This is a genomic window from Pedobacter sp. ASV12 (assembly GCF_016429155.1).
In the GTDB taxonomy this organism is placed as follows: Bacteria; Bacteroidota; Bacteroidia; order Sphingobacteriales; family Sphingobacteriaceae; genus Pedobacter.
This window is the reverse complement of record NZ_JAELUC010000024.1, coordinates 1-53,130: the sequence shown is the minus strand read 5'-3', so window position 1 is coordinate 53,130 and position 53,130 is coordinate 1. Positions and strand designations below refer to the sequence as shown.

The 53,130-nt window shown below is 44.5% G+C and carries 51 protein-coding genes and 1 pseudogene; 26 read left to right on the top strand and 26 right to left on the bottom strand.

Annotated features, from left to right (window positions below; genetic code table 11):
- The first annotated feature begins 321 nt into the window (after positions 1-321).
- Positions 322-525 carry a hypothetical protein gene (locus JHD69_RS08335; protein WP_199139249.1) on the top strand — a complete coding sequence of 68 codons (204 nt, stop codon included), beginning with the start codon at positions 322-324 and terminating at the stop codon, positions 523-525.
- A 232-nt stretch (positions 526-757) separates the two neighbouring features.
- Here JHD69_RS08335 and JHD69_RS08330 read toward each other — a convergent pair whose 3' ends face one another.
- Entirely contained in the window at positions 758-1,843 is a 1,086-nt protein-coding gene (locus tag JHD69_RS08330; RefSeq protein ID WP_199139247.1) for an alkaline phosphatase family protein, read from the bottom strand.
- A gap of 136 nt (positions 1,844-1,979) precedes the next feature.
- On the opposite strand from JHD69_RS08330, the gene JHD69_RS08325 reads away from it, so the two are divergent.
- Complete coding sequence (locus JHD69_RS08325; RefSeq protein WP_199139245.1) at positions 1,980-2,327, top strand: hypothetical protein; 348 nt, start codon at positions 1,980-1,982, stop codon at positions 2,325-2,327.
- Positions 2,328-2,384: 57 nt separating this feature from the next.
- Here the strand turns inward: JHD69_RS08325 and JHD69_RS08320 are convergent, their stop codons facing one another.
- From JHD69_RS08320 to JHD69_RS08300, 5 genes are all read right to left on the bottom strand, one after another.
- Positions 2,385-4,241 (bottom strand): DEAD/DEAH box helicase, encoded by a 1,857-nt coding sequence (locus tag JHD69_RS08320; RefSeq protein WP_199139243.1) that lies wholly within the window; start codon positions 4,239-4,241, stop codon positions 2,385-2,387.
- Between the two features lie 245 nt (positions 4,242-4,486).
- Complete coding sequence (locus JHD69_RS08315) at positions 4,487-5,323, bottom strand: alpha/beta fold hydrolase (protein ID WP_199139241.1); 837 nt, start codon at positions 5,321-5,323, stop codon at positions 4,487-4,489.
- A gap of 55 nt (positions 5,324-5,378) precedes the next feature.
- Positions 5,379-6,557, bottom strand: a complete 1,179-nt coding sequence (locus tag JHD69_RS08310) for a hypothetical protein (protein ID WP_199139239.1) — start codon at positions 6,555-6,557, stop codon at positions 5,379-5,381.
- Positions 6,558-6,576: 19 nt separating this feature from the next.
- Positions 6,577-7,026, bottom strand: coding sequence for a VOC family protein (locus tag JHD69_RS08305; RefSeq protein WP_199139237.1), 450 nt, complete (start codon positions 7,024-7,026; stop codon positions 6,577-6,579).
- Between the two features lie 9 nt (positions 7,027-7,035).
- Positions 7,036-7,494 carry a DUF4293 domain-containing protein gene (locus tag JHD69_RS08300; protein WP_199139235.1) on the bottom strand — a complete coding sequence of 153 codons (459 nt, stop codon included), beginning with the start codon at positions 7,492-7,494 and terminating at the stop codon, positions 7,036-7,038.
- Between the two features lie 106 nt (positions 7,495-7,600).
- Between JHD69_RS08300 and truA the strand changes: the two genes are divergently transcribed.
- On the top strand, positions 7,601-8,404 hold the full coding sequence (truA, locus tag JHD69_RS08295) for a tRNA pseudouridine(38-40) synthase TruA (RefSeq protein WP_199139233.1): 804 nt from the start codon (positions 7,601-7,603) through the stop codon (positions 8,402-8,404).
- Between the two features lie 110 nt (positions 8,405-8,514).
- A complete protein-coding gene (locus JHD69_RS08290) occupies positions 8,515-10,308 on the top strand; it encodes an ABC transporter ATP-binding protein (protein ID WP_199139231.1) in 1,794 nt (597 codons plus the stop codon).
- 19 nt (positions 10,309-10,327) lie between these two features.
- Here the strand turns inward: JHD69_RS08290 and JHD69_RS08285 are convergent, their stop codons facing one another.
- Together JHD69_RS08285 and JHD69_RS08280 are read right to left on the bottom strand one after the other, a co-directional pair.
- Complete coding sequence (locus JHD69_RS08285) at positions 10,328-10,558, bottom strand: hypothetical protein (RefSeq protein ID WP_199139230.1); 231 nt, start codon at positions 10,556-10,558, stop codon at positions 10,328-10,330.
- A 183-nt stretch (positions 10,559-10,741) separates the two neighbouring features.
- Positions 10,742-11,173, bottom strand: a complete 432-nt coding sequence (locus JHD69_RS08280) for a hypothetical protein (RefSeq protein ID WP_199139229.1) — start codon at positions 11,171-11,173, stop codon at positions 10,742-10,744.
- A 177-nt stretch (positions 11,174-11,350) separates the two neighbouring features.
- On the opposite strand from JHD69_RS08280, the gene dctA reads away from it, so the two are divergent.
- The 15 genes and pseudogenes from dctA (at position 11,351) to JHD69_RS08205 (ending at position 28,870) form a co-directional block, all read left to right on the top strand.
- A complete protein-coding gene (dctA, locus tag JHD69_RS08275) occupies positions 11,351-12,625 on the top strand; it encodes a C4-dicarboxylate transporter DctA (RefSeq protein WP_199139228.1) in 1,275 nt (424 codons plus the stop codon).
- A gap of 145 nt (positions 12,626-12,770) precedes the next feature.
- Positions 12,771-13,643, top strand: a complete 873-nt coding sequence (gene sucD, locus JHD69_RS08270) for a succinate--CoA ligase subunit alpha (RefSeq protein ID WP_199139227.1) — start codon at positions 12,771-12,773, stop codon at positions 13,641-13,643.
- Between the two features lie 247 nt (positions 13,644-13,890).
- Entirely contained in the window at positions 13,891-14,370 is a 480-nt protein-coding gene (locus tag JHD69_RS08265; protein WP_199139226.1) for a methionine-R-sulfoxide reductase, read from the top strand.
- A 366-nt stretch (positions 14,371-14,736) separates the two neighbouring features.
- Positions 14,737-15,123 (top strand): septal ring lytic transglycosylase RlpA family protein, encoded by a 387-nt coding sequence (locus tag JHD69_RS08260; protein ID WP_199139225.1) that lies wholly within the window; start codon positions 14,737-14,739, stop codon positions 15,121-15,123.
- Positions 15,124-15,561: 438 nt separating this feature from the next.
- Positions 15,562-16,539 carry a ribonucleoside-diphosphate reductase small subunit gene (locus JHD69_RS08255; RefSeq protein WP_199139224.1) on the top strand — a complete coding sequence of 326 codons (978 nt, stop codon included), beginning with the start codon at positions 15,562-15,564 and terminating at the stop codon, positions 16,537-16,539.
- Positions 16,540-16,680: 141 nt separating this feature from the next.
- A complete protein-coding gene (locus JHD69_RS08250; RefSeq protein ID WP_199139222.1) occupies positions 16,681-19,059 on the top strand; it encodes a ribonucleoside-diphosphate reductase subunit alpha in 2,379 nt (792 codons plus the stop codon).
- 235 nt (positions 19,060-19,294) lie between these two features.
- Positions 19,295-19,408 (top strand): annotated as a pseudogene (locus tag JHD69_RS21460) (cysteine-rich CWC family protein); the annotation flags it as partial.
- An 88-nt stretch (positions 19,409-19,496) separates the two neighbouring features.
- Positions 19,497-20,873, top strand: coding sequence for a TlpA family protein disulfide reductase (locus JHD69_RS08240; protein ID WP_199139218.1), 1,377 nt, complete (start codon positions 19,497-19,499; stop codon positions 20,871-20,873).
- Between the two features lie 314 nt (positions 20,874-21,187).
- On the top strand, positions 21,188-23,152 hold the full coding sequence (locus JHD69_RS08235; protein WP_199139216.1) for an SPFH domain-containing protein: 1,965 nt from the start codon (positions 21,188-21,190) through the stop codon (positions 23,150-23,152).
- A 168-nt stretch (positions 23,153-23,320) separates the two neighbouring features.
- Positions 23,321-24,196, top strand: a complete 876-nt coding sequence (locus tag JHD69_RS08230; RefSeq protein ID WP_199139214.1) for a carbon-nitrogen hydrolase — start codon at positions 23,321-23,323, stop codon at positions 24,194-24,196.
- A 110-nt stretch (positions 24,197-24,306) separates the two neighbouring features.
- Positions 24,307-24,660 (top strand): four helix bundle protein, encoded by a 354-nt coding sequence (locus tag JHD69_RS08225; protein WP_199139212.1) that lies wholly within the window; start codon positions 24,307-24,309, stop codon positions 24,658-24,660.
- The gene (locus JHD69_RS08220; protein WP_199139210.1) at positions 24,660-25,754 is read left to right on the top strand and encodes an agmatine deiminase family protein; all 1,095 of its coding nucleotides are present in this window, start codon (positions 24,660-24,662) and stop codon (positions 25,752-25,754) included. Before JHD69_RS08225 ends, JHD69_RS08220 begins: the two co-directional genes overlap by 1 nt.
- A gap of 181 nt (positions 25,755-25,935) precedes the next feature.
- On the top strand, positions 25,936-26,679 hold the full coding sequence (fabG, locus tag JHD69_RS08215) for a 3-oxoacyl-[acyl-carrier-protein] reductase (protein WP_199139208.1): 744 nt from the start codon (positions 25,936-25,938) through the stop codon (positions 26,677-26,679).
- A 188-nt stretch (positions 26,680-26,867) separates the two neighbouring features.
- Positions 26,868-28,148, top strand: a complete 1,281-nt coding sequence (locus JHD69_RS08210; protein WP_199139205.1) for a DUF5690 family protein — start codon at positions 26,868-26,870, stop codon at positions 28,146-28,148.
- A gap of 35 nt (positions 28,149-28,183) precedes the next feature.
- Positions 28,184-28,870 (top strand): phosphonatase-like hydrolase, encoded by a 687-nt coding sequence (locus tag JHD69_RS08205; protein ID WP_199139203.1) that lies wholly within the window; start codon positions 28,184-28,186, stop codon positions 28,868-28,870.
- Positions 28,871-28,896: 26 nt separating this feature from the next.
- On the opposite strand, the gene JHD69_RS08200 is transcribed toward JHD69_RS08205, so the two are convergent.
- Entirely contained in the window at positions 28,897-29,583 is a 687-nt protein-coding gene (locus JHD69_RS08200; protein ID WP_199139201.1) for a L,D-transpeptidase family protein, read from the bottom strand.
- Between the two features lie 70 nt (positions 29,584-29,653).
- Between JHD69_RS08200 and JHD69_RS08195 the strand changes: the two genes are divergently transcribed.
- A complete protein-coding gene (locus JHD69_RS08195; protein WP_199139199.1) occupies positions 29,654-31,738 on the top strand; it encodes a hypothetical protein in 2,085 nt (694 codons plus the stop codon).
- On the top strand, positions 31,738-32,349 hold the full coding sequence (locus JHD69_RS08190; RefSeq protein ID WP_199139197.1) for a trimeric intracellular cation channel family protein: 612 nt from the start codon (positions 31,738-31,740) through the stop codon (positions 32,347-32,349). The genes JHD69_RS08195 and JHD69_RS08190 overlap by 1 nt, the downstream gene beginning before the upstream one ends.
- On the opposite strand, the gene JHD69_RS08185 is transcribed toward JHD69_RS08190, so the two are convergent.
- Both JHD69_RS08185 and JHD69_RS08180 read right to left on the bottom strand, forming a co-directional pair.
- Positions 32,346-32,843 (bottom strand): hypothetical protein, encoded by a 498-nt coding sequence (locus tag JHD69_RS08185; protein WP_199139195.1) that lies wholly within the window; start codon positions 32,841-32,843, stop codon positions 32,346-32,348. The genes JHD69_RS08190 and JHD69_RS08185 overlap by 4 nt on opposite strands.
- 181 nt (positions 32,844-33,024) lie before the next feature.
- Positions 33,025-33,327, bottom strand: coding sequence for an FtsB family cell division protein (locus JHD69_RS08180; protein ID WP_199139193.1), 303 nt, complete (start codon positions 33,325-33,327; stop codon positions 33,025-33,027).
- A 201-nt stretch (positions 33,328-33,528) separates the two neighbouring features.
- Here JHD69_RS08180 and JHD69_RS08175 point away from each other — a divergent pair, with 201 nt between their 5' ends.
- A complete protein-coding gene (locus JHD69_RS08175) occupies positions 33,529-35,682 on the top strand; it encodes an alpha-N-acetylglucosaminidase (RefSeq protein WP_199139191.1) in 2,154 nt (717 codons plus the stop codon).
- Positions 35,683-35,752: 70 nt separating this feature from the next.
- On the opposite strand, the gene eno is transcribed toward JHD69_RS08175, so the two are convergent.
- From eno to carA, 5 genes are all read right to left on the bottom strand, one after another.
- Positions 35,753-37,048: a phosphopyruvate hydratase gene (gene eno, locus JHD69_RS08170; RefSeq protein WP_199139189.1), complete on the bottom strand. Its 1,296-nt coding sequence runs from the start codon at positions 37,046-37,048 to the stop codon at positions 35,753-35,755.
- A gap of 252 nt (positions 37,049-37,300) precedes the next feature.
- Positions 37,301-37,858 carry an NADPH-dependent FMN reductase gene (locus JHD69_RS08165; RefSeq protein WP_199139187.1) on the bottom strand — a complete coding sequence of 186 codons (558 nt, stop codon included), beginning with the start codon at positions 37,856-37,858 and terminating at the stop codon, positions 37,301-37,303.
- Positions 37,859-38,013: 155 nt separating this feature from the next.
- Positions 38,014-39,105 carry an ABC transporter permease gene (locus JHD69_RS08160; protein WP_199139186.1) on the bottom strand — a complete coding sequence of 364 codons (1,092 nt, stop codon included), beginning with the start codon at positions 39,103-39,105 and terminating at the stop codon, positions 38,014-38,016.
- 143 nt (positions 39,106-39,248) lie between these two features.
- Complete coding sequence (locus JHD69_RS08155; protein ID WP_199139185.1) at positions 39,249-40,016, bottom strand: ABC transporter ATP-binding protein; 768 nt, start codon at positions 40,014-40,016, stop codon at positions 39,249-39,251.
- Positions 40,017-40,235: 219 nt separating this feature from the next.
- Entirely contained in the window at positions 40,236-41,348 is a 1,113-nt protein-coding gene (gene carA, locus JHD69_RS08150; RefSeq protein ID WP_199139184.1) for a glutamine-hydrolyzing carbamoyl-phosphate synthase small subunit, read from the bottom strand.
- 311 nt (positions 41,349-41,659) lie between these two features.
- Here carA and panB point away from each other — a divergent pair, with 311 nt between their 5' ends.
- Both panB and JHD69_RS08140 read left to right on the top strand, forming a co-directional pair.
- On the top strand, positions 41,660-42,475 hold the full coding sequence (gene panB / locus JHD69_RS08145; RefSeq protein ID WP_199139180.1) for a 3-methyl-2-oxobutanoate hydroxymethyltransferase: 816 nt from the start codon (positions 41,660-41,662) through the stop codon (positions 42,473-42,475).
- A gap of 72 nt (positions 42,476-42,547) precedes the next feature.
- Positions 42,548-43,234 carry an RluA family pseudouridine synthase gene (locus JHD69_RS08140; RefSeq protein ID WP_199139178.1) on the top strand — a complete coding sequence of 229 codons (687 nt, stop codon included), beginning with the start codon at positions 42,548-42,550 and terminating at the stop codon, positions 43,232-43,234.
- Here the strand turns inward: JHD69_RS08140 and JHD69_RS08135 are convergent.
- The 7 genes from JHD69_RS08135 to JHD69_RS08105 all read right to left on the bottom strand — a co-directional run bounded on the left by JHD69_RS08135 (position 43,231) and on the right by JHD69_RS08105 (position 48,453).
- A complete protein-coding gene (locus JHD69_RS08135) occupies positions 43,231-43,977 on the bottom strand; it encodes a DUF2185 domain-containing protein (protein WP_199139176.1) in 747 nt (248 codons plus the stop codon). The two genes, JHD69_RS08140 and JHD69_RS08135, sit on opposite strands and share 4 nt — an antisense overlap.
- Before the next feature lie 207 nt (positions 43,978-44,184).
- The gene (locus tag JHD69_RS08130; RefSeq protein ID WP_199139174.1) at positions 44,185-44,652 is read right to left on the bottom strand and encodes a hypothetical protein; all 468 of its coding nucleotides are present in this window, start codon (positions 44,650-44,652) and stop codon (positions 44,185-44,187) included.
- Positions 44,653-44,769: 117 nt separating this feature from the next.
- Positions 44,770-46,230, bottom strand: coding sequence for a glycoside hydrolase family 30 protein (locus JHD69_RS08125; protein WP_199139172.1), 1,461 nt, complete (start codon positions 46,228-46,230; stop codon positions 44,770-44,772).
- Positions 46,231-46,639: 409 nt separating this feature from the next.
- Positions 46,640-47,224, bottom strand: coding sequence for a DUF1572 domain-containing protein (locus JHD69_RS08120; protein ID WP_199139170.1), 585 nt, complete (start codon positions 47,222-47,224; stop codon positions 46,640-46,642).
- 105 nt (positions 47,225-47,329) lie between these two features.
- Positions 47,330-47,785: a nuclear transport factor 2 family protein gene (locus JHD69_RS08115; RefSeq protein WP_233165781.1), complete on the bottom strand. Its 456-nt coding sequence runs from the start codon at positions 47,783-47,785 to the stop codon at positions 47,330-47,332.
- Between the two features lie 37 nt (positions 47,786-47,822).
- On the bottom strand, positions 47,823-48,047 hold the full coding sequence (locus JHD69_RS08110) for a hypothetical protein (RefSeq protein WP_199139168.1): 225 nt from the start codon (positions 48,045-48,047) through the stop codon (positions 47,823-47,825).
- A gap of 58 nt (positions 48,048-48,105) precedes the next feature.
- Positions 48,106-48,453, bottom strand: a complete 348-nt coding sequence (locus tag JHD69_RS08105; RefSeq protein WP_199139166.1) for a hypothetical protein — start codon at positions 48,451-48,453, stop codon at positions 48,106-48,108.
- 204 nt (positions 48,454-48,657) lie between these two features.
- On the opposite strand from JHD69_RS08105, the gene JHD69_RS08100 reads away from it, so the two are divergent.
- A complete protein-coding gene (locus JHD69_RS08100) occupies positions 48,658-49,002 on the top strand; it encodes a single-stranded DNA-binding protein (protein WP_199139164.1) in 345 nt (114 codons plus the stop codon).
- 41 nt (positions 49,003-49,043) lie between these two features.
- On the opposite strand, the gene JHD69_RS08095 is transcribed toward JHD69_RS08100, so the two are convergent.
- Together JHD69_RS08095 and JHD69_RS08090 are read right to left on the bottom strand one after the other, a co-directional pair.
- A complete protein-coding gene (locus JHD69_RS08095; RefSeq protein WP_199139162.1) occupies positions 49,044-51,098 on the bottom strand; it encodes a TonB-dependent receptor in 2,055 nt (684 codons plus the stop codon).
- A gap of 189 nt (positions 51,099-51,287) precedes the next feature.
- On the bottom strand, positions 51,288-51,725 hold the full coding sequence (locus JHD69_RS08090; protein ID WP_199139160.1) for a hypothetical protein: 438 nt from the start codon (positions 51,723-51,725) through the stop codon (positions 51,288-51,290).
- Between the two features lie 269 nt (positions 51,726-51,994).
- On the opposite strand from JHD69_RS08090, the gene JHD69_RS08085 reads away from it, so the two are divergent.
- Entirely contained in the window at positions 51,995-52,630 is a 636-nt protein-coding gene (locus JHD69_RS08085) for a response regulator transcription factor (protein ID WP_199139158.1), read from the top strand.
- A gap of 6 nt (positions 52,631-52,636) precedes the next feature.
- Here the strand turns inward: JHD69_RS08085 and JHD69_RS08080 are convergent.
- Positions 52,637-53,130, bottom strand: a 494-nt coding sequence (locus JHD69_RS08080; RefSeq protein WP_199139156.1) for a hypothetical protein, incomplete at its 5' end; no start/stop codon positions are given.

Genomic DNA, 53,130 nt, shown 5'->3' with positions numbered 1-53,130 from the left:
CCCCCCCCCCCCCCCCCCCCCCCCCCAGTCTTTTCAAGCATAAGACGGCATACGAGATCATGAGTACTGTCTCGTGGGCTCGGAGATGTGTATAAGAGACAGATTACGCACAGCTCAAGTTTAGTCGCAAACGCATTGCCCAAGCAATCAATACGCACAACATCGATTGCCATTTTTATTTTGGCAAAAAAGACAAGCTTTTCCCGAGCAAAATTGGCGAACGGTTCAGTACTTTGCTTGCTGTTCCGAACATTCATGTTTTTGATGACGGACATGAATTGGTAAACGCAGAAATGAACAAGTATTTGGCTAAACAGCTTAATGATTAATGATAAACCCATCCGATTGGTTCATGAGCTGATGCTGGTGGTAGAAAAGTGCTTGCTGTCTAAGTTTTCGAAAATCATTTTTCTGGATGCGCCTATCAAAACCGAAGTGGCCACCTTGTTGGTGATGAACCACTTCAGCTTTAACGATGGCCCAATGATGCACTTTCTTTGCCGAAGAGTACTGAAAAGAGTTTAACATTCAGGTGGTTTTGGCAGTGGTGCTCCTCGAGTTTTGGCAGATTTTAAGCCTAAAGCCAATGTTTACCTCATAGATTATACAGGACAGCAGGATTCTGCTGTCCTGGAAGAAGCCTACAATGCTTTTTATCAATCGTGCAGGCAAACTTAGCGTAAGCAATATGATCAGCCACCGCGCACCTGCGAAGTCACTAAATTTAGTAAACATATCGCAAAGACGGAGCCCTGGCTTATTGCTTAAACACGGTAGGGATAAACTGCCCGATAGTGTGGTTGGCGGTAAACGTAAGACCTAGCAATTTGGCCATGGTTTGCGCAATTTGATCTTGGTAAATTTGTCCATCGCTTTTCATTTCTCCGCCAGCTGGTGTATCTGGACCAATTACGGCAAGCCAGGTTTCGTTAGAGCCAGGTGCCGAGGTGCCATGTGATACCCACTTGCCATTGGTGCCACGGCCATGGTCTGGGCAGATTACAAAGGTGGTATTGTCTCTGTAGAAAGGATCGGCCTGCATGGCTTTCCATAAATTGCCAATCATGGCATCAATGTAACTGGCGCAATCGAGGTAAAAATCGTATTGCCCGGCGTGTCCAAAATCGTCTGGGTCTGCAAAATCGATATACACCATTTTCGGGTGGTTGGCGGCAATATAAGTTTTGGCAATGGCATAGGTATTGGCGTCCCAACGTACTTCCTTGCCAAAATAGGCTGGCAGGTAATCCTGTAGTTCGTTGGCTAGCTGTTGGGCTTCGGTAAGTTTGGTTCCGCTTACTTTTTCGTAGGGATTGATCAAGGGCATCTTGTTCCGGTCGCGGTTAACGATCTGGGCCACCGGTGCCCAGCCAGCAAAAGTAACCACTTTGCCTTGGTAGCCTTTTTGCTGGTTTACAAACTCCAAAATGTTCTCATTAGGATTATTCGGATAGCTGTTGCTGTTTACTTTCGGATCGGCATAACCGGTTATGGTTTCGCTGCGACCTGGATAGCTGAACCAATAAGGATTCCTCACGTTTACCTTGTTGCCCAAGGCGCGGTTGCCATAAAGTTGACCTTGTTTGGCTAAGGTGCCCCAAAAAAACGGCATCAGTAAATTTCTTCTTTCGGCAGCAGTATTGGCCCAATATTTTTTGAAAACAGCGCTTGAATCTTGTTGACGATACTTTTTGAGCTTCATGAGCGAAGAATCTGCACCGTTGAACAATTCCTGCCAGCGATAGCCATCAACAGAAATGAAGACAATGTTTTTTGTTTTGGTAGTTTGGGCAAATACGCCCAGTGCCATACAGGCGAATAGCAAGGTTAATTTCAGTTTCATACGCGTAAATGTTTTGTTTAGTAAAATTAAACTTTTATTATAAATTTTAAATTAATTTTTAGATTCAGGGAGGTTAAGTTGCCTGATTTTCAAAACAAAGCCGCCCTTGTCTTGTTTCTAGTTAAAATAACGTATCATGAAAAGAAAGTATTTAATTGGCCTAGCAGCCATGGCAATGATTGCTTCGGTTACTTTTACCGCCGTAGCGCAAGAAAAGCAGGAAAAGAAAACCAAAGTAGGCAAAGCGTTGAGTAAAACCGGTAATGCCGTTGAGAAAGGCGCAAAAAGTGTAGGCAACAAAACGGCCGAGGTAGCGGTTAAAGGCGCTTCTAAGGTGGCCGACGAGACTTACAAAGGCAAAATGGCACCCGATGGTTCTAACGTTTACATTGATGGGAAGAACAAGAAATATTATGTAAACAAAAAGGGTGCAAAAGTTTACTTAAAGGCTAGCCAAATTAAAGACAGGCCAAAAGAAAATTAAGCATAAAAAAACCCGGTCAACTGAATGATCGGGTTTTTGTTTTTTATGGACTTGGGTCTACGACCTGCGTTTGCTTCCGCCTCTATCGCCACGGCTATCGCGACGATCGCCACGGTTTGCACCGTAACCACCCCTGTCTTCACGGCTGCGGCCAGAGAAATCCCTGAAGCCGCCGCCACCATTGGAGCTTCCGCCTTCGCGACGGCCTGAACCGCTTCTTCTGTCGCCACCACCATAGCCACCACGATCGCGACGGCCACTGCCACCGCCAAAGCTGCGTTTTTCGCTACGGGCTTCTTCCGAAGTTTTTTCCAACCTTACTTCACGGCCATTGTATTGAACATCTTTAAAGTTGTTGAACAATGACTCAACCGAATCGTTTTCTACCTCAATGAAAGAGAAAACACCTTTCAAGTCGATTTTGCCAACTGCTTTGCCACTGATTTTGCCATTGTTACATACAAAACCCAACAAATCGCCCCTGGTAAAATCGTCAACCGAACCTACGTTGATGAACAAACGGGTGTAATCGCTGTTGCCGAAGTTTCTTGGGCCACGATCGCCTCTGTCGCCACGCTCTTCGGTACTTGCGTTCAAGTCTGGCGCGTTTTTGTAGTATTCTAAGAAACGGTTAAATTCTAACGATGCAAAACGTTTGATCACTTCTTCTTTGCTCAATTCGGCAAATTCGTCCATGATGCGTGGAATGTACTGGTCGATCTGGTCGGTGTTTACTTCTACGTTGTGCACCTTGTGTACCAAGGCAAACAATTGTTTTTCGCATACGTCGAAACCTGTTGGCAATTCGGCTTTGGTAAACTGCTTGCCAATGATTCTTTCGATCTGACGGATTTTGCCAATCTCTTTCGAGTTGACGATACAGATAGAAACACCGGTTTTGCCTGCACGACCGGTACGGCCGCTACGGTGGGTGTAGCTTTCAATTTCGTCAGGTAAGGCGTAGTTGATTACGTGGGTAACGTTGTTGACGTCGATACCACGGGCGGCTACGTCTGTAGCGATCAACAATTGCATGTGTCTTTCGCGGAAACGCTGCATTACCTTGTCTCGTTGTTGCTGCGAAAGGTCGCCATGCAAAGAATCAGCGTTATAGCCATCTTTGATCAAATGATCTGCCACTTCCTGCGTATCCATTTTGGTTTTGCAGAAAACCACGGCGAAAATTTCCGGGTTAAAATCTACAATGCGCTTCAAGGCGGCATATTTGTCTCTGGCACGCACCACATAATATTCGTGGTCGATGTTAACGTTGCCAGTATTTTTGGTGCCCATGGTCAATTCTACAGGGTTTTCCATATAGTTTTTGGCTATACGGCGAACTTCTGCAGGCATGGTAGCAGAAAATAACCATGTTTTTTTGTCGTCTGGAGTAGTAGATAAGATATCGTTGATGTCTTCTTGGAAGCCCATGTTCAACATTTCGTCGGCTTCATCTAATACTACATATTTCACGTTAGAGAAATCGATGGCTTTACGGCCAATGATGTCTAACATACGGCCGGGCGTGGCCACTACGATTTGTACGCCATTGCGTATCTCGCGTAGTTGTTGCATAATGTTCGCACCACCGTAAACGGCAACTACGTGTGCATTAGGCGTGTTTTTTGAGAAATTCTTGATGTCGTTTGCAATCTGCAGACAAAGCTCACGGGTAGGGCACAAAATGAGTGCCTGTGGCTTATTGCTCTTAAAGTCTATCAATTCTAACAGCGGCAATCCGAATGCGGCTGTTTTTCCTGTTCCTGTTTGGGCCAAACCAACAAAGTCGTTACTACCTTCTAACAGTACAGGAATGGATTGCTCCTGAATAGGCGTAGGATTTTCGAAACCTAGCTCTTTTACGGCATTAACAACGTCATCACTTATCCCCAATTTACTAAATGGGTTTATCATTATAACATTTTTTAATTAAGCGGCAAAGGTACGGTTAATATTTCGTATTTCACAGATTTTCAGGGAAATAGTTTTTGAAAGTGCCCCTGTGGCAAATGGGTTGACTTTGAGTAGGTTAGTAGCTGCTATTAACTAATCCAGTTGCAGTAGGTTTTACGGGTTTTCATTCGTTGCCTTCTTTTTTGTATAAATCCATTCGGCCGGCACCGCATAACCAGCCACAACTGTTGGCAAGATAAAAAAGACTATAGGTGTTTACCAAACAGCCATTGGGGTATTTGCGCCGATAAGAGGAAAGGGATATGGATGTTGTTATGGTCAAGTTCAGTAAAGGTGATGAATGTTGCTTTTTGGTTGCCTTTGAGTTTGTTAAACAGTTCAACACTTCCCTGATAAGGGTTTTCGTTGTCTTTTTGGCCGTGGATCAATAAGATGTCTTTACGGCTCATGGCCTTAAGGTTAGAAAAATCGGGCACAGCCGCGATTGAAACCAGGGCCGCAAACTTTTCAGGAGCCAAACTCAGCAGGTTTTGCGCAGTTGAAGCACCCATCGAATAGCCAACCAAATAGATCCTGCTTTGATCAATCGTGCCGAACTCCCGCTCAAGTTGTTTCAGGAGGTTCAAAACGAGTCTGATATCGTCAGAAGGTTTGGACTCTAAAACGCCACCTTGATTTGGAACGTAGCTTGATGAGCGCGCATTGAACTGTGGCGCTAAAACAAAGCATGGATATTTTTCCTGAATCTCATCCCTAAGCCAAATCCTCGCCAATGGCTCTAGCTGCTTTTCATTGTCGTTGCCAATTCGTGTAGAGTTATGGAAAGAGATGACCAAAGGATATTTCTTGTTTTTGTTGTAATTTTTAGGCAAAAGCAACCGATAGGGCAGTGCCTTCGCCTTTTGTTGGTCAACTCGCTTCTGAAATTGACCGGTTGGAAGTTGGTTCAATATGGCTTTGGCCTGTGCGGCGGTTAGGCTATCGATTTTTACAGCATTGAAGGTTTGGGTTTGCGCAAACGAAAAACGGACAGCGAACGATAGGCATAAAAACAGGATAACAACAACAAATTTGTATGGCATATTGAAGAGATGCATGGCTAAGTTTAAAAGATACAGGGTTATGGAGCGAAAAGATTTATTTCGGAAACTGCGATGCAGAAACCTTGGGTATAACTATCAGGAAATCATATCCTTTTATTATTCGGGCCAATTTGGTGCTGGCGATGCCCAGTTTGCCATTTTCGAGCGCTTCTTGCAAAGGATGCATATCAAAACAATGCCATTGCTCGCCCTCGGTTGCTTTAAAAAAGGGCTGAAGCAGTTTAAGGGTGCCGCTGTTTTCGTCTATAGCCTCGGCCGGAAAGCCTTTGAAAGGAGAGGCCTGCGTGCCGCTTTTGCCAATAATCATGAGGTGCAGCGACTTGCCGAATTGGCTGTCGGCAATGTTGTTAACCAAGTTGCCCGTATCGAATATTTCGAGCAAACTCTCGCCTTTGGCTACATGGTTGGCGCCATACTTGAAAAGATTTTTTTTATTGTACCATTTGCCGTAAGTGGCCATCAGTTGGTTCTTCATCAATTGAACCCGTAAATGGTGACTGCCCGATTTATAGATTTTTGCCGTGAGTTTGAGCATTTCTATCATTTGCTTTTCCTGCTTGCTTAATGGCAAGGAAGTGAGCTCGTTCATGTTTTTGTCGAAATCGGGCGTATACAAATAAAAAGGCTTGCTTTGGTCTTTTAAAAAGGCATCGAAATGATTTTTTGAATTGATCTCGATGGTGCGATAAATTTCTTTAGCCCTTTTATTTGAAGTGGTTTTTTTCAATTCGCTGCAAACCAATCGGTCTCCAACCAACAAAATCTGATCGGTGCCATTCAGCTGTACGCCTTGCTTAACCAGCTTTTGCAATAAGGCCAACTCGGGTTCAAATGCATAAAAAGAAAAGGTATTGCCATAGTCGGCTACATAGCTTTTAAATGCCGGAGCAGCAAGGGTCTTGATTTTTTGTTGCAGAATTTTAGCCGAATAGGGATCTATTTCGCCAAAGAAATTATCGAATTTGACCTGCGAAACCAATGCCGAAGTAAAATAGGGGATTTCATTGGTAAAGTGGTCTTCGCCAATAAGTACGGCAGCGCTTTTTTGTGCGGCGTCCAGTATTTTATTCCAGCCTTCGCCGTTAAAGCTGGTCTGCTTCGGCCCAAAAGTATAGCTGTTCTTTTTGGCCATGGCCGTAATGAGACTATCCTGTGCCATTAATGGTCCAAAGGCCAACAAAAGTGCCAGCAACATGATAAATCCTGATTTCATGGAATAGGGGCTTGAAAGGTTAGGTTTGGGCCATCCATTGTTCATAAGAAACAACGCCCAATTCGGGCTTGGCCTCGCCTTCCAAGATCGCAATAAATTCTAACGAATTGCCATCGGGGTCGTTAAAATAAATGGCTATAGCTGGCATCCAGGCAAAAACCATGGGTTCGTCGCTGCCGTTTTTTAGAAAGTTGTAGGGTTTCAGGTTCCTGTCTTTCAGGAACTGGACTGAATGTTGCAGGATGTCGTCTGGCGTGCACCTGAAGGCGAAATGCCTTTTGGCTACTTGTCCTACAGGTTTTTCCCAGATGCCCAACATGGCACTTTGGGCTTCGCCAATCCAGAAAAAGGCAATCCGGCGCGCCTCTTCGTAATGGCATTGGGTTAAGCCGAGTGTGTTTTTATAGAAATCGATAGACCGTTCCAGGTTTTCGACCTCGATATGGGTTTCGTAAAGTCCTTTGATCATGGGTCAAATCTATCGCAAACGATCGGCAGACTTGATCAGTTTTTCGTCATTATTGATGCCACGGATGGCCAACAGGATAAAGAAAATGGCAATGACTGGCAAAAATAGTCCAACTTTATAATTGGCATTTTCCAATCCCCCTGGTATTTTTTTGGCATATTGGCTGCACCAAAAAGAAAGGCCGATAATCAGTACGATGGTAACGAGGGCCATTCTCTTTTGCAAGGCTCTTTTGCGGAAATTGAAGATGTTGAAAAGGGCCAGTAGCGCGATGGCAATGGTGCTGATCAGCACAGGCAACGAGGCCTCTATCTGTTTGCTTTGTTCGCCTACCTTTTCGTAGATGCCCTGTGCGGTTAAAAGGTATTGTACGCTGCCAATGGAAGTGTTGACAATAGGAACAAAAATTAAGCAACTGATCGTTACGCAGGCCAGCAATAGCCAAATAGATTGTATTCTTTGTATCATATAATTCCAGATAATTTTAACAAACTTAGCTAAAAAATGCATTTAAAAGCAATAAATACAGACGCTCTTTAGCGGAAAAAAGATTTTGTGAAAATAGCCATGGCAAATGCAGGCTGCGCAAGGGATTAATGCGCAGAAAAAAGTATTTTTGCAGCAAGTGAACAAGAAAAGGTACTTTATCGAATTGAGCTACGATGGCACCAACTATCACGGCTGGCAAACGCAACCGAACGGAATTACGGTTCAGGAATGTTTGGATAAGGCATTGGGCATTTTCTTTAGGCAGGAAATAGCGAGCCTGGGTTGCGGGCGTACCGATGCAGGTGTACATGCCACGCAGTTTTTTGCGCATTTTGATGTGGCCGAGCTGCCCGAAGCAACAGTGCTGAATGCCGTTGGCGGAATCAACTCGCTTTTGCCTTACAGCATTGCGGTGAAACGTATTTTTGCAGTTGATGAGGATGCCCACGCACGTTTTGATGCCACTTCGCGTTCCTATAAATACCATCTTCATTTTGAGAAAGACCCCTTTAAAATAGATCGTTCTTGGCTGTATAAAGGCTCGCTCAACGTGGATGCGATGAACCAGGCCGCGCAGTTGTTGTTGGGTTTTACGGATTTTTCTTGTTTCAGCAAGTCGAAAACCCAAACCTTTACCAATAATTGCAAAATTACCGAAGCCAGGTTTGAAGAAAAGGCAGACGGTTTGGTCTTCCACATCAGTGCTGATCGTTTTTTAAGAAACATGGTGAGGGCTATTGTCGGTACCTTGGTGCTGGTGGGCAAAGGCGATTTGGCTCCTCAGGGCGTAGCCGATATTGTGGCCAGCAAAAATCGCAGTAAAGCCGGACAGTCGGTGCCTGCTTGTGGACTGTATTTGGTTAAGGTCGAGTATCCATTTGTGAATTAGAGAATGATAGAATTAGAGAATGATAGAATGTGTTATGAATTAAAAACATTCATTTGTAATGGAAAGCATTCACTCATTAAGATATTCAATCATCCAAAATTAAAATAACTATGTCTAAAATAACTGGAGATGCCATTAATGTGAACCTGCTCAAACGTGTTTTTGAGTATGTAAAGCCTTATCGTGCGGTTTTCCGGTGGTCGGTAGTGCTTACTTTGCTCTTGGCCGTTATTACGCCGGTTAGGCCTTACCTGATTGGTTATACCTTAGACCAGTTTATTTTAAAAGGCAATTACCAAGGCCTGGTCAGCATGACGATCTTGATGATTGCCCTGTTGGTGCTCCAAACCCTTGTGCAGTACAGCCAAACACTCTCTACCAATACGCTGGGCCAATCGGCTATCAGAGATCTGCGTATCAATGTATTCAACCACATCAGCAAACTCAGGCTCAAGTATTTCGACCAAACGCCTATTGGGCAACTTATTACACGTACCGTTTCCGATTTGGAAACCATTGCCGATATCTTTTCAGAAGGCTTGATTGCCATGGTTGGCGATTTGTTGCAGGTGGTGGTTATTATCGGCTGGATGCTCAGTATGGATTGGGAGCTCACCCTGGTGGTGCTGCTGCCTATACCTTTTCTTATTATCGCAACCCGTATTTTTCAAAAGGCCATTAAAGTGGCTTTTCAGGAAATCAGAACCGAGGTGTCTAACCTCAATACGTACTTGCAGGAACACATCAGCGGGATTTCCATTATCCAATATTTTGCCCGGGAAGAGCAGGAGTACAAGAAATTTAAAAAAATCAATTCGCGCTACCGAGATGCCAATATCCGTTCTAACTGGTATTATTCTATCTTTTTTCCAGTGGTAGAGCTTATTTCTGCACTTTCGTTGGGCTTGTTGATCTGGTATGGTGCTAAAATGATTTTAGATAAGCCATTAAGTGTAAAGCCCGGAACCATTACCACCTTCATCATGTTCATCAACATGCTGTTTAGGCCCATCAGGGAGCTTGCCGATAAGTTCAATACCCTGCAAATGGGCATGGTAGGGGCCGAACGCGTTTTTAAAGTGCTCGATACCGATGAGGCCACCGAAAACAAAGGCACTTATGCGCCAGCCAAAATGGAGGGAGAAATCAGTTTTGAACAGGTGTGGTTCAGCTATAATCAAGACGGCGAAGTGCCCGAAGATGGCTATGTGCTTAAAAATATTTCGTTCGAGGTAAAGCCGGGGCAAACCGTTGCCTTAGTAGGAGCTACGGGGGCGGGTAAGTCTTCTACCATCAATATTCTTAACCGTTTTTACGAAATACAGCAAGGTACCATCAAGGTTGATGGCGTAAACATCAAAGATTATGAATTGGGTTACCTGCGTAGCCATATTGCTACGGTATTACAGGATGTATTTCTGTTTTCGGACACGATTTTGAATAACGTTACCCTTAATAATCCCGCAATTACCATTGATGAAGTAGTGGCTGCGGCCAAAAAAGTGGGTGCGCACGACTTTATCGAACGTTTGCCGGGAGGCTACCATTACAATGTGATGGAACGTGGCGCTACGCTTTCGGCCGGACAGGCCCAGCTGCTTTCGTTTATCCGCGCCCTGGTTTACAAGCCTGCCATACTTGTGCTCGACGAAGCTACCTCATCGGTTGATACCGAAACCGAAATGCTGATTCAAAATGCCATCGACAAATTGATGCATGGCCGGACTTCCATCGTGATTGCGCATCGCTTGTCGACCATCCAAAAGGCCGATTTGATTATTGTGCTCGACAAAGGCGAAATCAAGGAAAAAGGTACCCATCAGCAGCTGCTTAAAATAGACGGCTACTACAAGCGTTTGTACGAATTGCAGTTTTCTTCGGCCGGAATTGCCAAAGAAGAATAGCAGTTAACTATATATAGGCTTATTTTTCGTTTAAAGGTACCATGCAGACATAGATACTCGCTTCTACCCTTATACAATCGCCACATTCATCTACGCACCTGATTTCTGGATTTGAAGTAAACGGAGGGCAAATTTCGCCACAACGTGGATTGTTGGGCCCAACGCCACCTACAATGTTTTTCATTTCGTTCCTTGAAAGGACTGTAGCTCCGTTATAGTCAAATTTCATCTTGTTGGTTTTGTTCATCATGCTGTTTTGAGGTTAATTCTAGGATGCTTGAAAAGTCATGGCGAGGCGGCCTATAAGGCTGTCGCAATAAAATTTCTCCTTAAGATACGCGAAACTTCGGATTTCAAAGAAGGTTCGCGTTTTTTTACTAAGAAAACAGATGTCTTATCGATTGAAAGACAATTAAATAGGGATATTGGGAACTTACCTGAAATACTGGTCTTCGATTATGGTTGTAGTGGTACTCGATCCGTTTTTAACAATGGTTTCGGTGGCAATGCCCAAGCTTTTGTAGCGTACAAAGCTTAGTTTTTTTGGAGAGCCGGTGCCGAAGGTAATGTGCATTCCTTGGGCATCAATACTATAGGTCGTGCTGTCTATGGCTACGCCAGCCCTGCGGGTAATCACCTTGCCATCGGTTCTGAAAACGAGCGTATCAACCGGGTTGTAAATGTTGGTGGTATCTGGCCACATCCGGATATTGTCTACAGCTACGTTCTTGATGGTGTACCTTAAAGGCCATCTGCCCAAAATCTGCTTTTGCACCAGGGGTTGCGGCTCAACAACCTCTTTTTTACAGGAGTAAACAAATAGTAAGGTGGCGATAAAAAAAAGGGAAAGGCAAAAATTTTTCATTTTGATGGCATTCTTATGAGTAAAGATAGGCATTAATCCAGTAAAACAGGATTATAGCGCTTATAACGTACAAATTGTCTTTATTTATCTAATGCCGATGCTTTTTTTTCCATTTGCTAAAAAATAGCCGTCTCGCCAGAAAATAGTTTTATATTTCAACCTTAATTTCTGTTGCAGATGAAGTCTATACTTTCTAATCTAACCTTTCAGGTGTTGGTGGCCATTACCCTCGGCGTAATTGTAGGGGTGCAGTTTCCGGGGTTTGCGCCAAGTGCCGAGCTCATCAGCAAATGCTTCATCAACCTCATCAGCATGTTGATTGCGCCCATCATATTTTTTACCATCGTTTTGGGCATTGCCCATATGGGCGATATGAAACGGGTTGGCCGTGTAGGAGGCAAGGCCCTGCTGTATTTTGAGATCGTAACCACGGCGGCCATTGCCATTGGCCTTTTGGTAGCCAATATTTTAAAGCCAGGAGTTGGGGTTAAGGTGCCCGAAGGCGATGTAACCAAAATTGCCAAATATGCCGAGCAGGCGGGCGAAATCAAATGGCTTGAATTTGTAACGCACATCATCCCGAAAAATATATTCGAGGCCTTTAGCAAGGGCGAAATATTGCAGATTTTGTTCTTCGCTATTTTGTTTGGCTACGGACTGAGCAAGCTCGGCGCTCCGGGCCAATCGTTGCTGGGCACTTTCGACAAGATTTCAAAAGTGCTGTTCAACATGATGAAGGTAGTGATGCGCGTGGCGCCCATTGGGGCTTTTGGGGGCATGGCTTTTAGCATCGGTACCTATGGAATTGGTACGCTTAAGCCGATGGCCAGCCTGATGGGCTCGGTTTACCTCACCTGTTTCCTTTTTATTTTTGTGGTGCTTAACCTGATTTGCCGTTTTTATAAGTTTAGCTTGTGGGCTTACCTTAAATACATCAGGCAGGAAATCCTGATCGTTTTGGGTACTTCGTCGTCAGAGTCGGTGTTGCCCAGCATGATGCGTAAAATGGAAGATATTGGTTGCGATAAGTCAGTGGTGGGTTTGGTGATCCCAACGGGCTATTCCTTCAACCTCGATGGCACTTCTATTTACCTGGCCATGGCGGTTATCTTTTTAACGCAGGTATTCAACATCGACTTGAGCCTGGGCGAGCAGATTTCGATCATGGCGGTACTGATGGTCACCTCGAAAGGGGCAGCCGGCGTAACGGGTAGTGGCTTTATTGTGCTGGCCAGTACGCTTACGGCGCTCAAGATCATGCCGGTTGAGCATATTGCCATTTTATTGGGCGTAGACAGGTTTATGAGCGAGGCCCGCGCCATTACCAACATGATTGGCAACGGCATTGCCACCATCGTAATTGCCAAAAGCGAAAACGAATTTGACGAAGAAAAATACCGGAACGCCATTAAGCCCCTGGCTATTGAAAAAGCAGAAGGAGATCATTTTTAAATGGAATTTCTAAGGCTTTAACCCCTTTAATGTCAATAAACCATCAAGGTCTCCCTGTAAAATAAAGATGTGACAAATTATCTGCCTTTTGCAGTTGACATTGCATTTCAATTACCTTAGATTTGCATGCAAAAAAATAGATATAATGAGTGTTTTAGTAAATAAAGATTCAAAAGTAATTGTTCAGGGTTTTACCGGAAACGAAGGTACCTACCATGCTGAGCAAATGATAGCTTACGGTACGAACGTTGTTGGTGGTGTAACCCCAGGCAAAGGTGGCCAAACACACTTGGATAGACCTGTATTTAACACTGTAAAAGATGCAGTTGATAAAGCTGGCGCCAATGTATCTATTATTTTTGTACCTCCTCCGTTTGCAGCCGATGCCATTATGGAAGCTGCAGAGGCTGGCATTAAAGTAATCGTTTGTATTACAGAAGGTATCCCAACCAAGGATATGATTGCTGTAAAATCTTATATCACCGGCAGGGATTGCCGTTTAATCGGTCCTAACTGTCCAGGTATCATCACTGCCGACGAAGCTAAGATCGGTATCATGCCAGGCTTTATCTTCAAAAGAGGTACGGTAGGTGTGGTTTCAAAATCTGGAACTTTAACTTACGAAGCGGTTGATCAGGTTGTAAAAGCAGGCATGGGTATCACTACGGCTATCGGTATCGGTGGCGACCCGATTATCGGTACAACCACCAAACAAGCTGTTGAGTTGTTGATGAACGATCCAGAAACCGAAGGTATCATCATGATTGGCGAGATTGGCGGCGGCATGGAGGCAGAAGCAGCCCTTTGGATCAAAGAAAACGGTACCAAGCCGGTTGTAGGTTTCATTGCTGGCCAAACAGCGCCTCCGGGACGCAGAATGGGCCACGCTGGCGCCATTGTTGGCGGTGCCGACGATACAGCGGCGGCCAAAATGAAGATCATGGCCGAGTGCGGTATTACCGTAGTAGAAAGTCCTGCCGAAATTGGCGCAGCCATGGCTAACCTATTGAAAAAGTAAGCAAACCATTTTTGGGTTTACGATAGCAAAAGCATTCTACCTGGTAGGATGCTTTTTGCGTTGATGGGGTTCGTATCAGCAACACTTATGAAGTTTTTAAAACTCCGCAAGTGTTTTGCCAATTATGACTTTCACCTAACGAGCCCAAGTCGCTAAAAACCCCTTCGATTGATTATATTTGTATAAGGCTGTAAGCAAAAACCAAAAGGCGCGACAAAGCGTATATAGTTTGTAAACAGTACATCAAATGAAAACAATGATCAATAAAACAGTTATGGTGCTCGGCTTGTTGCTGTTGACAGGTTTGGCCGCCTGTGCGCAACAAGATAAGAAAGCGCCTTCAAAAACCACTAAGCACATGGAATACAACAAATTAACCAAGGAAGAAGAAGACGTAATCGTACGTAAAGGAACCGAATATCCGGGTACCGGCAAATACGACAAGTTTTTTGAAAAAGGAACCTATACCTGCAAGCGCTGCAATGCGCCGTTGTACCGATCTGATTCTAAATTCGATGCCCATTGTGGCTGGCCGGCTTTCGACGATGAAATTAAAGGTGCTGTGAAGCGTGTACCCGATGCCGACGGACAGCGTACCGAAATCATCTGCGCCAATTGTGGTGCCCACTTGGGCCACGTGTTTGTAGGCGAAGGCCTGACTGCCAAAAATACCCGCCATTGCGTAAATTCTATCTCCATGAATTTTGTGCCTGATAAAAAGCAATAAGAAATATCCCGTAACAACCACAAATGCCCGGCAAAAGCTGGGCATTCGTTTTATATAGCCCTTGATCTTTCGTTGCAACATGCTACAGGTTGCCTTAATAGCATAAGCTGTTAAGGTTTGGCCGCTTTTTGAGGCCTAGGCCAACAGTTAGGTCGAATCTGATGAGCTGTGGCCAGGTTATTGCACACCAGCGCGTACTCCTGCAGGGAGAATAAACAAACTGGTTGTAGCCAAACAGTCCAGTTTTTGTATATTTGCCATCCGCTTAACAAATAGATGATGCAGATTGTCTTTAATTTGTAGCGTAACGGAATGTATATTTTGATCATGGCAAGCTTCGGCTGGCCAGCAAAAAACCATGAATAGATGAAATATCATTTACAGCTGTTAGCGATTCTCTGCTTTGCCTCTTTTGCCGTAAAGGCGCAAGAAATAGTGGCCAAAGCTACCGATACCACCAAGCAAATCATATTGGCCACCTATTACGCCAAAAAATTCGAAGGACGCAAAACCACCAGCGGCGAAAGATACCACGCCAAGAAATTTACGGCGGCCCATCGCACCTTGCCTTTTGGCACCATCATCAAGGTGAAAAACCTGGTAACCGGCAAAACCGTTGAGGTGAAAGTGAACGACCGTGGGCCTTTTAGCAAGAAGTTTTCTTTAGACATTTCGCAGGGAGCTGCCAAGGCTTTGGGCATTTACAAACTGGGTTATGCCCGTGTGGAAATTGCCTATGTAAAGCCCGACTAACGTACTCCAAAAAAGAGTGTCGCAACACGGTTTTTAAAATTATTAACACTCGTTTTAATTTACTAAGTCCTTAAAAAGAAATAATTAGCTTTTTTCTATGTCGTTTCTGACAAAAAACTGATGAAAAATCAGGTCGAATCAAACAGGATGTTAACAACTTTGTGGCCTAAAACAGGGGTCAACATTTATATTTGTTAAACAAAGTTCTTTAAAAAGAATCCACTCCGATATATTATTAAGTACTTCATATTTAGTTGGTTAAAAAGCATTGAAAATCGAATGTTTTTTAAGTTTTCCAGCTGGATGCGGTTTGTCGGCGGTGGATATTTGATAAAGGCTTCCGAGATAAGGAGGGCTAGCAAAGGAATCGGGTGCCCATGGCACCATTCCCGGAATGATGCCCGAAATAGAATTTGCTAAACGTTAAAAATTGAGCTAATGGAGAAGGAACAAGAATTACTATTAAAGGAAAACAAAGACCGCTTTGTGCTCCTCCCAATTAAATACCCCGCTATTTGGGAAATGTACAAGAAGAGCGAAGCCAGTTTTTGGACGGCCGAAGAAATCGATCTATCCGACGACCAAAAGCATTGGGATAACCTGAACAGTGGCGAGCGCCATTTCATTTCCCATATTTTGGCCTTCTTTGCCGCCAGCGATGGTATTGTTAACGAAAACCTGGCCGTAAATTTTATGAGCGAGGTACAAATTCCAGAAGCACGGTGCTTTTATGGTTTCCAGATCATGATGGAGAACATCCATTCGGAAACTTATGCCTTGCTGATCGATACCTACGTGAAAGATCCTGAAGAAAAAGACCGCTTGTTCCATGCCATAGAAACCGTTCCTGCCGTGAAGAAGAAAGCAGAATGGGCCTTGCGCTGGATAGAAAACGGCAATTTTGCCGAGCGTTTGGTGGCTTTTGCTGCGGTAGAAGGCATTTTCTTCAGCGGTAGCTTCTGCTCTATTTTCTGGCTCAAAAAACGTGGCCTGATGCCAGGATTAACGTTCAGCAACGAGCTGATTTCAAGAGACGAAGGCATGCACTGCGAGTTTGCCTGCCTGTTATACAGCATGCTGAAAAACAAACTAAGCGAAGAACAGGTGCATACCATCATCAAAGATGCCGTTGAAATCGAAAAGGACTTCATCACCGATGCCCTGCCGGTAAAACTGATCGGCATGAATGCCGATTTGATGAAACAGTACATCGAATTTGTGGCCGACAGATGGGTATCTGAATTGGGCTACAAAAAAATATACGGCTCAACCAACCCATTCGATTTTATGGAGATGATTTCGCTGCAAGGCAAAACCAACTTCTTCGAAAAACGTGTAGGCGATTACCAAAAAAGCGGCGTATTGACCGCATCAGACAACAAAGCTTCGGCATTTTCGTTGGACGACGATTTTTAAAGCAAGGCTTAGAGATGGAAGGTTTAAGGTTGAGGATAAAGTCTCAGGCCTCAAATCTCACATCTAACTGCTAGTAATAATAAAATATTTTAAAACCTGGTGCCGCTATCGTAAGGTACGCACCATTAAATAATTGATAGGATGTTTGTAATAAAAAGAGATGGCCGCCAGGAAGCGGTAAAGTTTGATAAGATAACCGCTCGCATTGAGAAGTTATGTTATGGTTTTAATGCAGAATTAGTAGACCCGATTGATGTGGCCAAGAAGGTAATCGAAGGGCTTTATGATGGTGTTACTACATCAGAACTGGATAACCTTGCGGCAGAAACGGCAGCGTCTTTAACTACAAAGCATCCAGACTACGCTTTGTTGGCATCGCGTATTGCGGTTTCCAACCTGCACAAAAACACCATCAAATCGTTTTCTAAAACGATGGAGCTGCTGTACAACTATATCGATCCCAAAACCGACAAATCGGCCTCTTTAATTGCCGACGATGTTTGGGAAGTAATCAAAAACAACGCCGATATCCTGGATAGTACCATCATCTACGACAGAGATTTCGGCTTCGACTATTTTGGCTTCAAAACCTTGGAAAAATCCTATCTTCTAAAGGTAAACGGCCAAATTGTTGAGCGCCCGCAACACCTGTTCATGCGTGTAGCCGTAGGTATCCACAAAGAAGATATCGATAGCGCCATCAAAACCTATAACCTGATGAGTGAGCGCTGGTTTACCCACGCTACGCCAACCCTGTTCAACGCGGCTACGCCAAAACCCCAAATGTCGTCGTGCTTCTTGCTCACCATGCAAGACGACAGCATCGAAGGCATTTATGATACTTTGAAACAAACGGCCAAAATTTCGCAGAGCGCTGGCGGTATTGGTCTAAGCATCCACAATATTCGTGCAACTGGCGCATACATTGGCGGTACCAATGGTACCAGCAACGGTATCGTGCCGATGTTGAGGGTATTTAACGATACAGCCCGCTATGTAGACCAAGGTGGTGGCAAGCGTAAAGGTGCCTTCGCTATTTATTTGGAGCCTTGGCATGCCGATGTTTTCGAATTCCTGGATTTGCGCAAAAACCACGGTAAAGAGGAAATGCGTGCCCGCGATTTGTTCTATGCCCTTTGGATCTGCGATTTGTTCATGCAACGCGTAGAAGAAAACGGCGATTGGAGTTTGTTCTCACCAGATGAAGCACCAGGCCTGGCCGATTGCCACAGCGAAGAATTCAACAAATTATACACTAAATACGAATCAGAAGGAAGAGCCCGCAAAGTAGTAAAAGCACAAGAATTATGGTTTGCCATTTTAGATTCGCAAATCGAAACCGGTACACCTTATTTGTTGTACAAAGATGCGGCCAATAGCAAGTCGAACCAGCAAAACCTGGGCACCATTAAAAGTTCTAACTTGTGTACCGAAATCATCGAATACACTTCTAAAGACGAGGTAGCCGTATGTAACTTGGCTTCGTTGGCTTTGCCTAGATACGTGATCAATGGCGAGTTCGACCACCAAAAACTATACGACGTAACTTATCAAACTACTTTAAACTTAAACAAGATTATAGATCACAACTACTATCCTGTTAAAGAGGCCGAAAACTCTAATTTGCGCCACCGTCCGGTTGGTTTGGGTGTGCAAGGTTTGGCCGATGCCTTTATCTTGATGCGTTATCCTTTTGAAAGCGATGCCGCCAAAGAATTGAACAAAGATATTTTCGAAACCATTTACTTCGCCGCCATGACAGCCTCTGCTGATTTGGCCGAGAAACATGGCCCGTACGAAACCTTCAAAGGATCGCCATTGTCTAAAGGCAAATTCCAGTTCGATTTGTGGGGCGTAAAGCCAAGTAGCAACCGTTGGGATTGGGATAAATTGCGCAAACGCGTGATGAAAACCGGTGTGTACAACTCTTTATTGGTAGCACCAATGCCAACTGCTTCTACTTCGCAAATCTTGGGCAATAACGAATGTTTCGAACCTTATACTTCGAACATTTATACCAGAAGGGTATTGAGCGGCGAGTTTATCGTGGTAAACAAACACTTGCTGAAAGACTTGGTTGCTTTAGGCCTATGGAGCCCGGCCATGAAAGACAGGATCATTTTGGCCAACGGTTCGATCCAAGACATCCCTGAAATCCCAGATTACATCAAAGAACTGTACAAAACAGTTTGGGAAATCAAGATGCGTAACATCATTGATATGGCGGCCGATAGGGGCGCTTATATCTGTCAATCGCAATCGCTAAACTTGTTCATCAATGCGCCAAATACTTCGAAATTAACATCAATGCACTTCTATGCTTGGAAAAAAGGCTTGAAAACTGGTATGTACTACCTACGTACGCAAGCAGCCTCGCAAGCGGTGAAGTTTACGGTAGAGAATCAAGCTGGCAAAGCCATGGAGGCGGTTATCCCAGAGGTAATCGAAAATCCGGCAGAAGAAATCATTTCAGGTCCGGTTTGTACCATGGAAGAAGGCTGCATCAGCTGTTCAGGCTAGTAGCCAGCAAGCTAGATATAATTATAAAGTAAGGTTTTGGGCGAAAGTTCAGAACCTTATTTTTTGTTCCTACTTTTGCAATGTGAGGATAGCTCACAACCCATAACTCGCAACTCATAACTCACAACCCATAACCTTGAGCCCTATCAAACATAGCAAACACGAAATCATTCCCTGCGAAAGATGTGGCACTGCTATAGAGTGCAAGGCCAATGCGTACACCAAATGCCAATGCAGTGCCGTACAGCTTACCATAAATGAAGTGCAGCACATCAGTGAGCTTTACGATGGCTGTTTATGCGCCAAATGTTTATTCGAATTGCAGGAAGAATACAGGGCTTCCATCTAAGCGCCTGCTTGCAAATGTTAAAATTTCCTAAATAGTTGCAATTGGTAAACTATATTTATAGTTTGGTCTGAACCAATCAAAAGCAACCATGAAAAATCATCTCTTATTAGCTGGCCTGTGGCTAGTTGCCGCTACGGCCTTTGCCCAAAACATTAAGGTAAAGGGCGTCGTTAAAAACAGTACCGACAGCGTTATCGCATTTCGTAAAAACGGCTTTAATGCCATTACGAGGGCCAGAGACGGCCAGCGCTACAAAGCCAAGCTCAACAGCAAAGGCGAATTTGAAATCACCTTACCCGAAAAGGCTATTCAGGAATGGCTTATTGAACAGGGCGATCAGTTTGCCTTGTTAGACCTCTGTACCGGTCACGATCTTAACCTGGTGATCGATTTTACACAAACGATGAGGAACAGGGTATCGGCTACAGGCCCAAACGCCGCAGAGGTTAATTTTTTAAGCTACCTCGACAAAAAACAAAACGAAAAATATGGCGACTTTTACGAAAAGCTTAAGGGCCTTAATCCCGCCGAAGTGCTAAAGCTGCGCAAGGAACGCGCCGAATTTCAGTTGGCTACGCTAGAAGACTACCATCGGCAAAATAAGTTGGGCGATGATTACTATAAATGGCTCAAAACCCTTTACAAATACGAACCTTACGAACGGACCTTGGTCGAACAGCTGAGCGCCGAACAAAGAGCGGATCCTAATTACGTAGCCTTGCTTACCGCCAATGGTTTTAACGACGATTATGCAGCCATGCACTCCAGCGAATACAACGACTTGGCCAATTACTACATGCATTTTAAGATCAACGGGTCTAAGTTCCCCTTAAAAATTGCAGATTTCTTTGAGTTTGGCACAAAAGACAACCTGGGCGGCTTAACCAAGCAGGTGTTCCTAACCAGGCAGATGATGTTTTTTGCCGCCAACAGCAAGGATAGTTTATACAATGCCATGTTGCAAAAATTCAAGACATCGGTAAACCACAAAGAACTGTTGCAGGTTATTGCCGATGAGCGCAACGCCTATTTGGCAAAATTGGCCAAGAGCAACCGCTCTACCGAAAACGTAAGCCAAAGTGCTTCGCTCAACGAGATCTTTAAAAAATATAAAGGCAAGGTCATCTATCTCGATTTTTGGGCTAGCTGGTGCTCGCCATGCCGTAGCGAAATGCCCAATGCCAGGCAACTCAAAAATAAGCTAAAAGGCAAAGATGTTGTATTTCTGTACTTTGGCTATAACGACAAAAAAGAAAACTGGCTAGCCGCCCGTAAAGAACTGGAAATTGAGGGCGAACATTATTTGTTAAGTCCGCAATTGATTAGTGAAGCCAACCAGCTCTTTCAGCTAACCGGCATCCCACATTATGTTATCATTGGCAAAGACGGTACGATTATCGAAAAAAAAGCGCCCCGGCCACTCGATGCTTTTGCGCAGCTGTCTAAACTTGCCGAAGAGAAATAATTAGGCCTAACGCCCATGCAAATTTTTAAAAACGCGTATGGGCGTTTTTGCAAGTTTTTCTGTAGGCACCGGCACAAACCAAGAAATCGATTTTCAGGCCCTTTTCAGCCCTTTTAAATCACGATTCCCGCAAATGTCAACTGTACTTGGTGTTTTGGCGAAAATCGTCCCTGAAAGCTATTTGAGGCCTTAAATGCACCGAAAATATTTGTTGAAAATAATTCCGAAAAGTGGTAACAAACCCTCGGCTTACACATCTATATCACGCTAGATAAATGGTTTATCTGCTGTAAAAAAAATGAAAAACAAATATTATGGAAACGCTGATTTTAAATTATTGGTGGGTTTTATTGGCATTGATTTGCCTGGTGTTATACAAGTATATTTTGAGGTTCCTATTTGGGATGGTGATCGTGCCCGAAGACAGGATCGGGCTAATTACTAAAAAATTCGTGCTCTTTGGTTCGGAAAGGGAATTGCCCGACGGGCGTATTATCGCCCTGAAAGGCGAAGCCGGTTTTCAGGGCAAAACCTTGGCCCCCGGACTTTACTTTGGCATGTGGTTTTGGCAGTACAGTGTTACCATGGAACAGTTTACGGTTATTCCGGAAGGGAAAATCGGATTGATCATGGCCAAAGACGGTGCCGAAATTCCAACCGGAAACATTTTGGGCCAGCGCGTAGATAGCGATAACTTTCAGGATGCGGTTAAATTCTTGGAAAATGGAGGACAGCGAGGCAGACAGGCCACCTACATTACCTCGGGTTCCTATCGTATCAACACCTTGCTGTTTCAGGTGTCTATTACCGATATGGTCCGCATACAGGAAAGCATGGTGGGCATTGTAACAACCTTGGATGGCTTACCTATCGAGGCTAACCAAATTGCGGGCAAATGGGCAGAAGGACATAATAATTTCCAAGACTTTGATGCCTTTATTAAAAACAATGGCAACAGGGGCTTGCAACCTCAGGTAATCTTGGCCGGTTCGTACAACCTCAATCCGTGGGCCATTCAATTGGAAGAAACTCCCATGACGGAAATCCCCATTGGTTATGTTGGCGTGGTCATTTCTTACGTCGGACAGGAAGGCAACGACCTTACTGGTGCGGATTTTAAACATGGCAATATTGTAGCCAAGGGCTCTAAAGGTGTTTGGTTAGAACCGCTTGGCCCGGGCAAATACCCGATCAACAAATATACCATGAAGGTGGAGCTGGTGCCTACCACCAACTTGGTGCTGAATTGGGCAAGCGCACGCAGCGAGGCGCACAACCTCGATAAAAACCTGTCGACCATTACGGTGCGTTCTAAAGATGGTTTCCCATTCAATTTGGATGTGGCGCAGATCATTCATGTGCCTACCACGGAAGCGCCAAAAGTGATTGCCCGTTTCGGTAACATGGTGAACCTGGTGTCGCAGGTTTTGGAGCCAACCATTGGCAACTATTTCCGTAACTCGGCCCAAGATAGTGATGTAATCGCTTTCTTAAGCACCCGTAAAGAACGCCAGGAATCGGCTAAAGACCATATCCGTAAAGTATTGGACGAATATAACGTAAATGCGGTTGATACCTTGATCGGCGATATTGTGCCGCCAGAGTCGCTGATGAAAACGCTAACCGACCGTAAAATTGCCGAAGAACAAAAAATAACCTACAATACCCAAAAACAGGCACAGGAAACCCGTCAGGGCATGGAAAAAGAAACGGCCATCGCCGATATGCAAAAGGATATCGTAAAAGCGCAACAAAGCGTAGAAATTGCCGAGCGTACCGCAAGTGCAACCGTTAAAAAATCTGAAGGTGATGCTGCCGGCGTAAAACTGGCCGTTGGCGCAGAGGCCGAAGCCACCAAAATGCGTGCACATGCCGAGGCCGAAGCTACGAAAGCCAGGGCACAGGCTGATTCTGAAGCCATCAAGTTAAGGGCATCGGCCGAAGCCGAGAAGATCTCGTTGACCGGTAGTGCCGAAGCCGGAAAAATCCTGGCCGTGGGTAAATCAACCGCCGAAGCTTATGAACTGGCCGTTAAAGCCTTGGGTGGTGAGAATTTTACCCGCTACAAAATTACCGAAGAGCTCTCAAAAGGCCACATCAAACTAATCCCCGATGTGCTGATTGGTGGCGGGGCCAATGCGGGCGGTACAGCCATAGACGGACTTCTGGGCTTGAAACTGATGGAAATGATGGATCCCGAAAAAGGCAAGGAGCAACTGATTGCAACAGCAGCAACAACCGAAGTGCTAGAGGTTAAAACCAAACCACAAAAAGATTAGCCAAGTAGACTTGCGAAGTTTTGAAACTTTGCAAGTCTTATCTTCTTCTTTCCAGCCTCCAAGCTTTTTTGTACCTTTGCCCCGTAATTTTGAATGTTGAATGTTGAATGATTGAATGTTAGCTTATTCATTCATTTTATCATTCACTCATTCTCTAATTTAAAAAAGATGAGCAAAGTAAAAGTAGGTTTGGTGCAGATGAGCTGTACCAAGAATAAACAGGAAAACCTCGACAAAGCGATTGTTAAGGTGAGGGAAGCCGCAGCTAAAGGCGCGCAAATCGTTTGTTTGCAAGAGCTTTTTACCTCGCTTTATTTTTGCGATGTAGAAGACTATGATAATTTTGATTTGGCAGAAGCCATCCCAGGTCCGTCAACGGACGCTTTATCGGCAGTAGCCAAAGAGCTCAACGTGGTTATCATTGCCTCGTTGTTCGAAAAACGTGCCGAAGGCCTTTATCACAATACCACTGCAGTGTTGGATGCTGATGGCAGCTATTTGGGCAAATACCGCAAAATGCACATCCCCGACGATCCGGCTTATTACGAAAAGTTCTACTTCACGCCTGGCGATTTGGGCTACAAGGTTTTTCAAACCAAATATGCCAAAATCGGTATTTTGATCTGCTGGGATCAATGGTATCCTGAAGCTTCGCGAATTACTGCCTTAATGGGCGCCGATATCATGTTCTATCCAACGGCAATTGGCTGGGCTACCGACCAAGACGAAGAAACCAACAAAGACCAATACAATGCTTGGCAAACCATTCAGCGTTCGCATGCAGTAGCCAATGGCGTACCTGTAGTGAGCGTTAACCGTGTAGGTTTTGAGCAGGATGGCGCCATGAAATTCTGGGGCGGCAGTTTCGCTACCAACGCCCAAGGCCGTATTCTTTACCTGGCTTCGCACGATCAGGAAGAAACCGAAGTGGTTGAACTCGATACCAAGGAAACCGACTTCTTCCGCAAGCACTGGCCTTTCTTGAGAGACAGAAGGATAGATTCGTACCAACCGATTACCAAAAGGTATTTGGACGGAGATTAGGATAAGGTCGGGAGACCGAAGCCCGTAAGTTGCTTTCAAAAAATCTAATGACAAGTTTTTGAAAAACACATAGATGCTGTATATTTCAGTCTACCTAAAAACATACACCTATGTCATTTAAATTTGAACAACTGAAAGTTTGGCAAAAAGCATTGGACTTAGCTGATGAAATTGACCAACTTACAAGGACTTTTCCAAGGGAGGAAGTTTATGTGTTAAGCTCGCAGATGAAGAGAGCAGCAGATTCTGTAGTGTTGAATATAGCTGAAGGCAGTACAGGACAGAGTAACGCAGAGTTTTGTAGATTTTTAAGATACTCGTTGCGTTCAGATATTGAAGTCGTAGCTTGCTTATACTTAACTAAGAGAAGAAAATATATAAATGAAGAACGTTTTTCGACACTGTATCATTCCTGTGAAGAGGTGCTGGTCATGATTAACGCTTTGATCAAATCATTGAAATAATGTCTAACAAAGAGACTAATAACGATAATATCAAAAGACTTTCGGACTCTTCGCTTTCCGAACTGTCAACGCCCAAAAAACAAGGCTACACTTTCCCTGCCGAATGGGCCAAACACGAGGCAACCTGGCTAAGCTGGCCCCATAAAGAGGCTTCGTGGCCGGGCAAGATCGAAACCATTTACGCTCCTTATTGCCAGTTTATCAAAGCCGTTGCCAAAGGCGAAAAAGTACGCATCAACGTCAGGGATGAAGCAATGAAGGCTTTCGCTATTGCCGAATTGCAAAAAGTGGAGGCCGATTTGAGCCAAATCGAATTTTATTTTAACGAGAGCAACGATGCCTGGTGCCGCGACCATGGTCCGGCGTTTGTGGTAAAAGGCAAAGAAAAAGCGGTGGTCGACTGGGGCTATAATGCCTGGGGCGGTAAATATCCGCCTTACGATTTGGATGATGTGATCCCGACCAAAATAGCCAGGCACTTTAACCTGCCTTTGTTTACACCGGATATCGTGATGGAAGGCGGTTCGGTAGAATTTAATGGTGCAGGAACCATTTTAACCAGTACGGCCTGCCTCCTCAACGAAAACAGAAATCCGCACCTGAACAAAGAACAGATTGAAACCTACCTGAAAGAGTTCTATGGTGCCGAACAGGTGCTTTGGGTAGGCGATGGCATTGTAGGCGATGATACCGATGGCCATATCGACGATATAACGCGCTTTGTAAACGAAGATACCGTGCTTACGGTGGTAGAAAGCAATCCGCTGGATGAAAACTATTTGTTGCTGCAAGAAAACCTGGAAGCACTTAAAGGCATGAAGTTGCTTGATGGAAGACCGTTGAACATCATCAAATTGCCGATGCCATCGCCGGTCATTTACGAAGACACCCGTTTGCCGGCTTCTTATGCCAATTTTTACATCGCCAATGCGGCCGTTATTGTACCAACCTTTAGGGATGTGAACGACAAGCCGGCGCTCGAAATCATCCAAAAAGCCTTTCCAGACAGGGAGGTTATCGGTATCGATTCGACAGATATTATTTGGGGCTTAGGCAGCTTCCATTGTTTGAGCCAACAAGAACCAGCCGTTTAGTTTTAATTTTCGGTTGCCAGGGGCTATTGTTATACATCCTGAGCTCGAAGGATAGCTAGGGATGAAATAATTAAACAGTCTAATTTTAAAAACAAAAATAGAGCTATATCTTTGGTTTGAGTTAAACAAAATCAGCCATCAAGGGTCTTCGACAGGCTCAGACTGACATAAACTAAATTAAATGAAATTACTAGAAGGAAAAACAGCCCTGGTTACAGGTGCATCAAAAGGAATAGGGCGTAAAATAGCCGAAAAATTTGCCGAACAAGGGGCCAATGTTGCATTTACCTACCTGTCGTCTGTAGAAAAAGGCGAGGCTTTGGAAAAAGAGCTGCAAAGCTTTGGCACCAAGGTGAAAGGCTACAGGTCAGACGCTTCAAAGTTTGAGGAAGCCGAAAAGCTGATCAATGATATTGTGGCCGAATTTGGCACCATCGATATTGTGGTGAACAATGCGGGCATTACCAAAGACGGCCTGTTGATGCGCATGAGCGAAGAAAACTGGGACGATGTTATGAATGTAAACCTGAAATCGATTTTCAATGTCACCAAGGCTGCCTCTAAAGTAATGATGAAAGCCCGTAAAGGCGTATTCATAAACATGAGTTCGGTAGTTGGCGTTACGGGCAATGCTGGTCAGGCTAACTATGCGGCTTCTAAGGCCGGTATCATCGGTTTTACCAAATCTATTGCCAAAGAGCTGGGTTCACGTAACATCCGTGCCAATGTCATCGCTCCAGGATTTATCCGTACCGAAATGACCGATGTATTGGATCCGAAAGTGGTTGAAGGTTGGGAAGCTGGTATTCCGCTGAAACGCGCTGGTGAAACCGAAGATATTGCCAATGCTTGCGTATTCTTGGCATCAGATATGAGCGCTTATATCACCGGGCAAACCCTATCGGTTTGTGGCGGTATGCTTTAAGCACTGAAGAAATTGGAAAAAGAAAGGCGGAGGGTTTGTGCTCTCCGCTTTTTTTTGGCATTGAGCAAATTAATTGTTTAGTTAAACTATTTTATGTTTATTTATGCTATACATTTAATGGTGCTGTAACATTCGCTTAATGTTAGTGTTCGATTTTTGAACCAATCGATTTACCAGTCGGGTTCATTATGAAAAACATTGCTGAACAAAACAGGTTTGCTACCATTTGGATCATGATAGCGGTCTTTCTATCTTATACTGGAATGTATGCCGTCAGGAAATCATTTCTCGCCGGACAGTACGCTCAGGTTGATATTGGCTTTGGCTTGGATGCCAAGACTACTTTTGTCATTAGTCAGGTTCTGGGTTATATGGTTTCCAAATTTCTGGGCATCAAGATTATTTCGGAGATGCCAAAAAGCAGAAGGATAAGCTGGCTGCTGGGACTTATTCTTTTTGGCTTGGCCATGCTCGGTCTTTTTGCCCTGCTGCCGACCAGGTTTAAGGTAATTGCGCTCTTCCTCAACGGTTTGCCCTTAGGCATTGTTTTTGGCGTGGTTTTTTCGTTTATCGAAGGCAGAAGGAATACCGAACTGCTGGCTGCCGCTCTGAGTGCCACGTTTATTTTCTCTACCGGCCTGGTTAAAACCGTGGGGCTGCTGGTAATCCAGAATTTGGGCATAAGCGAATTTGCCATGCCCTTTGTTACCGGGCTGTTGTTTTTGCCTGTATTTCTGCTCTCGCTTTGGATGCTGAAAAAAGCAAAAATGCCCAATGAAAAAGACATCGAGGAGCGAACAGTGCGTGTGCCTATGTACAAGGCCGACCGCAAGGCATTTTTAAGGTCGAACGGGATCGGTTATTTTGCTTTGGTAGCCATTTATGTGCTCCTTACCATCGTAAGAGACTTTAGGGATAATTTCATCGTAGATTTCTGGGCCGAAAAAGGATTGGCCAAAGCGCCACAGCTTATTACGCTTACAGAAATTCCGATTGCCATTGTCGTACTTGTTATTGCAGCAGCGGGTGTACTGATCAGGAAAAACAAGCTTGCCTTTAATTTTGGCATAGGATTGGCCATAGCCAGTGCCTTGCTCATCCTGTTGTCTACCATGCTTTACCAGCACGAAAGAATGAACGCCGTGGCCTGGATCATTACAAGTGGTATCGGCATTTACCTTCCTTATATCTTATTCCATTGCCTATTGTTCGAAAGGCTGATTGCCTTGCTCAGCTACAAGGGCAATGTGGGCTTTTTATTTTACCTGGCCGATGCTTTGGGCTATTTGGGTAGTGTAGCCGTGCTGATACTTAAAGAAATTGTAGGTTTTAAGCAAAGCTGGGGTAGCTTTTTCATCTCGCTCAATCATATTTCGGCAGTGTGCATGCTGGCCATATTGATTTTGGTACTGCTTTATTTCAACAACAAAATACAACAAAAAAACAAGCAATTGGCCATAGTAGCCTAGCGCCTTTTGCCATTGATATTTAAACAAACTAAGAAATGACAAATATAAAACTAGCGGTTTTTGACATGGCCGGAACTACGGTTGATGAAGATAACATGGTTTACAAAACCGTTCAAAAAGTGATTAACCAAGAGGGTTTCGACCTGAGTTTGGCGCAGGTGTTGGCGCAGGGAGCGGGCAAGGAAAAATACCAAGCCATTATGGATATCCTGACGGCCTATACCCAGGCAAATCCTGTCGAAGAAATTGCAGACAGGGCATTCGGCCGCTTCAAGCCAACCTTGGAGGCTGTTTACAACGAAGCCGAAATCAAGGGCTTTGACGGAATAGAGGCACTTTTTGCCCAACTTAAGGCCAATGGCATCAAGGTGGTGCTCAATACCGGATACGACCTTAAAACGGCCACCAAGCTGCTTCAGAAACTTAACTGGAAAATAGGCGAACAGGTAGATGCATTGATTACCGCCGACGATGTAACACAGGGTAGGCCACATCCCGAAATGATCCAAAAAGCCATGCAATTGTTTGGCATTGTTGATCCTCGTCAAGTGCTCAAAGCAGGAGATTCTGAAATCGATATCCTTGAAGGCAAAAATGCCCGCTGTGGGCTCACTATTGGCGTATTAAGTGGTGCACAAACCAAGGCACAGTTACAAACCGTACAACCCGATTATATCTTAGAGCGCCTGACCGACTTGCCTGCCATTTTGCAGCTTGGCTAAAAGCATGGCTGGTAAGAGTTTTACCGTTAGCCATTGCGCTTGATATAGGTGGCGTATAGGCTTTCCCAGAAAGCCTTTTGCGAAGGATAAACCTTGAGGTAATGCTCAAGGTTGGCCCTGGTCATCCTAAACGGCATAATGCTTACCGGAATGTTTTGCTGGCCAGCATTGCGTGCTTCTACGGCCAATACGTATACCTCTTTTATTTTTTCGTCGGTGAGCGGAATGCAGCCTACCGTTACACAATTGCCGTGGATGTAGATATCGCCACCCGGTTTGCGGTCTTTGCCGGTTCTGGCCAAATCGGTCGCATTGGGGTAATCAACACCCAGCGATAAATGGAAACTGCTCATGGGGTTAAACACGTTGATTTTGTAAAAACCTTCAGGGGTTTGTCCGTCGCCTTCAATTACCTTAGGTCCCAATGTGCCGGAATGCGCACAAAAATCGTAGGTTCTGAACAACTTATATCCTGTTTGCGATGCGGTTTTGAGCCAGAGCTCCAATTTGCCCTCGGCTTTGTAGGCCATGATCTTTAATTTGAAATCGCCTTTAAAACCTGCTTTCAGCAAGTCTTGTTGCAGGCTAGCCCATTTTTGGTCGTAAGCTTCTTTTACCCTTTCAAATTTGAGTTGGCTTTCCTTAAAGCCGCTCTGGGCCATTGCCGTAGTTGTCATTGCCAATAAGCATAAAAGTTTGATCAATCTTTTCATTTACTTGCGCTATTTCGCAAACAAATTACGTTGATTTTTTTAGAAATTTAGCATCTTTACGTTTAAAGCTATGGGCAATTTCTTTACTGCATCCTCTATTTTTACTTTTTTGGCCTGCCTTGTGTTGGGTTGCCTCTATGCCTGGCTGCTTTACGGAGCCAACAAAAACCTTCCGGCCAAACTAAACTATGCCTTGGCTGTTTTCAGGGTGTTGGCCATTGCCATTTTGGCCTGGTTGCTTTTTGCGCCTTTGGTTAAACGAATTTCGTACACACCCGAAAAGCCCATCATTGTATTGGCTAATGACAATTCCATCTCTGTTGACCAGGTAGAGCCTGCTGGCTTCAACAAGCAGCAATATCAAAAAGACCTGAAAAAGCTGGCCGATCAGCTCTCTGGCAAATATGAAGTCAAAACGTATAGCTTTAGCGACAGCGTTAAAAGCGGGCTTGATTTTTCCGGACAAGGCAAGCTCAGTAATGCTTCGGCTTTGATTAATCAGCTGAACGACGAGTTGCTGAACCGTAACGTAGGTGCTATTATTATAGCCAGTGATGGAATTTTTAACCGTGGCGGCAATCCTTTGTACGAATTGAACAAGATCAAGGCCCCGGTGTATACCATTGCCATGGGCGATACCATTCCGAAGCGCGATGTGCTGATTGCCAACGTCAACTACAACAACCTGGTTTATCTCGATAACGAATTTACGCTCGATGTAGAAGTGCAGGCTTATGCCGGCAAAGGCGAAAGTACGCAGTTGAGCGTGGCCGAAAATGGTAAAAAAATACTGGAGCAAAGTATCGCGATTGATGGCAACAGTTTTGTGAAAAATGTACAGGTAAAGCTTAAAGCCAATAAAATAGGCATACAGCGTTATACTTTGAACGTTTCGCCGGTAAAGAACGAGGCCACCGAAAAGAACAACAGCCAAACCATTTTTATTGAAGTAATTGATGCCCGCCAAAAAGTTTTGTTGGCCGCTGCCGCTCCACATCCAGATATTACCGTGCTGAAGCAGGCCATAGAACGGAACAAGCATTATGAAGTAAGCGTAAGCCTAGGCGATGACTTGAACAGCGTTGACGTGCATCAATACAGCTTGGCCATCTTGTACCAATTGCCGGGTAATAGCCAATTGGCTGCGGGCTTAATTGCCAAGCTACAGGAACTGCGTTTGCCTACGTGGTACATTGTAGGCGCCCAAAGCCATATCGGAGCCTTTAACCAGGCACAGCATGTTCTGAATTTGAGCAGGTCTACAGGTTCCCTGCAGGAAATCTTCCCTTATCCCGATCCTAATTTTACAGCCTTTAACCTCGATGCCCCGGCATTGAAACAGTTGAACGATTATGATCCCCTGCTCATGCCTTTTGCTAATATAACCGTCAATGGCAACTATACAGCCGTTCTAAACCAGCGGATTGGTAGGGTAAATACGCAAAATCCGTTGTTGTTCTTTGTAGATGATAATGGCAGAAAAACAGGCTTTTTAATTGGCGAAGGCATTTGGAAATGGAAATTGGAAGAAGCCAAGAACGAACAAAGCCTGCCTTTGGTAAACGAATTGATGGCCAAAACCGTTCAATACCTTTCGGTAAAAGACGATAAGCGCAAGTTTAAGGTGTATGCCAGCAAAAATACCTTCGAAGAAAACGAGAATGTAGTGCTCAATGCCACTTTATACAACGAAGCCTATGAACCTGTCAATACGCCCGAGGTAAAAGTACAGCTCAAAAATGCCGAAGGCAAGGTATTCAACTATACCTTTTCTAAATTCGGGTCAGGTTATAGCCTCAATGCGGGCACCTTGCCGCAGGGCAATTATACCTTTGTGGCATCTACTGCCTTGGGCGACAAAAAATATAGTGCCTCGGGCGCTTTTTATGTCAATGCCCTTATTGCCGAATACCAGCAAACCACGGCCAATCACCAGTTGCTGTACACCATGGCGCAACAGAGCAACGGCAAGCTGTACCAGCCAGCCGATCTGTTGCAAATAGCTAATGAATTGGAGAAAAATGGACAGGTTAAAACCATCAGTTACGAAGACCGGAAATACGAAGAACTGATTAGCCTGAAATGGATATTTATTTTGATTATCTTGCTGCTGGCCACCGAGTGGTTTTTAAGAAAACGTAACGGCGAAGCATAATGGAACTCAGCAGCACTTATATCATCGAAACCCTGGGCACCATTTCCTTTGCCATTTCGGGTACCTTTGCCGCCATGCAAAAACGCCTAGATCCGTTTGGCGTGCTCATTATTGCCTTTGTAACCTCTATTGGTGGCGGTACCGTCCGCGATTTGTTGCTGGGCGATACGCCGGTAGCTTGGATGCGCAACGTCAACTATTGCCTCCTCATCCTGGTTACTTCGCTAGCCACTATTTTTTTCAAAACGCACATTAAAAAGTTTAAGGTTACACTTTTCCTCTTCGACTCGCTTGGGCTGGGACTGTTTACCATGGTAGGCGTGCAAAAAGGAATAGTTTTTGGCTTGAGCCCGGGTATTTGTGTGGCTTTGGGTACCATTACGGGTTGTTTTGGGGGCATCATCAGAGATACCCTGCTCAATACCATTCCGCTCATTTTCAGGAAAGAGATTTATGCCACGGCTTGTATACTGGGTGGCATACTTTATTTTGCCCTGTTGTATTTTAACCTCAAGGCTGATGTAGCGAAAATTATTGTCATTGCCTTTATTTTTGCCTTAAGGGTAGTGGTGGTGCGCTACAAATTGGCGTTGCCTAAATTTGGCTATTAAGGATAGAGATATTGTTCGAGCTTGCCTTTTTGGTTGGCATCGTTAAGCTCCCAGAGTTCTTTTGGCCAGCTTTTTTTATCTTCCTGCTGGTTCAGGTAAGGCAGCAACAAGCGCATGCTGCCCAGTACAATGGTTTTTTGGTCTTTAATGTTTTTGTTTTCGAGCATGAATTTGGTCATGCTGGCCATGTACATCAGGGTGAGGTCTGAATCGGTGTTGAAGAAATTGGTTTCCTTCTCTTCCAGGTAGAACGTATATTCGGGCGTGCCGTTCATCCAGTCGATCAGAAAGTGACCTGCTTCCATACGCGATTTGTTTTTCTTGTCGATAGGGGTTTGAAACAGATAGTCGATAACTTTGAGCGCCAAAGGTTCCGTATTGGCAAAATGAGCCTTTTTGTTAAGTTTGATGTGTTTAAGGTTAGGCAAGTCCTGCGCATGCGAATACCCCATGCAAACCAGCAGCAATCCTAAAAAGAGGGCTACTTTTTTCATCTGTCTACATTTTTAATCGGCGATGAAGCCATCATGAGCTTAGGGTTATTTTAGGCAAGGCTTCGGCAGTATTGACAACGTTGCAAATCCTCCCTTAAGCGAAGATAAGGCATTGGATCGAAAATATTAAATCTAATTGGTTTTGTGGAGCGGCTAAACCATTTGCGGGCAAACAATCGGCCTATTTCTTTTTGTCGTTGGTATGGACAATCACGAAAACATCTTCATTGTCTTTTTTCATGAAATATTTTTCGCGCGCAAATTTTTCGGCAGTGCCCAGATTGCTGTCCAGCTCTTTCAGGTCTTTTTTTACGATAGCTGTTTCCTTGAGATAGAAGTCTTTTTCTTGCTGCAGCTTGTTTACTTCGGTACGGTACTCGTATTGCGAAAGGACATCGTTTTTATCAAAAAACAACATCCAAGCTACAAAAGCAACGATAGCCAGGAAATATTTATTGCGCAAAAGCTCTACTAACTTCTTCATATCCAAAAATCCGTTGTAAATATAGGATTAAATAAAAACATCCGAAGATTTAAAAACATTAACTGTTTTACAAATGCATTTATCCACTTGTTAACAGCTTTGGGTTGGCCTGGCCTTAAACCTTCCAGCATTTCGATTTTCCGACCTTTAACAATGCCCATAAATTAGTAGCTTGCAGGATCATTTATCCATCCTCTATTTATGAAATTGATTAGCAGACCTTTTTTTATGGCCGTATTGCTGTGCCTTGGCATGGCACCAAGCTACGCGCAGGATTTTAGCCCAGTTAAGGCCATTGCCCAAAGACGCGTGCCTTGGTTGGCAACCCATCTTAAATTTTCGAGTATTAAAGCCAGCGATGGCCGCGATGTTTTTGAGCTGCGTACCGATAAACAAACGGTAAGCATTGCCGCATCGAGCGCAAGCGCCGCCGCTCAAGGCCTGGGTTGGTACCTCAAATACTATTGCAACAGGAGTCTGAGCCACATGGGCGATAACCTGTCGCCGGTAAAAAAATTGCCTGAGATGAAGGAAAAAGTAAGGGTCAGTTCGCCTTACCAATTCCGCTACGCCTTGAACTATTGCACCATTAATTATTCCATGAGTTTTTATACCTGGGCCGACTGGGAAAAAGAGCTCGATTGGATGGCCTTAAACGGCGTTAATCTAATGCTTGCTCCGGTTGGTATGGAGGCCGTTTGGCAAAATACGCTCAAAAAAGTGGGCTATAGCCAGGCTGAAACCCTCCAGTTTATACCCGGCCCGGCATTTTCGGCATGGTGGCTGATGGGCAACCTCGAAGGTTGGGGTGGACCTGTAAGTCAGCAGCATATTGATCGGCAAGCCAAGTTGCAGCAGCAGATCTTAAAGCGCATGGCCCAATTGGGTATCGAACCAGTTATGCATGGCTTTTATGGCATGGTACCTACTACCTTAAAAGATAAACTAAAGGCTTCAACTGTTCCACAAAACAAATGGGTTGGCGGATTTGTACGTCCTGATTTTTTAAATCCTACCGATCCTTGGTTCGATAAGCTGGCCAAGATCTATTATGAGGAGATGAAAAAACTTTACGGAAAGGATTTACACTTTTTCGGGGGTGATCCTTTTCATGAAGGTGGTTCGAGCGCAGGGCTCGAGGTGCGCTTCGCCGCTCAAAAAATACAGCAGGATATGCAGGCCGGTTTTCCGCAAAGTACCTGGGTATTGCAAGGTTGGGGCAATAATCCTTCGGCCAAGTTGCTCGAAGGCCTTGACAAGCAGCATGCGCTGATTATTGAGCTTTTTGGCGAAAATACCAGCAATTACGAAAAGACAAAAGCCTATCAGGGCACGCCTTTTATTTGGAGCAACGTGAGCAATTTTGGCGAAAAAAATGGTATATATGGACGTTTGGAGCGTTTTGCAACAGAGGTTTACAAAGCCAAAACCGGCGAATACGGCCAATATTTAAGTGGCGTAGGCATTATTCCCGAAGGAATCTACAATAACCCTGTGGCTTATGATTTAATGTTGGAACTAGGCTGGCACCAAGAAAAATTAAATCTAGCCAATTGGCTAAGGGCCTATCAAAAATACCGTTATGGTAAAAGTGATGCTCACCTGGAAAAGGCTTGGCAACAGTTATTGGCAACAGCCTACAACAGTCCGACGGTTTATCAGGAAGGGCCTTCAGAATCTTTGCTGTGTGCCAGACCGGCGCTTGGCATCAAAACCGTATCTTCTTGGGGAACGGTAACACGCAATTACGATACCTTGGCATTTAAGGATGCTGCACGCTCATTTAATGCCGCAAAGACAAATTTTAAAGGGAGCGAAACCTATCAGGTAGACCGGATCGATTTGGTAAGACAGGTTTTGTCTAACCGTTCGTTGGCGGTTTATCAGCAGTTGAACCAAGCCATTGAACAAAAAGACAAAGCCAGGTTCGAGCAATGTAGCCAACAATTCCTGCGCTTGATCCTGCAACAAGATTCGCTGTTGGCCAACAACCGGTTTTTTACGCTAAATCGTTGGTTGAACCAAGCTATCGCCATGGCCGGCAAAGAGCCGTTGGAAAGAAAAAATGCCCTCAAAAATGCAAAAAGCCAACTTACCTATTGGGGTGGCGATTACCCAAAAACAGACCTGCGCGATTATGCCCACAAAGAATGGAACGGTTTGTTGGGCTCATTGTATTTGGCCCGTTGGAAAGCATTTGTAGATTACCAACGCAGTTTGCTGAATGGCAAGGAAGTCGGTTTGCCGGATTATTTTGCCATGGAAAAACAATGGTCGGAAACAGCCGAATTGTATGTTCCCAAACCGCTTCCGACGCAAAAGCTGAACGAGCTGATTGATCGGATTTTAAAATAAACCCAACAAAAAAACGCCCGATAAAACTTATCGGGCGTTTTTGATGCCTTTAACGAGGCTGTAGATTTGCTTATTTTTTCAAGAATTTGAAATCTTTGCCGATGAAACGGGCAGCAGCACCCAATTCTTCTTCAATACGCAACAATTGGTTGTATTTGGCGATCCTGTCTGAGCGAGAAGCTGAACCGGTTTTGATTTGGCCACAGTTTAAGGCTACCGCCAAGTCGGCAATGGTAACGTCCTCTGTTTCGCCGCTGCGGTGGCTCATCACCGAGGTGTAGCCATTGGTTTGGGCCAGGCTTACCGCATTGATGGTTTCGGTTAGAGAACCGATCTGGTTTACCTTCACCAAAATAGAATTTGCCGTGTGAGTATCAATACCTTTTTGCAAACGTTTAACATTGGTTACAAACAAATCGTCGCCTACCAACTGAACCCTGTCGCCAATTTTTTCAGTCAATAATTTCCAGCCATCCCAGTCGTTTTCGTCCATGCCGTCTTCGATAGAAATAATCGGATATTTGGCAGCCAATTGGGCCAGGTATTCGGCTTGTTCGGCACTGGTGCGGATGGCACCTTTATTGCCTTCAAATTTGGTGTAATCGTATTTTCCGTCTTTGTAAAACTCTGAAGAGGCGCAGTCTAAGGCCAAGAAAATATCAACACCTGGTTTGTAGCCTGCTTTTTCGATGGCTTTCAATACGGTTTCTACCGCATCTTCGGTGCCTTCGAAAGTAGGAGCGAAACCACCTTCGTCACCTACTGCAGTAGATAGGCCCCTGTCGTGCAAGATGGCTTTCAGGTTATGGAAAACTTCGGTTCCCCAACGCAAAGCTTCGGAGAATGATGGCGCGCCAGCAGGCATGATCATAAATTCCTGAAAAGCGATAGGGGCATCAGAGTGCGAACCACCGTTAATGATGTTCATCATCGGGATAGGCAAGGTATTGGCATTAACCCCACCAATGTAACGGTATAAAGGCTGTCTGCTTTCTTGTGCGGCAGCTTTGGCCACAGCCAAAGAAACCCCAAGAATGGCATTTGCGCCTAAATTACCTTTGTTTTCGGTGCCATCCAGGTCGATCATCAACTGATCGATCAGGTTTTGCTCAAAAACATCAACGCCTTGCAAAGCTTTGGCAATCTTCGTATTTACATTCTCAACGGCTTTCAATACCCCTTTGCCCATGTAAGTCTTTTTGTCGCCGTCGCGAAGCTCAACAGCCTCGTATTGGCCAGTGCTGGCTCCAGATGGAACCGCCGCACGACCCATTTGGCCATTCTCTGTAATTACTTCAACTTCTATTGTCGGATTGCCTCTCGAATCGAGGATCTGCCTTGCATGGACATCAATTATTAAACTCATTTTATTTTTGATTTGATTAAAAAATACCCTTAGTGTAAAACATACAATTAGGTAGGGCGTATCCAAAGTTAAAATAATTTTTAAACTATCAGAATGTATACTTTTATTTTTTGTGTTTTTGAAGTTTATTGGTTTGAAAATGAGTTTTTTGCTTGACGAATAAGGGTCAATAAAAAAGCCGGCAATTGTTTTTGCAATGTCCGGCAGGTATGGGTAATGGTTTAAAAATTATGGTTGAAAAGAGGAGGTAGGCTAGCCCATTTTGGCCTTGGCATCCATCCAGTAAAGCAGTTCGCTCACAAAGGCGTTTGCACGTTTGTCGGTTCCTTCCTTATCGGCGGGTTCGCCATGCTCGTTAAAGGTTTTGTCTATTGTAGGCACAGGGAACATGGCAGGAACAACCAATGCACCTATTTTCCAGAGGCTGAACTGCAGGGAGGTAATCACCTGCGATCCGGCAAAGGCGCCGGCCGAAACCGTGGCAATGGCCAGAGGCTTGCGTTTCCATTCGGCATACAATAAGTCGATGACGTTTTTAAGGCTGGCTGGATAGCCACCATTGTATTCTGGCGTAACGATAATAATCCCCTCCGCTTCGGTAATTTGGCTGGCAAAGCGGAGCATGGCCTCAGAAGGATCAGGAATAAACCTTAACCGTTCTTCGAAAATAGGAAAGTCGTATTCGTTCAGGTCGATCAGGCTAACTTCGGCTAGCTGGTGCGCTTGCAGGTAATTCTTGAAATATAAGGTTACGCGGTGACTGTTTCGGCCGTTTCTCACGCTCGCCGAAAGGATGGCTATCTTCTTCATGCCCTAAGATAAGGATTTACGTTAAAACGCAAGATGGTTACAGCTAATAATTAATGGTTGGCAGTTTTGTTGCATGATCATCGAAACTTGTTGGTGAAGAATACCAACAATGAACCAATGATACTATTGAGCCAATGAACCAATTCACTTCGTCTTTACTCCCATTTAAATGTTTTCACGGCCACGGCATAGATGCCGATACCCCAAATTAGCATGATCAGCATCTGGTGTTTAACATCCCATAGATTGGCGCCCTCAAAGGCTACTTTGCGCATGGCATCGTTTAAGTAAGTTAACGGCAAAGCCCTGCTGATGGGTTGCAACCAGTTTGGAAAGGCATCAATAGAAAAGAAGGTGCCCGATAACAGGAATTGCGGCAAGGTAATGATGTTCGAAATCGGCGGAATGGTGCTTTCGCTCTTGGCCAAACCCGAAACCACAAAACCAAAGCCCATAAACACAATGACTCCCAGCGTAGCCAGCACTAACATGTTGATAACCGTGGCTGCCCCGTTGATGAGCGTAAAGTGGAAGGCGAAATGGCCGATCAGGATAATGAATAGAGCACCCAGCAAAGCAAAGCCGATACGGGCAATGCCCTCGCCTAGTACAATGCTCGAACGCCTAACCGGTGTGGCAAAAAAGCGTTTGATCACCAGGTTCTGGCGTAAACTGAAGAAAACGAAAGCCGTACCAAATACACCGGTGCTGAGCAGCGAGAAGCCCAATTGGCCCGGCAAAATAAAATCGATGGTGCGGTACAAACGACCCTCAACGGTGGTAGCCCTGATTTCGGTTACGGTGGGCTTCATGTTTTGGGTATTCAGCTTGTAGGAAAGTTCATTGAGCACCGAACGCAAAATGTTGCCTTTGTCCATAGAGGCCGAAGTATATTTAACGGTGGTAATGAAAGCAGGAAGTCCCGAAGGGTTTTTCTCTACTTTGATCAAGGCGTCGTAATTGCCTTTTTCGAGGTTTTTGTTGATGTTGTCGAGGTTGTCGCCTTTTTTCAGCCGCACTACGCTCACTTTTTCCAAGGCGCTAATAATAGGGTTCTGCAGGTCAGAATCAGGAGCTACGGCTACATCCAGTTTGGTGCCGCCACCGCCCAGAAATCCGAATACGAGGATAAAGATCAGGGGGAAGGCCAAGGTAAAAACCACTGCCGACGGACTGCGCATAATTGACCTGAAACTGGCCTTGGCTAGCGCCAATGTAGCTTTTGTATGATTGTATGTTTTTGCCATTTTACGTTTATCGTTGAGTTAAAATGTTGTAAAGTTTTAAGGTTGTTGGTGTAGCGGTTATTGTTGCTGTATGCTTTGCCGACTGACGATCAGCTTCCCGACCGTAAACTATCGGCCACGGACTACTGCCTTTCGGCCGAAATCTAATCTTCTCGCCATTCTTTGCCCGTCAGGTTGATAAATACATCTTCCAGGTTGGCTTTTTTTACTTCTTTTTTGCGCTCAAAACCACTTGCAATCAAATTATCTATCAATTGGTCTGGGGTGTCGAGGGCAATGATCTGTCCGTTTTCTACAAAGGCAACGCGGTCGCAAAGCTGTTCGGCTTCATCCATGTAGTGGGTGGTAATGACTACCGTAGTGCCATTGTTCCTGATTTCGGTAATCAAATCCCAGAGGTTTCTGCGGGCTTGCGGATCGAGGCCAGTGGTAGGCTCGTCTAAGAAGATGATTTTCGGCGAATTGATGAGCGTAGTGGCAATAGAAAAGCGTTGTTTTTGTCCGCCAGACAAGGCTTTGTATTTGGCCTTGGCTTTGTCTTGCAGGTTTACTTTTTCCAGCATTTCCATCGGCTTGATGTCGGCGCCATAGAGGCCGCCAAAAAGCTCGAGGAGCTCTACCAGGTTCAGGTTGGGGTAATAACCGGCAGCCTGTAGCTGTACGCCGATGATTGCCTTGATGGCGCTAGGGTCGCTGTCGACCGAAAAGCCATCTACAATTACTTCTCCGGCTGTTTTTTTGCGTAAGGTTTCGATGATTTCGAGGGTGGTGGTTTTGCCGGCGCCATTGGGGCCAAGCAAACCGAAGATTTCGTTTTCGTAAACTTCAAAGCTCAATCCTTTAACGGCCTTGAAATCATCATAGTTCTTTACCAGGTCTTTTACGCTGATAATGGCGTTTTTATTTTCCACTGCTAATTGGTTTTGTTATAGTTTAGGGAGGCAAGGCCTTATGGGCTTGCTTTCTATTCGATAAATGTAAGAAGCTTTAGGTGAATAGAAAATGAATTTTGTACGAATGGTAGCAAAATGCCGATAAAGCGATGTTTTTAACGGGTAAAGCCTCCTATACTTCCGACGAATGGAAGATAAGAGGCTTTAAGTATGGGTTAAAGACTTTGTAAAAATATATTACCAAGAAAGCTGGCCTTTTACCATGCTTACAAAATCGTCGAACAAGTAGCGAGAGTCGTGCGGGCCTGGCGAAGATTCAGGGTGGTATTGTACCGAGAAGGCCTTTTTGCCTTTGACGCGGATGCCTTCTATCGAATCGTCGTTAAGGTTGATGTGGGTTACTTCAACCTTGTCCGAATTTCTGACTTCGTCTGGAATAACACCAAAACCATGGTTCTGCGAAGTTACCTCGCAATGGTTTTTGATGATGTTTTTAACCGGGTGGTTCAAGCCACGGTGGCCATTAAACATTTTCATGGTGCCAATGCCGTTGGCTTCGGCCAATAATTGGTGGCCCAGGCAAATGCCGAACATCGGTTTGTCGGCATCTAAAATAGCTTTAACGGTTTCGATGGCATAAGGCATAGCGGCCGGATCGCCGGGGCCATTTGAAATGAAATAACCGTTGGCGCCCCATTTGTCCATTTCTTCGAAAGTAGTTTTGGCAGGATAAACTTTAACGTAAATATCTCTGTCGTCGAAATTGCGAAGGATATTCTTTTTGATGCCCAAATCCAAGGCGGCAACTTTATAGCTTGCCTCAGGATTGCCATAATAGTAAGGCTCTTTGGTTGATACCTGCGACGAAAGTTCCAATCCATCCATCGGAGGTACAGCTTCCAATCTTTTTTTCAGCTCCTGTAAATCGGTAATCTCCGACGAAATAATGGCGTTCATTGCACCCTTGTTGCGGATGTGGCGAACCAGTGCGCGGGTGTCAACTTCCGAGATGCCCACAATATTTTCGTTCTGGAAGTTGTCTTGGATAGATTCGGAAGCTTCTTTTCTGCTGTATAAAATGTTGTAGTTCTTGCAAACCAAACCTGCTATTTTGATAGAATCTGATTCTATCTCGTCTTTGTGCATGCCATAATTTCCAATATGGGCATTGGTGGTTACCATAATCTGACCAAAGTACGAAGGATCTGTAAATACTTCCTGATAGCCGGTCATGCCTGTGTTAAAGCAGATTTCGCCAGTGGTGGTCCCGATTTTACCTGCTGCCTTGCCATAAAAAACGGTGCCATCGGCCAATAACAAAATTGCAGGTAACTTGGTGTAGTTAGTCATTTTGAATTACAATAAGAATTAGTGGTGAAAAAAGATAAAAAAGAATGGATTTCCGTAACGGTTATGCCGTTTTTGAGGGAAGGCAAGAAAGTCTGACTGAATTCATTCATTTCAGGATACAAAGGTACGTTTTTAGTCAGCTTTTTTCAAGATATTTTATCAGTTTTTTGAGATATTTTATTCTTGGCCTTGTTGGGCTTTTGCGGCCTGGTTACGGTTTCTGTAAGGATAGTGTGATATAACGCACAAAAAGCAATAAAAAAGAGATATCTCGGCTATAAAACCTAATTTTGTTTAACAAAACAAAAAACATGTCTGTAAACAAAGAAATTAAGCGTGTTACTACGCACATCTTGCAGGAGATGAAGCAACGTGGCGAGAAGATCGCGATGTTGACCGCTTACGATTATTCGATGGCCACCATTTTAGACGATGCGGGCCTGGATGTTTTATTGGTTGGAGATTCGGCCTCGAATGTAATGGCTGGGCACGAAACGACTTTGCCCATTACACTCGACCAAATGATTTACCATGCGCAGAGCGTAGTGCGTGGTGCCAGCCGTTCTTTTGTGGTAGTAGACCTGCCTTTTGGTTCTTACCAGGGCAATTCTAAAGAGGCCCTCAACTCGGCCATCAGGATCATGAAAGAGTCTGGTGCCCATGGTGTAAAGCTGGAAGGCGGTGCCGAAATTGCAGAATCGGTGCAGCGTATCATCACGGCGGGCATTCCGGTTATGGGCCATTTGGGTCTTACCCCGCAATCGATTTACAAATTTGGAACTTACACGGTAAGGGCCAAAGACGAGGCGGAAGCGGAAAAGCTGAAAACAGATATTCTAGCCCTGCAAGATGCGGGCTGTTTTGCGGTTGTGCTCGAAAAAATACCGGCCAAACTGGCCAAAGAGGTTACCGAAAGCCTTCAAATTCCGACCATTGGCATTGGTGCCGGTCCGCATTGCGATGGCCAGGTGCTGGTGATTAACGACATGATCGGATTGACCAAAGGCTTTAAGCCAAGGTTTTTGCGCCAGTACATGAATTTGTACGAGGGTGTTAAAGACGCTGCCCAAGCTTATATCAAAGATGTGAAAGCAGTTGATTTCCCGAACGAAAAAGAACAGTATTAGTTCCTTGGATAAGCAAGTGCTAATCAACTATTAATCGTTGCGCCTCTTCGCAGTGACGAAAAGAAAAGAAAAATGCCCATTACCGAATCAGATATTTTATACGAAGACAACCATTTGATTGCCGTTAACAAACGTGCCGGCGATATTGTGCAGGTTGACGAGACCGGCGATGAGCCATTGGACGAGCAGGTTAAAAAATACATTGCCAAAAAATACAACAAGCCTAATGGTGCTTTTTTGGGGGTGGTGCACCGTTTAGACAGACCGGTAAGCGGCGTTATCCTGTTTGCCAAAACTAGCAAGGCGTTAGAAAGGATGAATGCCGTTTTTAAGAACCGTGAAGTGCGCAAGACCTATTTTGCCGTGGTGCGCAACAAGCCGGCCAGGCCCGAAGGCAACCTGGTACACTGGCTGATTAAAAATCCGCAGAAAAACCTGGTTACGGCTTATAACAAGGAAGTGCCCAACAGTCAGCGGTCTGAGTTGGATTATAAGTTGCTGGCCGAAGTGGGGGGCTATTATTTGCTGCAGGTTAATCCTTTAACCGGCCGTTCGCACCAAATCAGGGTACAGCTGTCAACCCTAAACTGCCCCATTGTAGGCGATAACAAATACGGCTATCCGCGCGGCAGCCGTAAAGGCAGCATTTGTTTGCATGCCCGTAAGCTCGAGTTTATCCACCCTGTACAAAAAGAACCAGTTTCTATTTTTGCCAAATTGCCGGTTGACGGTTTTTGGGAAAAGTTTGAACAGTTCTAGGCTTCGTCTTTTAACTTCAGGTTTTTCCAGGTTTCGATGGCCCAAGCCAGATCGGCAGGTTCGTCAAAATAGAAAACCGCTGCAAGCACTTCGCCGGCGATGAGGTTGAAGGTGTAGATGACGTCGTAGGTTTTATCAGCTTCTGCTTCTTTGATTTGGTAGCCTACCCGGGCCACGTGTTCGTCAGAAAAATCGAAAGTTTGGATGGTTTTGGCTTGCGATTGGTCTCGGTTTAATCCAGTCTGTTCAAAATGCGTCTTCAGTTGCGCTTGCGATTGCCCTTCCTCCAGCCAAATGGAAAGCCTTACCGATTTATCGCCAGTGGTATAAAGCAAAGATCCATTATCTTCCACACGACGTTCAAAAAGATTATTGATGTCGATGGTCCAATTTTCGGTGAGCTTGTGCTTCACCATAAAATCGTCGCTAAGTGGATAATCACTTACCCTGTACCAATCCGAATGCTCGTTTTCGCGCTCATAAACCGAACCTACGCCTTTGAGCAATAATGGGGCTACCGTGGGGTCGATTTTTAAAAGGGTGGAAGGATTGCAAATGATAATATTTCGAGGATCATCGGTATAGGCTTCGCTCTCAAATCCGCTAAATATTTTCCAGCCACTGTCTTCTGGACGGGTTGATTTGTTTCGGTACATAAAAAGCGGCTTCCGGTTTTCATCGAAGATCATTTTAGAAACCAATAATCCTCCAATGGGCGGGAAGTTTTCGAAGTTGTTATCCATAGTTAAAATCTGCTGGCCTAAAATACAATTTTAATGTGATTTTAAGCGTCATGGTCGGTTGGGGTAGCTCTTTTTAACCTAATTGATATTCGGAAAAGGAAATCTGTAACTCAGCGCATATTTTTTGCCATTGATTAATACGGCTTGCTTTTGCCTGAGGCTTTTTAGGAATTTGATGAAATCCTTGAAGTGTTTTAAATAGCAATATTAATGGCACTCGATTTTATCGAAAATAATCGGCTGGCCAAACTTTAGCGTATGGAGGTCTTTGAAAATCATTTTGCCGTCTTTTTCCAACACGTCGCCAAAGCCTTCCAGCATCTGATCGCCTTTTTTCAGAAAAGCAACCTGCCGTACCGATTCTTTGCCTTCCGAGCTAAAGGTATAATCGGCAATAAGCGTATCGCCACGCATTTCACCCTTGATAATGCCTTTGTTGCTGTCTTTTTCGGCAAAGTGGTAGCTCAGTTCGCCTGTGGTGATGGTGCCACTGGTCATGAAAGAGAGTTTGGCCGTATCTCTGTTTTTGATATATTGGTAACAGTGTTGAGGGGTTGTGCTTACAATATTGGTATCTAAAGCCGAGGTATCTGTGGTCGCCTGTTCCGATTTGTTACCTTGGCATGCCGTAAATAAGGTTGCAAAGGCGGCTAGTGCAAAAAAGTATCTTTTCATAGCTTAAAGTTGAATGATCAAACTGATTAACAAGCAAAACGAAGAAATGTTTGGCAATAGAAAGCCCCGCTTGTGGCGAGGCTAACTAAATCAATCATATCACAAATATGAAAATCGTTACCAAATATAGGTGCCTACCGCACCTGCGGGCAAGGCAGTAGTTACCATTTTGCCATTGTATTTGATGTTAAAGCTTTGTTCGGTGTTGGCATTATTGCAAACAACCAGTACTTTTTTGCCATCGATATTTTTAAAGGCTACATTGGCCAAAGTATTGTTCTGGGTAGAACCGATGCGGTATGAACCCGGACGTACAAATTTAGAAGCATGACCAATGATGTAATAAGCTACGTTTCTGCTTACACTCGAACCGATGGTGAGGGCGCCCAAGCAGCTGGTGCAGCCTCCATCTGGCGTATGCGGGTTATAATTGGGGTCGGCAGCCAAATTCCATTCCAGTACGTTGCGGCTCCAGTTGCGCGTAGCGCCAACAATAAGGGTAGAAACATGCCATTTAAGGTCGTTGCCAAAATTGCCTGGGCCGCCAACCCATTGCTCGGTAAAATATACATGCTTGTCTGGATAGGCATTGTGCACATCGCTCAGGGCCGAAATATTGCCGCCGTACAAATGGAAAGCAGAGCCATCTACATAAGGATTGGCTGCAGCGTCGGCCAAAATAGTTAAGGGGTAATCCGGTCGGTCGGCATTGTGGTCGTATACGATGATTTTAGTTGTAATCCCTGCACTTTTAAAGGCTGGACCTAAAGCCGATTTGATGAAAATGGCCTGGTCTTTTGCTTCCATATACATACTTGGCGTATTGCCCGGATGCAGCGGTTCGTTTTGGATGGTAATGGCGTCGATGGTAATGCCCTGAGCCTTCATGGCTTGGATGTACTTGATAAAATAGGTGGCGTACGACTGGTAATATTCGGGCTTTAGGCTGCCTCCTTTAAAGGCATTGTTGGTTTTCATCCAAGTGGGCGCTGTCCATGGCGAACCCAATATTTTGATGTTTGGATTGATAGCCAAGATTTTCTTCAAAACGGGTATCAAATCGGTCATTTCGGTTGCGATAGAGAAATTGTCTTGGCTTACATCGGTTTGTCCGGCAGGCCTTTCGTTGTAGGTAAACACCTGTGCACTCAAATCTGATGCGCCAATGCTTACGCGCAGGTAGCTTACGCCTATGGCGCCGTCTTCGGTAGAGAAAAGTTCTTTAAGCAGGGCATCTTTAGTAGCCGCAGGCAAGTTATTGATCAAAGTGGCACTGCCACCGGTTAAGGTATAGCCAAAACCATCAATGCTTTGGTAAACCTGCGCATCGTCTACTTCGATGGTGGTATTGCCGTTAAGGGTTGCACTAAAATTGAGCGCTACATTCTGTTTTTCGAGCAAGGCGGTTTGGTCGCCTTTGGTTAGCCAAAAAGCCACATCGCTGGCCACTGGAGCAGTTATTGGCGGTACAACGGGATCGGGTGCTTTGGGGGTTTTGCTGCTCTTTTTGCAGGCGCACGAAATCAGTATAACGGTTACAATGGCAATGGATAGGGATAAAAGGCTCTTGAGGTTCATGGTTAGGGTTGAATTTGATTTTTGTGAGGCAAGGGCAGCGATGCCAAGGTCTTAAGGGCTGACTGCCATTACTTGGAACCCTAAAAATAACATGAATATCGATTTAAACCAGACCTTTGGCAAGGCCGATTCGAGTTGAAACATTGACTGGGAAGGTCAAAAAAAATGGGATAATACGCTTGATGCGCATGCTGTTTTAGCCTTTGGCACATTCTAAACGCCGTAAAATGTGATTTTTCGACAACGGACCAAATCTATTTTGATACGGCTTGTCAGCAAGGCTTTGTTGTGTTAAAATGCAGGTAAAAAAGTAATTTTTTTACCTGCATTTTGATTTTTGACTCAAATTTAGACCCTTTGCATAGGGAATAGTGGTTTAATTGCACTGCTAAAACCTTGCTTCAATTGGTCAGTCGGCTTCCTCATCATAGCCACGCAGGTCTAGAAATTCGTCGGTAAAATGCTGCCTGTGTTTGGGCTGCGCAAACTTCTCGGCATTAAAAGCAACCGAACTGCCCTTGGGGATAGAAAGCGATTGCCAATGCTGGTTGCAAAGCATCTTGCCCAAAAATACAATTTGTCCTACGTGGTAGGGGTAGTGCGCCAGTTGCCTGTTGATAGCTTCCATTACGGTGTGGCCCTGGTTGCGAATGAAGATTTCCCTGCTCAAATCGGCTTCGGTTAAGGGATTGATGGCATCGAAAAGACATTGCCAACCTTCATTCCACTTGGTCAGTAATTCCTGCCTGTTTTTGATGTCGTTTACAAATTCGGCCTCACGGTCTCTACTGGGCTTTTCCCCATCGGTGGTCAGAAAATCAGTCCATCTCGACAGCATGTTGCCCCATAAATGTTTAACAATCATGGCAATGCTGTTGCTGTCGTCGTTGTACTGCCAAAACAATTGATTTTCGGTTAATTGGTCGAACGTTTTATCGCCCAGCTGCTTATAATAGGCCAACTGTTTTCTGACGCTTTCTAAATAACTTTCCATGAGCGGTTATTGAATTTTTTGGTGCCCTGTTGCCGGGGCCAATTAAAGTTAGCAGCATTATTGTTCGCAAGCAAATGCTGGTTATGCCAGGATTTTTTATGGTCTTTAAAAATTGTCGTAATAGGTAAAGTCTTTGGTGATCAGTCCTTTTTCGATAGTGAAAATGGTGCAAATCGGCATGTCGAAACTCGATTTGTCTGATGCGGTGCCGGTTGATATAAATTCTACTACGATATGTTTATCTCCGGCTGGATAAATATTCACAAGGCTGTCTTTTACATTCGGAAACAGCTGCTGCAGTTCGCTGTATTTTTTAATGGTTTGTGCACGGGTTTGCTTTACGATGCCCTTGCCCAGTGACGGGTCTTTAAAATCGGCGGTATCGGCATACATTGCAGCCATTTTGGTCCAATTGTGTTGGTTAAAGTAATTGAAATACTGTTTGATCAATGCTTCGTTGCTGTTCGTTATTTTGGTGTTTTCGGTACTTTGCGACTCGTTTTTGCCGCTACATGCAAATAAGAACGAACCAAGTAGAAGCATCAAGGCGAATGATTTCATGGTTTTGTTGTTTAGGTTAAAGGGATGATTGAGGTATTTATTGGCTTTTATTTAGAAAGGCTGTTGAGCAACAAGGCTTTCCATTTTTTAAATATTGTATAGTTTCCGATAGCTGATCGTGGGTTTTGAGGACGAGATTTTTGATGGCATCCATGGTCATGCCAATCTTGGTCTTGTTCGTCATAACAGCCATTTCCGATCGCTTTGCTCCACTGGGGTGCCTGAATTGGGCTGCGATTTCCCTGAATTCTTTGTTTTCCATCAAGGTAAATATAAAAAGTATTTACATGGTATCGGAAAATGGGTTGCCGAAAAATGGACTACTCACGTTTAACCAGTAGGAGTTCGCTGTTTTCTAAAACCAGATAGCCGTATTCGTAACAAAAGAAATAGGTGCCTCCATTGGTGGTAACGAGGGTGTGGGTGTGGTATTTGAAGTCGAAGCCCTTTTTAACGAGGTCGTTTTTATGCAGTTTTACTGTGCCATCGGCATTTTGGGCTTTGAGCAGGTCTCGGTTCTTTTTTAAGATCTGGTTAACCTGTTTCATCAAGCTGCAGTTGTCAGCTTTTAGGCAATTGTTGTAATGGCTGCGGCATTGGTCGTCGCAGAATTTTTTGTCGGCACGCCCTTTAATGGGCGCATTGCAGTCCAGGCAGCAGCGTTCCATAGTGGTAGTTTTTGCATGGGATGACGGTTCAATTTACAAAAAGAAACGGATATCGCCACCACTTTATCCGATTACTGTTTTATATCCGGTTATATACGGATATACGCGGTTAACTTCCGATTATTTTCCCTCAACAGTTCAATTTTGTATAGTCGGCAAGAGGTTGCTGTTCGTTAATTATTTAGTCACTTAAAATTGAAGCACATGGAAAATGTAACAAACAAAGTAGTATTGAGCGGTTTCGCCGGTGGCGATGCGGAAGTTAAGGCCCTATCGGGCAATCAGAAGTTGGCACGGGTAAATTTAGCCGTGAACGAGCGCTACAAAAGTGCAACAGGGGAAGAGGTTAGGAAAACCCAATGGTTTACGCTGACTTTTTGGAATGCGAAGGCAGACTTTGCCGAAGCGCATATCAAGAAAGGCACGCCATTGCAGATTGAAGGGAGGTTGCAGAGCGGTACTTATGATGCAAAAGACGGAAGCAAGCGCTATACTACAGACATAGTGGTAACGGAGGTTAACATTAGGGAAACAGATGTCGCAAATTAAGTTTGTTGCAATGGGCGCCAGCAATGGCGCCCATCTTTCTTCTATAGCTTTAACGAAAGGCCAGCATAATAGTTAATGCCTGGAGCAGGGTTGTAAAACCTGTTGCCGGCCGCATTTAAGTCGTTGCCTAAACTGTAGCTTCGGTTAAAGAGGTTGTTGATGCCAATATTTATACTTGCCAGCTTGCTGCCCAAACGCAAATTTTTGCCCCCAACTTTAAGGTCTGTTAAGAAGTAGTTTTTGGCATAGAAGGTATTAGCATCGTTAAGCGGTATGGATGTATTATAGCTTTGTTGTACAAAAAAGAAAAAGCGCTGTTTCAGTTCAAGTGCTAGGCTATTGTACCAAACATGGCTAGGAATTCCGGTTAAACGATTTCCAGAGTAATCCTGGTTTGCATTTTTGAAGTCAACAAAACGATAATGGGCATAAGTGTAAGCGCTGTTTAATTGAAGGTTGCTGATCAGGTTTGTGGCATGGTTGCGGATAATAGACCAGGAAGCCATTAATTCGATTCCGCGTTGTTGGGTACCACCGGCATTGATAAAATATTCTATGTCATTGGCGTTGAGGCGCCTTACAATTGCATCTTTTAAACGAAATTCATAAATACTGCCATCTACATAAAAGCGCTGACCGTTAGTTTTCCACCTTAAGCCCGCCTCATAGTTCCATCCCGCTTCAGCTTGCAGGTTGTTATTGATGATGTTGTCTGACGACCTTACTTCAGCTAAGGTAGGAGGCGAATAGCCTTTGCTTACCGACGCCCGGAGCGATAGGTTAGCGTTTACCAAAAAAGAACTGCCAATTTTGGGCATCCATTGTGCATCAAAATTTCGCTTGCGCTTGGCAATGTTGAGGGAAAAGTAGCTCTGATAGCTGTACCTGAAAAAATTGAGGCTCGAGCCAAGCTCAATTAGCCAACGTTGACTAATATCGAAGTTCATTCTTAAAAAGGCAAAACGCAGACTCGCATTCAAGGCGTCGGCAGCTTGTAATGCCGCAGTTGTTCCCCGGTCATTATTGAAATTTCGAATGTCGCTATGGGTATTGGCCATTTCTACGCCAGCCTGTACATGATAACCGAAATTGGTACTGGCAGTTTCAAATTGTACCAGGGTGCGTAGGCCAAACGTGCTTTCTTTGCGTTTTTCGAAATTGGTGATGAAAGGGTTTTTGAAATCGGTATAGCTCCCGAAAACAGCAATTATATGTTTAAAGTGCGGATTTATTTGGTATTGATTGGCCAAGCCACCAAAAATGCTTTGATTGTAGATGCCTGCCTGCTGACTAACTGCGCCAGGCAGGGTTGGTGTAGCAGGCCTGGCCAGTCTAGGGTTCGATGCCAGTTGCTGTGCGGTTAATCCACCAGGGGTTTCATAGCTGAGGTCGCTAAAAAATACGAAAGCCTTTAGTTGCCCCCTTAAATTGTAGTTCCATTGTTGCGTAGTTTGTACATACTTTCTTTGCAAGGCACTATTTTGCCGGTAGCCATCACTTCTTTGATAGCCCTCGGTTATATTGAAACGATAATGGGGGTAAACCCGATCAACACTAGCCGTTTGGTGGAAAAGACCGTAAGATCCGGCATCTACTCCAAGCTCGATTTCGTTTTTTGCTTTTAAAAGCGGATTGATCAACAGGGCACCACCTGTGTTTGCACCAAATGTGCTGGCTTCCGGGCCCTTATAAATTTCGAGGTTGCCGATGCCAGCCAAGTCGATGAGATTGAGGTAAGTATTGCCACCGGCATCTGTAAGTGGAAAATCGGCGAAGTATATTTTTACATTTCGAATGCCAAAGGGCGAACGCAATAAGCTGCCCCGCAATGAAAGCCGATAGCTGCCGGGCGACCTTTCCTCCATTCTCACACCCGGAACGGTATTCGCAAGGCTTATTAAGGAGGCCCTGGGCTGGTTTTGAAATTGGTTGCTGTCTAGCAGGTTAACTGCGGCCGGTGTGCGTAGCAAAGTTTGTGGATTAAAGTATCCCTTAACGATTACCTCGCTCAGCTTTTGGGTACTATCAGCATTTGAGGTTTGGGCGTGGACAACATGCACGGCAAACACAAGCAGGAAGGTGGCAATTAATTTCACTTTGAAAAAATTGAGTACAGATGATGGGACACTAATAAGCTAACGACAAGGCTTGCCCGCCTTTAGCAGCATGGCGATCAAATATAAACCAGTTTTTTCAATTTTATAAGCCGAATATAAACAACAAAGGCTACCCCTTAAGGCAGCCCTTGAACTCACTAAGCTGTTTACTTTAAAAACAATTTTAAATTAGTTTACCTTAAGGCCGATTTCGCCTTCATCTATTCCGGTAATATTTTTATCGCCAAAAGCCGTTGATTTGGTCTGCAATAGTTTTAATAAATCTTCGGTAGTGCCGGCATGCTTAACCGTGATTTTTGAGCCGGTTGAGCTAAACTTCATGGCGCTTTCGGTAACGCCTTTACAGGCTTCAACATCGGCCTTGATTTGTTTGATGGTAGCCAACGTGCCGCCATTGATCGAAATAACGGTAGTGCTCTCGGCCTCGGTTTTTTTCTTTTTGCCAAACAGGCCCAGCAGTTTGTCGGCTGTGTTTTTGGCATTATCAACGGTATTTCCTACCTCTTTGGCTTTCCCAAGCCCACGGTCTACGGCATTCTGCGCTAAAGATTGGTTGGCACTCAATAAGAGAGCAATCGCAAACACGAATAAAAAGATGTTTTTCATAACCTGTTATTTTTGAATTCTAACAACTTGTAATTTTTTTCTCCAGAGCCAGTGTGTTTTACTGGCTAACCATACCCAAACTTAGTAGGTGGAAGCATGATTTTAAATACCCGTATGCCATGAAATTTGTCTACTGGTTTTCATGGATTTTTCTGATTTTTTTGAGAAAAACTATTCAAATGCCTAGTTTAACCCTCTCGTTGGAAGAGCGCTGAAAAAGTGGAACTTTATTCCGCGAATTGGTAAAAACAGCCTAAATATTGAAGTGCATGCTGCCCGAAAAAATAACTTTAGCCATAGTGGATGATCATCCGATTGTTGTAGAAGGCCTTAAGCTTTTGCTTTTGGATAAACCACATATCGACATGGTAGGGTCGTTTCATACCGGCGAATCGTTTTTGAAGTTCTTGAACGGCGTAATTGTGGATATTGTGCTGCTCGACATTACCTTGCCCGATAAAAACGGTTTGGATTTATGCAAGGAAATCAAGCAAAAACATCCCGAAACCAACATTATCATCCTGAGCAACCATAGCGAAAGAAGCATTATCATGCAGGCTTTGCAACATGGAGCAAGTGGTTATCTGCTGAAAAACGCATCGGCCAATGAGTTGATGGATTGTTTAAATACGGCTATCCGCGGACAAGTGGCCCTAAGCGAAGAGGTAAAAGGCATTATGGCCAGGCCATCAACCATTATGCCCCAAGGATTTCCGACATTAACGGCCAGGGAAAAAGAAATCCTGCCATTGATTGCTGAAGGCCTTACCACCGCTGATATCGGCCATAAGCTTTTCATCAGTCCGCTTACCATCGAAACCCACAGACGCAACCTGATGCAGAAGTTTGGGGCTAAAAATGTAGCCGAACTGATTAAGCTGGCTACTTTGCATGGGTTGACTTAAAGGTTGTCAAGAGCTTATTTTATTCCCTTCCCAATCGGTTACAGTAGGCTTGTGGAGCTCATGCCATCTCTTTATAAAATGGTCTATGTTTTCCATGTCTTTTTTGATGAGCTCTCCCAGATTTTGAACGCTTTCTTCAAATCCCTTTTCAGTATAGAAAGATTTGAGCTTATGTCTCACGCCATGAAACAGGGGTGGCCCCTTATAATCATCCATCCTTAAGCGCATTTCAGTCATATTGTTTGGAGGTAATCCAAATTGTATACCGTCTCTTTCTTTCAATTCGGTTAAAGCGTTTATTGTCGGTTCTAGTTTAAAGATGTTCAGAAAAATTTGAATCCAACTATCCTCTCTTGTTATGTGGGTAGTTAACATTTCTAATTCAGAGTTCTTGGAAATTCTACATAATTTATAGGTAGAATCAATAAGGTTATTCCGGCCAAACCACGCGCTGGAAAAAGGAGAGTGCTCAAAACCTTTCTGTTTTAATGCAGGTATTC

Bases quoted from the DNA above. Each gene is read 5' to 3' on its own strand.
- JHD69_RS08335 (WP_199139249.1), top strand. From the start codon at position 322: ATGATTAATGATAAACCCATCCGATTGGTTCATGAGCTGATGCTGGTG.
- JHD69_RS08330 (WP_199139247.1), bottom strand. From the start codon at position 1,843: ATGAAACTGAAATTAACCTTGCTATTCGCCTGTATGGCACTGGGCGTA.
- JHD69_RS08325 (WP_199139245.1), top strand. From the start codon at position 1,980: ATGAAAAGAAAGTATTTAATTGGCCTAGCAGCCATGGCAATGATTGCT.
- JHD69_RS08320 (WP_199139243.1), bottom strand. From the start codon at position 4,241: ATGATAAACCCATTTAGTAAATTGGGGATAAGTGATGACGTTGTTAAT.
- JHD69_RS08315 (WP_199139241.1), bottom strand. From the start codon at position 5,323: ATGCCATACAAATTTGTTGTTGTTATCCTGTTTTTATGCCTATCGTTC.
- JHD69_RS08310 (WP_199139239.1), bottom strand. From the start codon at position 6,557: ATGAAATCAGGATTTATCATGTTGCTGGCACTTTTGTTGGCCTTTGGA.
- JHD69_RS08305 (WP_199139237.1), bottom strand. From the start codon at position 7,026: ATGATCAAAGGACTTTACGAAACCCATATCGAGGTCGAAAACCTGGAA.
- JHD69_RS08300 (WP_199139235.1), bottom strand. From the start codon at position 7,494: ATGATACAAAGAATACAATCTATTTGGCTATTGCTGGCCTGCGTAACG.
- truA (WP_199139233.1), top strand. From the start codon at position 7,601: ATGCAGGCTGCGCAAGGGATTAATGCGCAGAAAAAAGTATTTTTGCAG.
- JHD69_RS08290 (WP_199139231.1), top strand. From the start codon at position 8,515: ATGTCTAAAATAACTGGAGATGCCATTAATGTGAACCTGCTCAAACGT.
- JHD69_RS08285 (WP_199139230.1), bottom strand. From the start codon at position 10,558: ATGATGAACAAAACCAACAAGATGAAATTTGACTATAACGGAGCTACA.
- JHD69_RS08280 (WP_199139229.1), bottom strand. From the start codon at position 11,173: ATGAAAAATTTTTGCCTTTCCCTTTTTTTTATCGCCACCTTACTATTT.
- dctA (WP_199139228.1), top strand. From the start codon at position 11,351: ATGAAGTCTATACTTTCTAATCTAACCTTTCAGGTGTTGGTGGCCATT.
- sucD (WP_199139227.1), top strand. From the start codon at position 12,771: ATGAGTGTTTTAGTAAATAAAGATTCAAAAGTAATTGTTCAGGGTTTT.
- JHD69_RS08265 (WP_199139226.1), top strand. From the start codon at position 13,891: ATGAAAACAATGATCAATAAAACAGTTATGGTGCTCGGCTTGTTGCTG.
- JHD69_RS08260 (WP_199139225.1), top strand. From the start codon at position 14,737: ATGAAATATCATTTACAGCTGTTAGCGATTCTCTGCTTTGCCTCTTTT.
- JHD69_RS08255 (WP_199139224.1), top strand. From the start codon at position 15,562: ATGGAGAAGGAACAAGAATTACTATTAAAGGAAAACAAAGACCGCTTT.
- JHD69_RS08250 (WP_199139222.1), top strand. From the start codon at position 16,681: ATGTTTGTAATAAAAAGAGATGGCCGCCAGGAAGCGGTAAAGTTTGAT.
- JHD69_RS08240 (WP_199139218.1), top strand. From the start codon at position 19,497: ATGAAAAATCATCTCTTATTAGCTGGCCTGTGGCTAGTTGCCGCTACG.
- JHD69_RS08235 (WP_199139216.1), top strand. From the start codon at position 21,188: ATGGAAACGCTGATTTTAAATTATTGGTGGGTTTTATTGGCATTGATT.
- JHD69_RS08230 (WP_199139214.1), top strand. From the start codon at position 23,321: ATGAGCAAAGTAAAAGTAGGTTTGGTGCAGATGAGCTGTACCAAGAAT.
- JHD69_RS08225 (WP_199139212.1), top strand. From the start codon at position 24,307: ATGTCATTTAAATTTGAACAACTGAAAGTTTGGCAAAAAGCATTGGAC.
- JHD69_RS08220 (WP_199139210.1), top strand. From the start codon at position 24,660: ATGTCTAACAAAGAGACTAATAACGATAATATCAAAAGACTTTCGGAC.
- fabG (WP_199139208.1), top strand. From the start codon at position 25,936: ATGAAATTACTAGAAGGAAAAACAGCCCTGGTTACAGGTGCATCAAAA.
- JHD69_RS08210 (WP_199139205.1), top strand. From the start codon at position 26,868: ATGAAAAACATTGCTGAACAAAACAGGTTTGCTACCATTTGGATCATG.
- JHD69_RS08205 (WP_199139203.1), top strand. From the start codon at position 28,184: ATGACAAATATAAAACTAGCGGTTTTTGACATGGCCGGAACTACGGTT.
- JHD69_RS08200 (WP_199139201.1), bottom strand. From the start codon at position 29,583: ATGAAAAGATTGATCAAACTTTTATGCTTATTGGCAATGACAACTACG.
- JHD69_RS08195 (WP_199139199.1), top strand. From the start codon at position 29,654: ATGGGCAATTTCTTTACTGCATCCTCTATTTTTACTTTTTTGGCCTGC.
- JHD69_RS08190 (WP_199139197.1), top strand. From the start codon at position 31,738: ATGGAACTCAGCAGCACTTATATCATCGAAACCCTGGGCACCATTTCC.
- JHD69_RS08185 (WP_199139195.1), bottom strand. From the start codon at position 32,843: ATGAAAAAAGTAGCCCTCTTTTTAGGATTGCTGCTGGTTTGCATGGGG.
- JHD69_RS08180 (WP_199139193.1), bottom strand. From the start codon at position 33,327: ATGAAGAAGTTAGTAGAGCTTTTGCGCAATAAATATTTCCTGGCTATC.
- JHD69_RS08175 (WP_199139191.1), top strand. From the start codon at position 33,529: ATGAAATTGATTAGCAGACCTTTTTTTATGGCCGTATTGCTGTGCCTT.
- eno (WP_199139189.1), bottom strand. From the start codon at position 37,048: ATGAGTTTAATAATTGATGTCCATGCAAGGCAGATCCTCGATTCGAGA.
- JHD69_RS08165 (WP_199139187.1), bottom strand. From the start codon at position 37,858: ATGAAGAAGATAGCCATCCTTTCGGCGAGCGTGAGAAACGGCCGAAAC.
- JHD69_RS08160 (WP_199139186.1), bottom strand. From the start codon at position 39,105: ATGGCAAAAACATACAATCATACAAAAGCTACATTGGCGCTAGCCAAG.
- carA (WP_199139184.1), bottom strand. From the start codon at position 41,348: ATGACTAACTACACCAAGTTACCTGCAATTTTGTTATTGGCCGATGGC.
- panB (WP_199139180.1), top strand. From the start codon at position 41,660: ATGTCTGTAAACAAAGAAATTAAGCGTGTTACTACGCACATCTTGCAG.
- JHD69_RS08140 (WP_199139178.1), top strand. From the start codon at position 42,548: ATGCCCATTACCGAATCAGATATTTTATACGAAGACAACCATTTGATT.
- JHD69_RS08135 (WP_199139176.1), bottom strand. From the start codon at position 43,977: ATGGATAACAACTTCGAAAACTTCCCGCCCATTGGAGGATTATTGGTT.
- JHD69_RS08130 (WP_199139174.1), bottom strand. From the start codon at position 44,652: ATGAAAAGATACTTTTTTGCACTAGCCGCCTTTGCAACCTTATTTACG.
- JHD69_RS08125 (WP_199139172.1), bottom strand. From the start codon at position 46,230: ATGAACCTCAAGAGCCTTTTATCCCTATCCATTGCCATTGTAACCGTT.
- JHD69_RS08120 (WP_199139170.1), bottom strand. From the start codon at position 47,224: ATGGAAAGTTATTTAGAAAGCGTCAGAAAACAGTTGGCCTATTATAAG.
- JHD69_RS08115 (WP_233165781.1), bottom strand. From the start codon at position 47,785: ATGAAATCATTCGCCTTGATGCTTCTACTTGGTTCGTTCTTATTTGCA.
- JHD69_RS08110 (WP_199139168.1), bottom strand. From the start codon at position 48,047: ATGGAAAACAAAGAATTCAGGGAAATCGCAGCCCAATTCAGGCACCCC.
- JHD69_RS08105 (WP_199139166.1), bottom strand. From the start codon at position 48,453: ATGGAACGCTGCTGCCTGGACTGCAATGCGCCCATTAAAGGGCGTGCC.
- JHD69_RS08100 (WP_199139164.1), top strand. From the start codon at position 48,658: ATGGAAAATGTAACAAACAAAGTAGTATTGAGCGGTTTCGCCGGTGGC.
- JHD69_RS08090 (WP_199139160.1), bottom strand. From the start codon at position 51,725: ATGAAAAACATCTTTTTATTCGTGTTTGCGATTGCTCTCTTATTGAGT.
- JHD69_RS08085 (WP_199139158.1), top strand. From the start codon at position 51,995: ATGCTGCCCGAAAAAATAACTTTAGCCATAGTGGATGATCATCCGATT.